The organism is Paraglaciecola mesophila KMM 241 (assembly GCF_000315015.1).
In the GTDB taxonomy this organism is placed as follows: Bacteria; Pseudomonadota; Gammaproteobacteria; order Enterobacterales; family Alteromonadaceae; genus Paraglaciecola; species Paraglaciecola mesophila.
This window is the reverse complement of sequence record NZ_BAEP01000074.1, coordinates 57672-115342: the sequence shown is the minus strand read 5'-3', so window position 1 is coordinate 115342 and position 57671 is coordinate 57672. Positions and strand designations below refer to the sequence as shown.

44 protein-coding genes (1 of these 44 only partly in view) are annotated in these 57671 nt (G+C 43.5%); 26 read left to right on the top strand and 18 right to left on the bottom strand.

Annotated features, from left to right (window positions below):
- Positions 1-243: the beginning of a phytanoyl-CoA dioxygenase family protein gene (locus tag GMES_RS17805; RefSeq protein WP_006994158.1), read on the bottom strand. Its footprint begins 585 nt before the window's first position; only the first 243 of its 828 coding nucleotides appear in the window; it begins with the start codon at positions 241-243; its stop codon lies off the left edge, out of view.
- 61 nt (positions 244-304) lie between these two features.
- Positions 305-1975, bottom strand: coding sequence for a sensor domain-containing diguanylate cyclase (locus GMES_RS17800; RefSeq protein ID WP_006994157.1), 1671 nt, complete (start codon positions 1973-1975; stop codon positions 305-307).
- A gap of 232 nt (positions 1976-2207) precedes the next feature.
- Here GMES_RS17800 and GMES_RS17795 point away from each other — a divergent pair, with 232 nt between their 5' ends.
- Entirely contained in the window at positions 2208-2834 is a 627-nt protein-coding gene (locus tag GMES_RS17795) for a hypothetical protein (RefSeq protein WP_153811087.1), read from the top strand.
- A gap of 109 nt (positions 2835-2943) precedes the next feature.
- Here the strand turns inward: GMES_RS17795 and GMES_RS17790 are convergent, their stop codons facing one another.
- Entirely contained in the window at positions 2944-7518 is a 4575-nt protein-coding gene (locus GMES_RS17790) for an EAL domain-containing protein (RefSeq protein ID WP_006994155.1), read from the bottom strand.
- Positions 7519-7746: 228 nt separating this feature from the next.
- Between GMES_RS17790 and GMES_RS17785 the strand changes: the two genes are divergently transcribed.
- The 4 genes from GMES_RS17785 (at position 7747) to GMES_RS17770 (ending at position 11689) form a co-directional block, all read left to right on the top strand.
- A complete protein-coding gene (locus GMES_RS17785; RefSeq protein WP_006994154.1) occupies positions 7747-9126 on the top strand; it encodes a M28 family metallopeptidase in 1380 nt (459 codons plus the stop codon).
- Between the two features lie 377 nt (positions 9127-9503).
- Complete coding sequence (locus GMES_RS17780) at positions 9504-9953, top strand: DoxX family protein (RefSeq protein ID WP_006994153.1); 450 nt, start codon at positions 9504-9506, stop codon at positions 9951-9953.
- A gap of 23 nt (positions 9954-9976) precedes the next feature.
- Positions 9977-10672, top strand: a complete 696-nt coding sequence (locus GMES_RS17775; RefSeq protein WP_006994152.1) for a pirin family protein — start codon at positions 9977-9979, stop codon at positions 10670-10672.
- A 114-nt stretch (positions 10673-10786) separates the two neighbouring features.
- Complete coding sequence (locus GMES_RS17770; protein WP_006994151.1) at positions 10787-11689, top strand: LysR family transcriptional regulator; 903 nt, start codon at positions 10787-10789, stop codon at positions 11687-11689.
- A gap of 163 nt (positions 11690-11852) precedes the next feature.
- Here the strand turns inward: GMES_RS17770 and GMES_RS17765 are convergent, their stop codons facing one another.
- Positions 11853-12851, bottom strand: a complete 999-nt coding sequence (locus tag GMES_RS17765) for an NADP-dependent oxidoreductase (protein WP_006994150.1) — start codon at positions 12849-12851, stop codon at positions 11853-11855.
- Positions 12852-13009: 158 nt separating this feature from the next.
- On the opposite strand from GMES_RS17765, the gene GMES_RS17760 reads away from it, so the two are divergent.
- Positions 13010-13918, top strand: coding sequence for a LysR family transcriptional regulator (locus GMES_RS17760; RefSeq protein WP_006994149.1), 909 nt, complete (start codon positions 13010-13012; stop codon positions 13916-13918).
- 31 nt (positions 13919-13949) lie between these two features.
- On the opposite strand, the gene GMES_RS17755 is transcribed toward GMES_RS17760, so the two are convergent.
- The 3 genes from GMES_RS17755 to ffh form a co-directional block, all read right to left on the bottom strand.
- Positions 13950-15155, bottom strand: coding sequence for a GAK system CofD-like protein (locus GMES_RS17755; RefSeq protein WP_006994148.1), 1206 nt, complete (start codon positions 15153-15155; stop codon positions 13950-13952).
- Between the two features lie 164 nt (positions 15156-15319).
- Positions 15320-15589 carry a Rho-binding antiterminator gene (locus tag GMES_RS17750; protein WP_006994147.1) on the bottom strand — a complete coding sequence of 90 codons (270 nt, stop codon included), beginning with the start codon at positions 15587-15589 and terminating at the stop codon, positions 15320-15322.
- A gap of 126 nt (positions 15590-15715) precedes the next feature.
- Positions 15716-17092, bottom strand: coding sequence for a signal recognition particle protein (gene ffh / locus GMES_RS17745; RefSeq protein ID WP_006994146.1), 1377 nt, complete (start codon positions 17090-17092; stop codon positions 15716-15718).
- Positions 17093-17325: 233 nt separating this feature from the next.
- Here ffh and GMES_RS17740 point away from each other — a divergent pair, with 233 nt between their 5' ends.
- Both GMES_RS17740 and GMES_RS17735 read left to right on the top strand, forming a co-directional pair.
- Positions 17326-18114: a cytochrome C assembly family protein gene (locus GMES_RS17740; RefSeq protein WP_006994145.1), complete on the top strand. Its 789-nt coding sequence runs from the start codon at positions 17326-17328 to the stop codon at positions 18112-18114.
- 103 nt (positions 18115-18217) lie between these two features.
- Positions 18218-19507, top strand: coding sequence for an HlyC/CorC family transporter (locus GMES_RS17735; RefSeq protein ID WP_006994144.1), 1290 nt, complete (start codon positions 18218-18220; stop codon positions 19505-19507).
- 30 nt (positions 19508-19537) lie between these two features.
- On the opposite strand, the gene GMES_RS17730 is transcribed toward GMES_RS17735, so the two are convergent.
- Both GMES_RS17730 and sixA read right to left on the bottom strand, forming a co-directional pair.
- Positions 19538-19729 (bottom strand): hypothetical protein, encoded by a 192-nt coding sequence (locus GMES_RS17730; RefSeq protein ID WP_006994143.1) that lies wholly within the window; start codon positions 19727-19729, stop codon positions 19538-19540.
- A gap of 69 nt (positions 19730-19798) precedes the next feature.
- The gene (sixA, locus tag GMES_RS17725; protein ID WP_191917754.1) at positions 19799-20272 is read right to left on the bottom strand and encodes a phosphohistidine phosphatase SixA; all 474 of its coding nucleotides are present in this window, start codon (positions 20270-20272) and stop codon (positions 19799-19801) included.
- 109 nt (positions 20273-20381) lie between these two features.
- Here sixA and GMES_RS17720 point away from each other — a divergent pair, with 109 nt between their 5' ends.
- From GMES_RS17720 to GMES_RS22705, 3 genes are all read left to right on the top strand, one after another.
- Positions 20382-23162, top strand: coding sequence for an insulinase family protein (locus tag GMES_RS17720; protein WP_226990332.1), 2781 nt, complete (start codon positions 20382-20384; stop codon positions 23160-23162).
- Between the two features lie 189 nt (positions 23163-23351).
- Positions 23352-27869, top strand: a complete 4518-nt coding sequence (locus GMES_RS17715; RefSeq protein WP_006994140.1) for an EAL domain-containing protein — start codon at positions 23352-23354, stop codon at positions 27867-27869.
- 362 nt (positions 27870-28231) lie between these two features.
- Positions 28232-28384, top strand: coding sequence for a hypothetical protein (locus tag GMES_RS22705; protein WP_006994139.1), 153 nt, complete (start codon positions 28232-28234; stop codon positions 28382-28384).
- Between the two features lie 196 nt (positions 28385-28580).
- Here GMES_RS22705 and fadJ read toward each other — a convergent pair whose 3' ends face one another.
- Both fadJ and fadI read right to left on the bottom strand, forming a co-directional pair.
- Positions 28581-30734: a fatty acid oxidation complex subunit alpha FadJ gene (gene fadJ / locus GMES_RS17710; RefSeq protein WP_006994138.1), complete on the bottom strand. Its 2154-nt coding sequence runs from the start codon at positions 30732-30734 to the stop codon at positions 28581-28583.
- Positions 30735-30744: 10 nt separating this feature from the next.
- Positions 30745-32055 carry an acetyl-CoA C-acyltransferase FadI gene (fadI, locus tag GMES_RS17705; protein ID WP_006994137.1) on the bottom strand — a complete coding sequence of 437 codons (1311 nt, stop codon included), beginning with the start codon at positions 32053-32055 and terminating at the stop codon, positions 30745-30747.
- Positions 32056-32455: 400 nt separating this feature from the next.
- Between fadI and GMES_RS17700 the strand changes: the two genes are divergently transcribed.
- The 8 genes from GMES_RS17700 to GMES_RS17665 all read left to right on the top strand — a co-directional run bounded on the left by GMES_RS17700 (position 32456) and on the right by GMES_RS17665 (position 41089).
- The gene (locus GMES_RS17700; RefSeq protein ID WP_006994136.1) at positions 32456-33412 is read left to right on the top strand and encodes an AAA family ATPase; all 957 of its coding nucleotides are present in this window, start codon (positions 32456-32458) and stop codon (positions 33410-33412) included.
- A gap of 11 nt (positions 33413-33423) precedes the next feature.
- Positions 33424-34395, top strand: a complete 972-nt coding sequence (locus GMES_RS17695; protein WP_006994135.1) for a DUF58 domain-containing protein — start codon at positions 33424-33426, stop codon at positions 34393-34395.
- The gene (locus GMES_RS17690; protein WP_006994134.1) at positions 34392-34895 is read left to right on the top strand and encodes a DUF4381 domain-containing protein; all 504 of its coding nucleotides are present in this window, start codon (positions 34392-34394) and stop codon (positions 34893-34895) included. The genes GMES_RS17695 and GMES_RS17690 overlap by 4 nt, the downstream gene beginning before the upstream one ends.
- On the top strand, positions 34888-35919 hold the full coding sequence (locus GMES_RS17685; protein WP_006994133.1) for a vWA domain-containing protein: 1032 nt from the start codon (positions 34888-34890) through the stop codon (positions 35917-35919). The genes GMES_RS17690 and GMES_RS17685 overlap by 8 nt, the downstream gene beginning before the upstream one ends.
- Positions 35912-37873 carry a VWA domain-containing protein gene (locus GMES_RS17680; protein WP_006994132.1) on the top strand — a complete coding sequence of 654 codons (1962 nt, stop codon included), beginning with the start codon at positions 35912-35914 and terminating at the stop codon, positions 37871-37873. Before GMES_RS17685 ends, GMES_RS17680 begins: the two co-directional genes overlap by 8 nt.
- Before the next feature lie 4 nt (positions 37874-37877).
- A complete protein-coding gene (locus GMES_RS17675; protein ID WP_006994131.1) occupies positions 37878-39644 on the top strand; it encodes a BatD family protein in 1767 nt (588 codons plus the stop codon).
- Positions 39645-39831: 187 nt separating this feature from the next.
- A complete protein-coding gene (locus GMES_RS17670; protein WP_006994130.1) occupies positions 39832-40389 on the top strand; it encodes a sigma-70 family RNA polymerase sigma factor in 558 nt (185 codons plus the stop codon).
- Positions 40382-41089, top strand: a complete 708-nt coding sequence (locus GMES_RS17665; RefSeq protein ID WP_006994129.1) for a DUF3379 domain-containing protein — start codon at positions 40382-40384, stop codon at positions 41087-41089. The genes GMES_RS17670 and GMES_RS17665 overlap by 8 nt, the downstream gene beginning before the upstream one ends.
- Before the next feature lie 76 nt (positions 41090-41165).
- Here GMES_RS17665 and GMES_RS17660 read toward each other — a convergent pair whose 3' ends face one another.
- The gene (locus GMES_RS17660; protein ID WP_006994128.1) at positions 41166-41654 is read right to left on the bottom strand and encodes a GNAT family N-acetyltransferase; all 489 of its coding nucleotides are present in this window, start codon (positions 41652-41654) and stop codon (positions 41166-41168) included.
- A gap of 105 nt (positions 41655-41759) precedes the next feature.
- Between GMES_RS17660 and putP the strand changes: the two genes are divergently transcribed.
- The 7 genes from putP to GMES_RS17625 all read left to right on the top strand — a co-directional run bounded on the left by putP (position 41760) and on the right by GMES_RS17625 (position 50124).
- The gene (gene putP, locus GMES_RS17655; protein ID WP_006994127.1) at positions 41760-43295 is read left to right on the top strand and encodes a sodium/proline symporter PutP; all 1536 of its coding nucleotides are present in this window, start codon (positions 41760-41762) and stop codon (positions 43293-43295) included.
- A gap of 20 nt (positions 43296-43315) precedes the next feature.
- Positions 43316-44536: an EAL and HDOD domain-containing protein gene (locus GMES_RS17650; protein WP_006994126.1), complete on the top strand. Its 1221-nt coding sequence runs from the start codon at positions 43316-43318 to the stop codon at positions 44534-44536.
- A gap of 131 nt (positions 44537-44667) precedes the next feature.
- The gene (gene cysD / locus GMES_RS17645) at positions 44668-45582 is read left to right on the top strand and encodes a sulfate adenylyltransferase subunit CysD (RefSeq protein ID WP_006994125.1); all 915 of its coding nucleotides are present in this window, start codon (positions 44668-44670) and stop codon (positions 45580-45582) included.
- Complete coding sequence (cysC, locus tag GMES_RS17640) at positions 45582-46178, top strand: adenylyl-sulfate kinase (RefSeq protein ID WP_006994124.1); 597 nt, start codon at positions 45582-45584, stop codon at positions 46176-46178. The genes cysD and cysC overlap by 1 nt, the downstream gene beginning before the upstream one ends.
- Positions 46178-46966, top strand: coding sequence for a 3'(2'),5'-bisphosphate nucleotidase CysQ (gene cysQ / locus GMES_RS17635; RefSeq protein WP_006994123.1), 789 nt, complete (start codon positions 46178-46180; stop codon positions 46964-46966). The genes cysC and cysQ overlap by 1 nt, the downstream gene beginning before the upstream one ends.
- A 2-nt stretch (positions 46967-46968) precedes the next feature.
- Complete coding sequence (cysN, locus tag GMES_RS17630; RefSeq protein WP_006994122.1) at positions 46969-48378, top strand: sulfate adenylyltransferase subunit CysN; 1410 nt, start codon at positions 46969-46971, stop codon at positions 48376-48378.
- 18 nt (positions 48379-48396) lie between these two features.
- Positions 48397-50124: an SLC13 family permease gene (locus GMES_RS17625; protein ID WP_006994121.1), complete on the top strand. Its 1728-nt coding sequence runs from the start codon at positions 48397-48399 to the stop codon at positions 50122-50124.
- A gap of 161 nt (positions 50125-50285) precedes the next feature.
- Here GMES_RS17625 and rluF read toward each other — a convergent pair whose 3' ends face one another.
- The 6 genes from rluF to GMES_RS17595 all read right to left on the bottom strand — a co-directional run bounded on the left by rluF (position 50286) and on the right by GMES_RS17595 (position 57652).
- Complete coding sequence (rluF, locus tag GMES_RS17620) at positions 50286-51194, bottom strand: 23S rRNA pseudouridine(2604) synthase RluF (RefSeq protein ID WP_006994120.1); 909 nt, start codon at positions 51192-51194, stop codon at positions 50286-50288.
- Between the two features lie 78 nt (positions 51195-51272).
- Positions 51273-54071, bottom strand: a complete 2799-nt coding sequence (locus GMES_RS17615) for a DUF349 domain-containing protein (RefSeq protein WP_006994119.1) — start codon at positions 54069-54071, stop codon at positions 51273-51275.
- The gene (locus tag GMES_RS17610; RefSeq protein ID WP_006994118.1) at positions 54061-54342 is read right to left on the bottom strand and encodes a YeaC family protein; all 282 of its coding nucleotides are present in this window, start codon (positions 54340-54342) and stop codon (positions 54061-54063) included. Before GMES_RS17610 ends, GMES_RS17615 begins: the two co-directional genes overlap by 11 nt.
- Entirely contained in the window at positions 54342-54668 is a 327-nt protein-coding gene (locus GMES_RS17605; protein ID WP_006994117.1) for a hypothetical protein, read from the bottom strand. Before GMES_RS17605 ends, GMES_RS17610 begins: the two co-directional genes overlap by 1 nt.
- Positions 54669-54762: 94 nt before the next feature.
- Positions 54763-56436, bottom strand: coding sequence for an alanine/glycine:cation symporter family protein (locus tag GMES_RS17600; protein WP_006994116.1), 1674 nt, complete (start codon positions 56434-56436; stop codon positions 54763-54765).
- A gap of 88 nt (positions 56437-56524) precedes the next feature.
- Positions 56525-57652 carry a M14 family metallopeptidase gene (locus tag GMES_RS17595; protein WP_006994115.1) on the bottom strand — a complete coding sequence of 376 codons (1128 nt, stop codon included), beginning with the start codon at positions 57650-57652 and terminating at the stop codon, positions 56525-56527.
- Positions 57653-57671: the final 19 nt, after the last annotated feature.

The window sequence follows — 57671 nt, the reverse complement described above, 5'->3', positions numbered from 1 at the left end:
GACATCAAAGGCTTCTTCCTCAAAAAAACAGCGGATCTTATCGCCTGATTGTAAGAAGTATTCATCTCTTGATTTACTCTGATCTTGGGTAGAAAAAACAGCACGAGTTGAATTAGGGTCAAACAACTCAACAATAGATTCAGCTTCTTGTTTGAGCAAAGCCATTTCAGCCTCGGAAAAAAGCTGATCTAACACGATATAGCCTTGTGCAAGAAAGTCTTGCTTCTGCTCAGCGGACAACATAACGACCTCACATATGATATTAAAAACTCCAATCAAAACAGTATATTATCTGACGTTCAAGTCAAGTAAGTGTCGTGTCTTGATTCTCCCTTTTGCTTGTATACATTGCTTGATCCGCTTTTTGCAGCATTTCACTTACACTTGTTTCGTTATCACTGAACACCACGCAGCCCACACTCGCGGTGACTCGGATCTGTGCACTGTCGGTACTGATGTTAATATTCTTTAAGCGTTTAGTGACACGCACTTTTAGTGATTCAGATTGCAGATCATCGTCGAACTGGGCAAGAGCGACGAATTCATCACCGCCCAGGCGGCCAACAGCATCTTGGTCACGCATTTGTTTACGGATTATTTTGGCAATAATTCGCAGCACTTCGTCTCCCGCTTTATGCCCATAGGTATCATTAATCTCTTTAAAGCAATCTAAATCGATGTACAACAAACATAATATCCCCTGCTGTGTATTGTGTTTCTTCAAGATTTTTTCTGCGGCTTCTTCCCAGCCTCTTCGATTAAAAATTTCACACAGTGGGTCTGTCATGGCTTGGGCTTGAGCCAAGATCTTTTCTTGGTTGATGCGCTTTATTCTTTCTGAAGTAGCGATAGCGAGAAGAAAGCTCTCAATGGCAAAGGAAAATATCAAGCCGTATCGTTGTAAAAATGGGCTTTGATCACCCAGAAATATTCGGAAAGCCATCGCGCAACACACAATCAATGAAGCAAATAGTACAAGACGAGCGGTGTGTACACGAACGTAAGATGCGTAAGCAATCAGCCCAAAGGAACACATTAATAACGCCATAGTAGTTCGCGCCATGATTGTGGCGAGTAACGTAAACCACTCCCCTCTTGGTAAAAAACACAGCACAATTGAGATCCCCAGCACAACAACCGCAGGGTACATCACTGCATAACGAGTGAAGCGTGACCAGCGTCGTTGTAGACCCAGTAAGGTTATAACGAAAATTGTGCCGGTAAACACGGTTAAGCCTGCAAAGAGGAGATTTAATCCTCTGTTGTTGGTTAGGTTCGCATCAAAGAACAGGTTTATGTTCCCTTCCTGTAACAAGAAAAAAATGCCCGCGCAGAGTACGTAATAGCAGTAGAAATGAAATCGTTTGTCTTTAAGGCTTCTGCCCATGACATACAGGTAAAAAACCAGCGTAATGCACAACCCAAAAAACATGCCCAATAGCAAATTATGTTGTTGGCCAGCCAATGCATATTCAGGCCAGGTTTTGCGCTCTAATGTGAGAGAAAAGTCACGCTCAGCGTCTAGTATCAGATTTGCGCGGTACTGCCCCTGGGGTAAAACAAAAACCAATTTATTAGCGGCAATTTTCTGCTGTTCTTGATGATCGATGAGTAAATTTGCGTGACGTATGGCATTGTTGTTGATGACCAGCACACTTTGCTCGTTGACGTTGCACGATACTGATAGATGATTAATAAATTGTCTAACCGGCAACCTTGTGAGCTGATTTAACGTAAGGGGAAGAGTTGTATAGTCCAGTTGTTCATGGGATACAAAGCAGGTGTTCTGTTGCTGGGCATAAAGACGATGACTGAACATACTGCATATCAATAACACCGCTGATAGGTAACAGAAAGAACGAATAGCAGACTGAGCTTTGTTTCTACGGTTTACTAACACAGGACTTAGCACACGGCTAAGCAAAAGGTTTGGCTCCGAAAGTGCAGTCACGTGTACCGCAAAAAAATACGTCATACCTAATGTATACACCTAAAAGTCAGGTTTTCCTGTTTTAAATAGTGCAATTCTTGAATTCACATTTTTGGCTAAATGTTAGCGAATTTGACTTACCCCCGGCGTTAAAGTCTCAATTTACACGACTTAAACTTAAAAATTCTCTTTATTAACAGTGAGTTATTCATTTGGCACAGGATCTGCGTTGCATTGTTCATTCAGAATTACGTCTAACAATTGATGAGAGATGATGATGAGTTTACCGATCATACTAGGTGTGGGCATATTGGCTTTTAGTCCAAGCATTGCACTGGCCAGTCACAAAGAGGCTGTATCTTCCCACTTTGCAAGTGAAGCAAATACACAAATTGACAGAAGCCTTCCAGCACTAACTGAAGCTAAGAAAAAGCTTAGGCTAATGCGTAACCTCACTTACAGTAACCATAGCTTAGCGGCACCAGAGGTCGAAAACCTAAGCCGTATTGGTAACGATGTTAAGAGCAGCTTGCCTAAGCAAATGATGTCAAATATTCACATTGTACGTGGAAATGTCGATTTACCAGAAACCAGTGTCGTTGTAGGTTCAATTTGCACAAATGATGGCAACATAGCGTTAAACGGCGTAACCGTATTTGGGCACATTAAGGCCCAACAAGGAGATATCAGTCTAACCGGCAATACCGTAATTTTTGGCAATGTGGTTATTGGCCAACAGATTAATCAAAATGATAAAACCAATGAAGTGCCCCCCACTGTATTTGTTGGCGGAGATGTTCGCATAATAGGCAGGCTGATCGCACATCCCTCGGTAGAGCAAGTCATTGAAAATGCCCAGCCTGTCATAACGCACAATGATGCGTCCTTGAAACAATCTTTATAAGGATCTTCGCTAATGACGCCTAGCAACTCGTATCAACTAACACGCTCTTTTCGCCCCGTAGAATTAACATCGACGACAGCCTTATTTATAGCGGTTTACCTCTTAACCTCTAGTAAACTAAGGGCTTATCTATTAATGCGAAGGTATCAGCCAAGGCAACAGGCTTAGAAAAATAGAACCCTTGCAGAAATTGGCAATCGTGCTCCTTAAAGAACGCGACTTGCTCTTTGGTTTCTATCCCTTCTGCCACGCAGTACATATTAAGGCTTTGCGCCATACGCAAGATGGTTTCAATCAACGCCTCGTTATTCTTGTTTATGCCAATGTCGTCGACGAAACTTTTATCCACTTTAATCACACTTAACGGAAACTCTTTAAGGTATTTTAAAGACGAATATCCAGTACCGAAGTCATCTAAGGCAATGCTAAAACCCGCTTCTCGTAGATGTTTCATGTAGATAATCGCCTTCTGATAATCCTTCATCAGCGCACTTTCAGTTATTTCAAATCGAACCATGTCCACCGGCAAGGCATTGGATGCTAAAAAGGCGATCACATCCTTTATAGACTGAAGAGATTCAAAATGACGGGCTGATAGATTGACAGATAAATACCCATCGAACCCATTGACTTGCCAATGCTTAAACATGGGAAGCGCCCGCTCCATGGCTTGTAGCGTCATGCTTTCAATCAAACCAAGCTCTTCCGCTACGGGAATAAAACGCCCGGGTGAAACCTTCCCTGTGTCGGTAAACCAGCGCATTAGTAACTCAAAGCCAGCGATTTTATTGCGGCTAATATCAATAATGGGTTGATAGTAATTTTCAAACTGTTGATGGCTATGGGCGTACTTGAGGTCACTCTCTAACGCCAAACGTTGTTGGGCAATAACGTTCATTTTGGCAGTGAAAAATTGAAAGTGACTGCGTCCATTTTCTTTAGCGTGGTACATCGCAATATCCGCATTTTGCAGAAGCTCTTGTGCGTCTTGTGCATCATCGGGATAAAGCGCAATACCAATACTCGAAGATACGCTCACTAGGTGGTTGTCCAGCTGCACTGGGGTATCGATGATTTCAATAATCTGGCTAGCTAAGTGCGTGACATCATCAATGACGTGAACGTTTTCAATTAGCACCACAAATTCATCGCCGCCCAATCTGGCAATGGTATCTTCTTTGCGTAACAGATTGAGCAAACGGGTGGAAATTTCTTGTAGCAATGTATCCCCAGCGTTATGTCCCAAACTGTCATTTACTTGCTTGAATTTATCCAGATCGATAAAAAACAAACCTAGGGTACTTGCTGAACGTTGGGCTTGATAAATCGCATGATCAACACGGTCAAGCAATAACGCTCTGTTGGGTAAACCAGTAAGTGCATCAAAATTTGCCAACTTCATTAATGCTTGCTGGGCTTTCTTATGTTCGCTGATATCACTTAAAATAATCAGATAAGAGTCAATATCCGCGACATCGTTGATACAGGCGACGGCTTTGATGTATACCAAAACATCTCGTATCTCCTCGTTCAGCAACATGATTTGGTCTTCACCGCGCCAATCTTCACCTGCTTTTAAGCTTTCAAGTTTGCCCCAGAAGCTCAACAATCCGGCTTGTTGATCGTGATAAACAAGCTTGAGTTGAGAGGCAATATCCTGCTGCTCATCGATATTAAATGTATTGCAAAACGCTTGGTTTGCCGCCATCGGCACTGTGTGACGGTTGCACACTAGCACCCAATCCCGGGTGTGCTTGTACGCTTCCCCAAATAAACGCAAATCTTCTTGCTCTGCAATGCTGTCCGTGATGTTGGCATAAGTCCCCACAACGCGTTGGTTGTGCTCGCTTGCGATTCCCCCTGTCACATTACCTACATCACGAAACCACAACCAATGCCCGTCATGGGAACGCATTCTGTAGGTCACGTCTAACACGCGATCTTCTTGTTCAATAAAGGTGTGCCAGCGGGCTAAATACATCTCTCGGTCACGATCATGAATAAGTGATAAGTGCTCAGCTCGCGCGACTGTGCCGGTCTTATCTCTGTAACCGAGCTCATCGTGAAAACGAGAGGCTTGGATTGTGTCACTCTTTTCATCCCATTCCCATACGTCACTGTTGCTCGCTTGTAGGGCGAGTGACAGCCGGCCCTGACTTAGTAAGGCTTCCTTGTGCGCGCTACGCAACCTTTGGGCCTGTAAGCTGCGCATTTTCCAAAAAGTATAAGCAACGAGTCCTATCAGCAGAGCGTAGTTTAGATAGGCTAAAGGTGAGTTCCAGGGCGCATAATCTACCTTTATTTTGATTTGAGCACTGGGACTTTCCTTGCCGCCTGACATACCAATGGCGGAAACACTGAAAACATACGCACCGGGTTCAAGTTTGGGGAAATACACTTGAGGATCAGGGGTACTCGGATAGGTAATATCTTGTGTTCCACTGAGCCGATATTGATAACGCGTGCTATCTAAGCTGGCGAATTGCAAGGTAGAGAATCTAACTTGCAAACCCACATCATCGTAAGCCATGCGAACTTCACTATCGGCTAAATCTCCTAATTTAGATGAGTAAGGCGAGGATGACAGTTTGATGCCGGTAATTTTTGGCTTTTGCGACGTTTGCCGGCTGTTAGGTAATGCCCAAGGCGCAAACATCACTAGGCCTTTAGGCGAACCGAATACCAGTTTGCCATTATCAAGTTTTATATTAGCCCCCTGATTAAATTCTTCATTGGCTAAACCGTGAGCGTGTCCATAACGCTGCAGTGTCATGAGTTTGGGATCGAATTTAAGTAATCCGTTATGAGAGCTTATCCAGATGGCGTTTCTACCATCTGGTTGTAAGCTATAAATATTATTTGACGGCAGTAGGTTATCTTTATCAAAGAAATACTTTTGTTCGAATGTGGCACCATCAAGCCCGACTAAGCCATAACTTGGATAGCTAACCCACAAGATGTTCTGCTTATCCAGCACCCAACTATCTGGCCATAAGTTAGCACTTAATTGCTTATCCAATTGATGAACAGGCGTTAATTGCTTTAGGTTGAGGTCCCACTGAAACATGCCGCCTAAGGTGCTCAATAAGAGACTATTAGGCGCATTCGGAAGCGAAGGCATTATGCCTCGCAGTAACTTTGTAGTCGCAAGTGCATTAAGCTCTTTTAACGCGCTGATTTCCTTCGTTTGTGTGTCGTAGTAGTAGATACCTTGTTCGTATGCCAAATATAAATCGCCACTTTTGGTCGCAATAGCGCTTTGAATATACTCATTAAGGATGTCGTTATTGGTTGAATTTGCTAACTGTATTGCTTCGAGCTTTCTTGATTGAATATGAAAGCGGCGTAACCCCTCCCCTGTAAGCAACCATAAGTATCCAGAGTCCGCCGGTAAAATTTGATGGATACTCGATTTTGAATACTGCGCTAGATCATGAGATGAAACCAAAAACGATTCAACCGCTGCGGTTTCAAAATCATAGTAATTTAGCCCATTATCGGTGCCTATCCAATACCCGCTCGGGTCGACTTGCGCTAAGGCCCATATGTTATTGTCACTCAACGTTTTAGCAAATCGTCCGCCGTTGAGGTTGAGTATGTTTTGAAAGGATTGCGAAGTACTAACCCAATGTAAAACACCATCTGAGCGGGTGCCTAGCCATAAATTATTGCTGTCATCGAATGCAATGTCGTAAATAACATCCTGGGACAGTAATAACCTACTGTCCGTGGGTAAAAATAAATGCTGTGCTTGCCCGGATTGGGCGTCATAGGTGAAAACTCCTTGATCCGTCGGAAGGTAAAAAAGTGAACCATCTAAAGTTCTAATACGCCAAATATTGCGACTTGTAATCAAGGTAGCGAGAGGGTCTGGTGTAATATCCTGGGTAATATAATCAGATATCTGCGCTAAAGAGACACTGTATAACCCTTTTACCGTGCCTATCATCAATACATCTCGAAGCTCATCTACGAAAAGAGATTTGACATCTCTTTGCCCTTCATTGCTAAATTCTGCAAATAAAAAGCCTAAATCGACGCTTTCTTTAAGCTGGGGGGAATATACGAACAAGCGCTCATTGGTGCCAAAAAACAGTAAATCGTTATGCCAGACCAAAGTACGGATGTAATAGCCTTTTTCTATCTTGTTAGTGGCCATAGAAAAAATGCTTATCAGGGTATTTGTGTGCGGTTCGTATCGCAGGATCTCTTCGTCTGAAGCGAGCCAAACTGCGCCGCTATTATCTTCAGCGATAGCATTAAAACTCTGTTGCCAATCAGCGATAACTTGGGATTTTCGATTATCGATTAACTGCGCTTCGCCGCTGGATAAGTTAATCTTGAAAATACCTGCGCTAAATGTCGCGACCCATAAATTGCCTTGGGTATCTTGCATCAGGTCATTTATCGTTTTTGCACTGAGAGAAACGTTACTCGGTTCAACTACGTCGACTTGATAACCATCGTAACGATTCAACCCTGTGTCTGTGCCTAACCATAAGAAACCTTGATCATCTGTGTGCATCACATTGATCGTGTCTTGACTTAAGCCATTTTCAGTCGTTAATTGAGAGAAAACTGGGGACTTTAATAAAGCATGTGACACATCGGGGGCCGCCAACGCCTTAAAAGAGTGAAATAATATCCATAACCATCCCACTAAATGACAATACTTACCTAACATGCGACTCCGTCTTTCAACCTGCTCGTTACCCGCCCCATTGTAACGTGTTGTAACAAGAATAATAAAACCAATAACAATATTGATTCAAAAAAATGTCACTTTTGTGCTTCTATAGAGTAAGTTCATCCTTATTACTGCCGCGCCTGTCGCAATACCTATACCTCAACGAATAAATTTCAGTAACATGCACCAGACGACATTTCGATAACATAATAATAAGAGGCTCTCATGAAACATATTTTTTCTGCAGGTATCGCACTTGCACTGACTTTAACCACTGCTACAAGCTATGCACAAAGCCCTCCAAGCTATCAAGACCAACAAAGACTGCACGACATAGCCAAAGCAGTTTCTGCGAAACATATCGAACAGGATATTAGAACCTTAGTAGGGTTCGGCACCCGCCATACTTTATCTGAAACGGCATCAGACACCCAAGGTATTGGTGCAGCGAGACGCTGGATAAAAAGCGAATTCGAACAAATATCACAAGACTGCGGCGGATGCTTAGAAGTGTATTTTCAGTCAAAAACCATCAGCGGAGAAACGCGTATTCCGGGCGCAACCGAGGTGGTGAGTGTTATCGCCGTGCAGCGAGGCAGTCACGACCCCGACCGCTACGTATTAATGTCAGGCGATATTGACTCCCGAGTATCAGACGTCATGAACAGTGCGTCTATATCCCCTGGTGCCAACGACAATGCATCTGGAGTGGCGGGTACGCTAGAGGCGGCCCGAGTACTATCGAAATACACATTTAATGGCAGCATTGTTTACGCGGCATTAGCCGGGGAAGAACAAGGTTTATTTGGCGGTAAGATACTGGCTGAACAGGCGCAAAAAGACGGTTGGCGCATCAAAGCGGTGCTCAACAACGATATGATTGGCAATATCGAAGGCATTAATGGCGTTATTAATAACACCACCGCCCGTATATTTGCCGAAGGCACTCGCCAAACTGAAACCTCAGAGGAAGCGATAACACGTCGCTTTACTGGTGGTGAGGTCGATTCTCCAAGTCGCAACTTAGCGCGTTATATCGACTGGATGGCAGACCGCTATATTCCTAATCTAGATACCATGGTCATTTACCGTCTAGACCGCTTCGGGCGCGGAGGACATCATCGCCCGTTTAATGACTTGGGTTACCCAGGTGTACGTATTATGGAAACCAACGAAAATTACAATCGCCAACACCAAGATATACGCAGCGAAAACGGCATTGACTACGGTGATACCATAGAAGGTGTTAACTTTGATTATGCGGCAAAACTCACTGCGTTGAATGCAGTGTCGCTTGCAGGAATGGCATGGGCGCCCTCTCCGCCGGCTAAGGTAAAAATTGCGGGGGCAGTAAAGCCAAGCACCACTCTAAGTTGGCAGGCTCTAAGTAGTAAACAAAACCCGCAATTGAAAGGTTATAAGATTTATTGGCGCTATACAGATGCTCCACAGTGGCAGTACAGTCGTTTTGTGGGCAACGTGGATACATTTACGCTTGAGAACGTTGTTATCGATAACTACTTTTTTGGCGTAGCCAGCGTGAGTCAAGATGGCGCAGAAAGTCCAGTGGTATTCCCTGGGGCGGCAGGTGCATTCGGCGAATAATCTGTATACAGATATAACTTCCTAGATAGACAATCAAATGACCCGTTGCGCGATTGTCTATTCTTTCACTTCCCTATTGATAAACACCACCCATCTCAGCTAAGTGTAGCTAAATCTGAAACAAATCGGCTCTTTTTGAACCAAATATCTCCCGGTTATCACTCAGTACCGTTCACTACCCTGGCTCTGTGACCAGAGAGTCAATAATTTTGAATAAACTAATCAAAATATTCTAATTTCATTCCCTTTTCTGTCGAGGTACTTTAGCCACATCAACACGAAGCGCTTATTGAAACTCAGGTATATAGAGAACAAAAGAGCAGTGTAGAACGTGATAAATCGAATCAAATTAAATCAAATATATTGAGGAAAAAGTAATGAAAAGTTCACTTTTAACAAAGCTAACAACATCACAAGCGGGTTTCTCGGCATTGGCACTACGTATTCCCGTTGGCATCACGTTTATTGCTCATGGCGCACAAAAGCTCTTTGGCGCATTTGGCGGATACGGTCTAGAAGGTACGGGGCAATTCATGGCATCACTAGGGCTAGAGCCCGGCTATACATTGGCATTTTTAGCAGGTAGTGCAGAATTTTTCGGTGGTATTGCGATATTGTTCGGTTTATTGACTCGCCCGGGTGCTGCAGTTCTCGCTTTCACCATGTTGATTGCTATTTTTAGCGTGCATATAGGCAATGGTTTGTTCATGGCCAATAACGGCTATGAATATGCATTGGCGTTATTGGCCGTGTCTGTTTCCTTGGTGTTCTCGGGGGCAGGTAGATTATCGATAGACTCAATGATTTCTGCTCGTGGCGTAAAATAAATCACACTAGGTAGGAGACAGTTATGATAGATATTCGTTTAGCGAAAGATCGGGGGCATGCGAACTTCGGGTGGCTCGATAGCAACCATACTTTTTCATTTGGCTCCTATCACGATCCAGAGCATATGGGGTATTCGGCACTACGTGTGATCAACGACGATAAGGTGGAACCGGGTGCGGGATTTGGTACTCATGGTCACAAAGATATGGAAATAATCAGCTTTGTTACTCATGGCATTATTGCTCACAAAGACAGCATGGGAAATGTGAAGCACTTGCCCCCAGGTGAATTTCAGCTTATGTCTGCCGGTACTGGAGTGACTCACAGTGAGTATAATGCATCACAAAATGAGTCCTTACGCTTTTTGCAGATTTGGATCATACCTAGTCGTCAGGGGGGAACGCCTGGCTACCAGCAAAAAGACTTTGGTAAACGCCAAGGGCTGACGCCCGTTATCACCCCAACGGGTAAAAGTGGCACACTGGCTATTAAGCAAGATGCCACACTGAGTCAATTGGTACTTGCTCCTGACACAAGCCTAAGCATCGAATTGAATAAGGCGCGCAATACGTATGTGCACCAAGTCAGTGGCCAGCTTGATATTAACCGCCATCGCCTGAGTCAAGGTGATGGCGCAAAAATAAATGAACTCGACGCTTTGGTTTTAGCAAACAAAGGCACACAGAGTGTCACTGCGTTGTTATTTGATTTGCCTTAATCAATGACTAAACGCAGCATAGAGTGAAGCAATAAAGAGCTATTTATAACCACACTATTTATAACCACTGCCCTAAGCTTGCTTGGGGCGGTTACTTTCAATTATGGAGAAAAAATGCGCCATGCCGTGACCCTTGAAGCCCTAAGAGTACTAGACGCCATTCATAGCAAGGGCAGTTTTGCTGCCGCTGCGGACGCGTTATTCAAAGTGCCTTCAGCTTTAACTTATACCATCAGTAAACTTGAAGCGGACTTGGGAGTTGCCCTTTTTGATCGTAAAGGGCAGCGGGCTATATTAACTCCGGCTGGAACATTGGTACTTAACGAGGGTGGTGAAATATTAAGAGCCGCCAACGATTTAGAAGAGCGGGTTCAACAATTAGAATCTGGCTGGGAATCAAAATTGGTAATATCAAAAGATACAATTATCTCTGAAGCACCATTACTCAAGCTTATCGCGGAATTTTGCACTCTGGATAAACATGTAGAAATCACCTTGATTGAGGAAGCTCTTGGTGGCGGTTGGGATGCGCTGCAATCAAATCGTGCAGATATTGCCCTAGGAGTAACGGGCGAACTACCTAAGGGCCAATATGATGTCGCACTTTTGGGGGAATTAGAATTTGTATTTGCTGTGAGTGCTGAACATCCATTAGCGGATTTTATTGGTTTAATTGAAGGACAACACATACGCCAATACCCTTACATCGTCGTGGCGGACAGTTCCCGCACCTTACCGGGACGTACCAGTGGGTTGTTTGATAATAAACAGTTGATTCGAGTAAGCAGCATGAAAAGTAAAGCGCAAGCGCAGGCCGCTGGGATTGGCGTGGGGTTTTTACCCATTCATATTGCTAAGCCATATTTAGACAATGGCAGCTTAGTGGCAAAGGGGACCTCGCTACCTCGCCCACCTATTCCTATTTATTTTGCCAAAGAAAAATCAACCACAGGCAAAGCTGCACAATGGTTCTGGGAGCGGTTGAGTCAGTATAACTGGCTAGGTTCACTTTCATAAATGGGGTCACGACTTTACTTCAACTTTGTATTTGTATCTCTATTTAAATCGCTCACAATTTGAATCTACCTATACAAATGAAGCGCCTTTAGCTGACAGGCAATCCATCTTCCTGCCAGCATAATGATTAGAGCGTTCAGTTATTGCGCGGGATTATCCGGCCTTAAAGCTTAACCATTAATTTCCCGTTGTTGGCGCCAGTTAACAGCATGTTCAACCCATCAACCGCTGACGGTAATCCCTCAAGTACATGGGCACGGTATTTAATCTGACCTTTCATCACGTAGGGCGTTAACTTCGCGAGCAATTCAGGTACCTGAGCGTAATGGTCAGGCATTGTGAAACCTTGAATGGTGAGTCGTTTCTTAATAATGGGGATCCAGTTAGGCCCAGCGCTCGGCTGTGAGGTAGCATAATCTGAAATCATTCCGCATACCGCAATACGCCCATGGGCATTCATATGCTCAAAGATATGCTGCTGAATTGCGCCACCGGTATTTTCAAAGAAAATGTCTACACCATTTGGTGCAAGCTCGTTTAACTTGGCGTTCATATCGTCTGTTTTATAGTTAATCGCGCCATCAAACCCTAGCTCGTTAACCAACCACTGGCACTTTTCGTCAGAACCAGCAACCCCGATAACCGTCAACCCATCTGCTTTTGCAAGTTGACCTACTATGGAGCCTACCGAGCCAGCAGCACCGCTGACCAATATCGTTTCTCCCGCTTTTGGCTTAGCGACTCCAAATAAGCCTTGAGTGGCTGTTAATCCGGGTAAAGCAAACACCGACAATGCTTGTTCTTCGCCTACACCCGCGGGTAATTTGTTTAAGCCTTGGCCTGTGCTGACGAGGTACTCTGTCCAGCCCGTCATCCCCATGACTTTATCCCCTGGTGTAAAATCAGGATGATTGCTTTCTACGACTTCGCCTACACCAGAAGAGCGCATAACATCGCCAAGTGCGACGGGCGGAATATAACTTTTGGTATCGGAGCTCATCCAGCCAATCATCGCAGGATCAAGAGACATATAGGTTTGTTTAACGAGAATTTCGCCAGGCCCTGGTGTAGGCACCGGCTTTTCAACTACTTCGAAAGTTGATGCAGGTATTGGGCCTGGCTCTGGGCGTTGAATAAGGTTAATAGCGGTATACGTTGACATTTTATTTCTCCTAACAGTCGTATTTTTAGTGTTTGCACTGCTATTTCAGCGGTAAATATTATATTAGGCTTTATTTTGCTAAGATAACCCCCCGTAAAAGCCAATCTTTATTGTCTTAATAGCAACAATAGAACGAAATAGAGCAAAACAGAGAGTGTATGGATCAGCTAAGAGCAATTAGATACTTTTGCAAAGTGGTTGAAACGGGCAGCTTCACCAACGCTGCCGCAACTTTCAATGTCCCCGCATCATCTCTGTCACGAAGGGTCGCTGACTTAGAGCGTTCGTTAGGTGCAACCTTACTTAAGCGCTCAACGCGTGTAGTGAGATTAACTGAAATAGGTCGAACCTATTACAATCAAGTCAACGATATATTGCGTCAATTAGAGTTAAGTAATGACACGGTGCGTAGTTATCAAACAATACCTACAGGGCAGCTTAGGATCAGTGCCATGGTTGAATTTGGTGAGCCCATATTGTTTCCATTATTAGAAGAGTTTTCACAGCGTTATCCACAAATTATTCTTGATGTGCGCCTCAGCGACGAGCTATCGGCCTTAACCCGAGACGAAGTAGATATTGCTATACGGGGCGGCTATGCGCCCAATGAACGCGTGATTGCGATTAAATTAATGGAAAATCAATTTATTGCGGTTGCCACTAAGGCTTATTTGAGTCGATATGGCACGCCAAACACGCCTTTGGATCTTATCCATCATAAAGGATTATATTATCGAACCCCTAACGGTCCACTGCGCTGGATCAGCGAAATTAACAGCCAGTGGCAAGACGTATCCGCCCCACAGGTGGCTGTTTCAAACAATGGAAAATGGTTATTAGGGAAAGTGCTGGCGGGGCAAGGCATAATGATGGCACCAAAATGGCTGCTTAAGGAATATATTGATTCCGGTGAGCTGCAAGCGTTAAGCCTGTCTCCCGAAGTCAATATCACTTCGAGCGATGATTTCGGTATTTATCTTTTGTACCAAAAGCAGCGTTATTTAGTGCCAAAAGTAAAAGCCGCAGTGGACTTTTTGGTCGCAAGAATAAAACAATTACATGCTTAAGTGGCTAATTATTTAATGGAGTTGGTGTTACTTAAGAGTGATCTTGGCAAATGTCTAACACACTTTTCAATAGCAATTCATCGTTGTAATAAGGTGCACTGCGCATCGTCACTAAATCACGCTGTACAACTTTAATTCCCAGTTCGCGTAATCGCTCAAATGGAATGCCGCCAGCGTAATATTTTTCATTCACATCGAGCAAAATGGTACTGATATATTTGGCTGGTGGATGAGGTTGTTCAGTATGTTTACGTAAATAGCTAATGAGAGTCAGAACACAATCTTCTAAGCTCATGCCTAGCTGTTCAGGATCGTTACCTAGATTGGGAATATAGACCTTTGGGTTTGGGTTTCTGCTGACTGCGTCTCCTACTCCGACAGGCAATAAATTAGCCACAATACTGGTAAAGAAGCTGCCAGGCGGATAACAAATAATATCGGCTTGTTCAATATATGCGCGATTTTTACTTAACAAAGAACAATCGACAGCCTCGGGGTTTTCCTCGCTCTCGCACAAATAAAGTTTGGTAATAGCGCTATGCAATGTAGGGGTTTCTTTGGCCGTTAATGAATGCTGACCAATCACTGTACTGCCATCCTGTAATTCTGCAGCTATTTGTAAATTACACTCGACTATTGGTCTGACTACACCACGAATATCCAACATTTGATGAAAGAAATCGATGCTACATTGCAGCCTATCTTCACCTGCGCACAGGGTATCAACAAATAACAAATTACCGATACTGGCACCGTTTAAATCAAAATCCTCAGGCAAACATTGCAAAACCCTGGCCATTTTATGACAGAACATCTGGCGCTTTTCTATTTCTAGCGAACGCACAAATGGATCTTGGCCTTCTGCCATCGACGTAAGATGTTCGCGAAGAACGTGCTGGGCTGCAGTAGAGGACAATCGATAACCCAATAAGCGAGCAACAACGTCTTGTTCCTGCGTCATATTGTGACTTAGGGCCAGCAAACGATTTCGAATATCCCCAACGCCTGGTAATCCAAAATGCCGACGAATGGTCGCTGAGCTGCCACCTGAATCGAACGGTGTCACAAGGTGCACCGAATTATGCGTTGCTTCCATCAGTGGCTGACAGAAACTTCGCAATGCGCTACCGCCACTGAAAAATAAAAGGCTCTTCCCTTGATGCGCAGCACTACGCTGAGCGTCCAAAGGAGACAAAACAGACGTTAACTTTGTGTGCTGAGTTGGCTTAACGCGCATAAATAGAGGCATTCATATGATGAGGTTAACCCTGAGTGTGACTTTATTATTATGCATAATAGATTACACCTTCGTACAAAAAAGCCAAGGACGAAGATAAAGTACCTTGTGTGATACCAATCAGCATTTATAAGTGCCCCCTTCAGAATGCGACCAGCGTTTTACTAGGCGTTATCTTTAGCGGCCAGTGACTCTGAAAACTTGATCTCGCTGAAATGTGGGTTTGCATATTGGGCTTGCATCAAAACAATTAAATTAAGCGCTATACTGCATTCCCCTTCCGCTGAATGAAGCACAATACATTCTTGTTTTTGCTTATTGTAGTTCGTGTTTTTTGCCGTCCCTTTAATCTCACTACCATCTTGCAAACGTATCAATACCGGCATGTTAAATAAGCAAGCTAGCTCAACATAGTCTTGTTCGGCACATTTCATCGTTCATCTCCTGTCCACCCTAAAGATACATGCTCATTTCAACCCGCTATAAAATGACAAAAAAATAGCCCAACAACATGGGCTATCAGTATCAGCTAACTAAAATGAAAACGCTAAAATCGCAAGTTAACGTGGCGGGAACATTCCACCCGGACCACCAGGGGGCATCATACCTTTCATGTTGCGCATCATTTTCTTCATGCCACCGCCTGACATTTTCTTCATCATCTTCTGCATTTGGGTAAACTGCTTCAACATGCGATTTACGTCTTGAATTTGGGTACCAGACCCCACAGCAATTCGACGCTTGCGTGAACCTTTAATGATATCGGGCTTAGCACGCTCAAGTGGTGTCATTGAATTAATGATTGCTTCCATTTGATTAAATGACTTGTCGTTGGCCTTGTCTTTCACCTGAGCGGTCATGTTGCCCATACCGGGCAGCTTGTCCATCATGGACATCATGCCACCCATATTACGCATTTGTTCTAACTGTTCTTTGAAATCTTGTAAGTCAAAACCTTTGCCTTTCTGTACTTTCTTGGCAAGGCGTTGAGCTTTGTCTTTATCTACTTTACGCTCAACTTCCTCAATTAGGCTCAGTACATCACCCATACCCAAAATACGCGAAGCAACACGCTCAGGGTGGAAAGGTTCAAGGGCGTCAATTTTTTCGCCCATACCCAAGAATTTAATCGGCTTGCCAGTAATATGACGAACAGATAATGCAGCACCACCACGGGCATCACCGTCTGTCTTGGTCAAGATAACACCGGTTAAAGGTAATGCTTCATTAAACGCTTTGGCCGTGTTCGCGGCATCTTGCCCAGTCATGGCGTCTACCACGAACAATGTCTCTATCGGTTTAATCGCTTGATGGAGGTCTTTAATCTCCCCCATCATTTCTGCGTCTATGTGTAAGCGCCCTGCCGTGTCGACCAATAACACATCAAAGAATTTTTTCTTTGCGTGATCAACCGCTGCATTAACAATATCAATCGGCTTTTGTTCTATCGTCGACAGGAAACACTCTACACCGACTTCAGCAGCCAGAGTTTCAAGCTGCTTGATGGCCGCAGGACGATACACATCAGCACTGACCACAAGCACTTTTTTCTTTTCGCGGTCGGTTAAATAGCGCGCTAGTTTACCCACACTGGTGGTTTTACCCGCACCTTGTAAACCGGCCATCAATACGACTGCTGGGGGCTGCGAGGCAAGGTCTAAGCCTTCATTGGCCTGCCCCATGACAGATTCCAACTCTGCTTGCACTATTTTGATAAATACTTGGCCGGGATTTAAGCTTTTTGAAACTTCGGTGCCTACAGCACGCTCTTTCACCTGCTCAATGAAGCTTTTTACCACAGGCAAGGCGACATCGGCCTCTAGAAGCGCCATGCGGACTTCGCGCAGAGTGTCTTTGATGTTTTCATCAGTTAATCGGCCACGGCCGCTGATATCTTTGAGAGTTTTGCCTAAGCGTTCTGTTAAATTTTCAAACATAGCAAATGGGTACAAGTTAAATTCTAGATGTGCTTATGATACCTAAATTTCACACAGATAAGAACCAAAGCAGTACAACAAATAAAGTTAATGAGAATTATTGCTAAACACTAGGTATGAAAGGGCATAATGGTTATACTCCGTCGTCTCAGAGCGTTTATCGTTCGCGTTTTTGCCCTTCAGGCTTCGTTCGTGAATTCGCTCAACATTAATATGGAAATCGAGGTTAGATCATGTTGTTAGGCTTAATTTGTTTTTGCCTATATGCTGGCGCTGCTGGCGTAATATTATTGAAGTTTTTTGACCATAAAGGCCCCAACCTAAAACTGTCTTATGTGTTAGCTGTCGCAGCGATAGCCATGCATGCTTGGCTATTAAATAATGATATTTTTGTTAGCCTTGGCGAAAACTTAAGCATGCTTAATGTTGCTTCACTTGTCGCGTGGTTGATTAGTGTAACCATGTTAATAGCCGCCTTTACCATGCCAAATACCATTCTATTGCCCGTGGTGTATTCATTTACTGGTGTCATTATTCTGTTGGACCTATTTATTCCCGATGCGCACATTATGCAGATTGGCGTGCGACCTGAATTAATGATCCACATAGGGTTAGCGCTATTTGCTTATGCTTGCCTTGGTATTGCCTTGCTCTACGCGCTGCAGTTGGCATACATCAACATGCGCCTTAAAGAGAAAAAGGCCTCGCTCCTGCACTCCTCCCTACCACCACTAATGATGGTTGAAGGTATACTCTTCAAATTGCTTACCGTCGGTACCATACTTCTGACACTGTCATTAATAAGTGGGTTTGTATTCTTAGAGAACATGTTCGGCCAAGGGCAGGCTCACAAGACCATCTTATCGATATTGGCTTGGTTAGTATTTTCTGTTGAGCTATTTGGACACTTCAAATTTGGATGGCGTGGTAAACCCATTATTTTTGCCACTATATTGGGCTCAGTACTTTTGAGTCTGGCATATTTTGGTAGTCGCTTTGTCAAAGAAATAATTCTAAGCTGATCCTGTTTTTAGCCAATTTCTATAGTAAAATAAGCCAACTTGCTTGAAACGTGGGGAATTTGCCCTTAAAGTTTCGCTTTAACAACCTTTAGGGATCCCTTAGTTGGACGATATATCAACAGGTAGTCTATTTATTCTACTTGGTATTTTAGTATTACTTTCCGCTTATTTTTCTAGCTCTGAAACCAGTATGATGTCGATCAATCGATATCGACTAAAACACTTGGGTAACGAAGGCAATAAAGGTGCTCTGAGAGTTCAAAAGCTCCTTGAACGACCTGATCGCTTGATCGGTTTAATCCTTATTGGCAATAATCTCGTCAATATTGCGGCATCTGCGGTTGCAACCGTCTTAGGGTTGCGCTTGTACGGCGATGTCGGTATTGCGATGGCGACAGTGGTGCTCACCCTCGTTATTCTAATCTTTTCTGAAGTTACCCCTAAAACAGTTGCAGCACTTTATCCAGAAAAAGTCTCGTTTCCAGCCTCTTTTTTCCTTCTTCCAATGCTTAAAATACTTTACCCATTGGTGTTTTTGGTAAACGGAATAACTAATTTTATTTTAAAGCTACTGCGTATCAGCACTGATGACAGTGGCAGCGGTAGTTTAAGTAGAGAAGAACTGCGCACCGTAGTGCACGAAGCGGGCGCCATGATCCCCAAAAAACACCAAGATATGTTGGTGGGTATTTTAGATTTAGAAAAAGTGACCGCTGAAGATATTATGGTCCCACGCAGTGAAATTGTGGCCATTGATATCAATCATGAATGGAAAGACATCCAAAAACAGTTAATAAATTCACAGCATACTCGTGTTTTGTTGTATCGCGATAGCATTGATGACGCCGTTGGTTTTGTTCATGTGCGTGATGCCTTGCGATTGCTGTCCAAAGACGAGTTTACTAAATCCAGCCTTTTGCGCGCCGTACGGGAAATCTACTTCACTCCTGAATCGACGCCATTACACACGTTAATGTACAAATTTCAAGCCGTTAAGGAACGCATCGGCTTAGTCGTGGACGAATACGGTGATATTCAGGGTTTAGTTACTTTAGAAGATATTCTTGAAGAAATTATTGGAGACTTCACCACAAGTATGGTGCCAGATCATAGCAAAGAAGCAGACACCCAGCAGGATGGAAGTGTTTTGGTAGACGGCAGCGCCAACGTTCGAGAATTAAACAAAGAGATGGATTGGCACTTTCCCACTGAAGGACCGAAAACCCTTAATGGGATTATTTTAGAGTATTTGGAAGACATTCCAGAAGCCAATATCAGTTTACGATTAGCTGGCTATCCTCTTGAAATTATCGAAATGAAAGATAACGTTGTTAAAACCGTACGGATAATGCCGCAATTTTACTTAGCACAAGATAATAATAAATCTGATTGAGCGGGATTATACCAACGCCATTAAAAAACGTTAAATTTTGGTAAGGGGATCTTTTGCCAGTCTGTTTTGGCGGATTTTTTCTTTTGCTAATTCTACTTTGGTATTCAGGTTTGTCAGGCGCTCATAAATGCCCTGAAGCTCAGTGTCATGAGTCAGTTGTGCATTTGATACATGATGTTCAAGTACCTGCTTTAAGTAGGCAGGTAAATTTTTGCCTGGCATGAATGTAACCCCTCTAACGAGTTATCGGTTCTCATACTCAAATCTATAGTGAAAGTTTATCCCTTAACTTCAAGATGGGTGATAAATATCCAACACCGTCCCTGAGTGTGTGGTTGGTTGATAATCAACCATAACTATACTCGAAGTGTCAAAAAATAACGAATGTTGTTGCCCTGTCACTTCGTCTAAAAAATAACTCACAAACGGCATATGGCTCACAATCAATAGTGAATGTTTCACCCTATTCTCTTCGAGTAAGTAATCAATGTAATCATGAGTTAGCCAAATGTTCCCGTCAGGCGTGATATCATTTGATACGGTTTGGCTATGGACTGTTAACTCTTCACCGACCGCCTCTAAGGTTTGTCGTGCCCGGATAAAGGGGCTAACAAGGCTCATTTCGATCCCTGAGGGTTCACAGCGTTCCAATAACCATTGTCCTGCAGCCCTGGCCTGCTCTCGGCCAAAGCTTGTTAATTCACGGGAACTGTCGTCATATTGAGCAGCCTCGGCTTCGCCATGACGCATGATAATAATATGCATAAATTACTGCTGAATGGTTAACAAACTTTGTTACGCTTAATATAGCAAATAAATGTTTGAAAATCCGAGAGTTGAGTGTTTTTTACGTTATGCTATTTCAGCGCAATATATGAAAACAGGATCTAGTCTTTTGCTTACTCATCACCTCGATAATCGTCACTATCACTTTTCTCAGTTTGAGAACGGCTTGAGAGTGATATTCGTCGAAGACCCAACCAGTGAAGCATGTAATGTAGCCGCCACGGTTGGCAATGGTCATTTTAGCGATCCTGATGATTGCCTAGGTTTAAGCCATTTGTTGGAACATATGCTGTTTCAAGGCAATAAAAAATACAAAGCGATAGATGCGTTTGATACTTTTCTTTCTTTACATGGCGGCTCGGTAAATGCTGCCACCGGCTCAGAGTATAGTCACTATTACTTTTCGGTAACGGGTGAACACTTCTCTTGTGCACTTGATCATTTCAGTCAATTATTGACAGCGCCTCTATTTGAAAAAGAGGCAATTGAAAAAGAGATCGGCGCGATTGATGCTGAATTTTCACTAAAAATAAACGACGATTTGCGCAGGCTATATGAGGTGCACAAGGAAACGGCTAACCCTGACCACCCTTTTAGTCAATTTTCTGTCGGTAATGCTTCCACCTTGGGTGAACTTAATTTACAAGAAATGCAGCAGCGTCTAAAAACACTGCATCAAGATAAATACGTCGCTCAAAATATCACATTGTGCATCATCAGCCCATTTAGTCATCAAACGAGTTTGGCGCTCATCAAGCAGTATTTTGGACAACTGGAAAAAAGAAAACCGTCTAAACGCCCCCCATTACCAGCGCTTTACCTGCCCGAGCAGTTGGGTATTAGAATTGATATTACCCCCCTCAAATCTGCTCGCAGGCTTATCGTCACGTTCGCACTGCCTTGTGTACATCATTATTATCGCACTAAGCCGTTAAGTATTATCAGCGAGCTATTGGCTGATGAGGGTCCAAATGGCTTACTTGGATTTTTTAAAGAAAAGGGATTCGCCACCAATATTAGTGTCGGTGGTGGTATTGAAGGCAGTAACTTTCGCGACTTCAATGTCAACCTACAACTGACAGAATTGGGGTTAGCCAACATTGACTCAATGTTAGAAGCGCTATTCCAATACTTAGAGAATATTAGGCAGCACAGTAAACTGTGTTTCTTTGATGAAAAGAAAGCGTTGCTGGAACAAATCTGGCAATTTGCTGATGCCATAAAACCGATTGATGAAGCTGTTAGCTTATCCAGCGCAATATTTCTTTACCCTTGTGAACACCTTATTGCCTCAGAGTATATACTCGACAAGGCAGACCCTTCAATTGTGGACGAAATATTAGGCTTTTTTACGCCGTCAAATATGCGCGTTAAAGTCGTCTCCCCTGATGCTCAAACAAACCAGATAAGCCAGTGGTACAATACCCCTTATGCAGTTTCTCCCCTTTCCCCTCAATTGCTAAAAAAATTGCAAAATGAGAGTTGCAGTTCGCTCTTAACATTACCTGAGAAAAATCAATTTCTGAGCCGCGAGCATACATTGACTCAAGCTGATAAGATGTATTCTGTACCCCAAAACATAGTTGCATCAGAGGACTTCAATGTCTGGTTCGGTCAAGATATCCAATTTGGCTTACCAAGAGGTGATTGCTATATCTCGTTCGATTGCCAAGCGGCCACCACTGGGGTTGAAGCGACAGTGTCCAGAAAACTGTGGATTGCGTTACTCAATAACCATTTCCAGCAAACTTATTATCAAGCAAACGTAGCGGGACTTAATTACCATTTGTATTCACACCAATGCGGTTTTTCTCTGCATACCAGCGGCTTTAGCGCCAAACAATTGACCTTTAATCAGGAGCTAATAGAACAATTACATTCTTTAGAGGATTTTGAAAAACACTTTGAGCAAGTAAAACATCAACAGTGTCAGAGCCTGCACAACAACTTACTCAACAAACCCATCAACCGATTATTCGCCAGACTCTCGGCTTTTATGCAACAAAATACCCATACCCCACTGAGTATGGTGGCCGCAATGGAGAGCACAACACTTGAACATGTCCACGCCGTAAAAGACAAATTGCTAAATGATAGGTATATGGAAACTCTCATATTTGGAAACTGGGATAGGAAACACGTACAAAAATTCTCAGCTGAATTAAATCAACAACACGAAGCATATAACGGGCATAAAAAGCTATCGAGGAGTGTGTTTGATTTATCAAAGCAAGATTCATTGCTTCACGCCCTTCCCTGTGAACATCCAGATGCCGCAGTGGTCATTTATTACCAATCTCCTAATACTGGACGCCGAGATACATTGTTGACGATATTACTAGAACAATTAGTCTCTCCCGTATTTTTTAACTTTGCTCGCCAACAAGCGCAATTGGGATATCTAGTGGGGAGTGGTTATGTACCGTTCAATCAACACCCAGGTATGGCGTTTTATGTGCAGTCACCTAAGTATTCAGCGCAATATCTCATTACCGTTATCCGCGATTTTTTGCAAAAACTAACGGTAGATCTATTGCCGTATCAGAAAAACTGGCGTGACATAAAACAAGGCGTAATGAAGCAATTATGCCAAAAAGATGCAAACCTAAGCATCAAGAGTCAACGCTTGTGGTCTGCGTTAGGCAATCAAGACTATCGTTTTTCTCAAAATAAAGATACGGCGAATGAGTTAGAACGCATCCAGTTTTCTGATCTGATGAATTTTGTGAACGGTCTCATTATCGGGAAAAACATGGGCGAATTGATACTGTACAGCGACCCTAAACATTCAATATCGGCCGATGAGCTATCCACGACTGCAGTGAACGATATCTCGGAGTTTAAAAAACATACGCCATTAGTAGAATAAAGCGTTAATATTCCTCTAATAGACCGAACAATACACTGCTTGTTAGTAAAAGTTAGCTGTAGCGTTAAAAAGTCATGATTAAAACTTGTTAAGGCCCCATATTTTAGGCATATTTAAGGACGTGGGTACTACGGATAGTTTCCTAAATATTAATAATTACAAAGCAGAAAAACTGCTGACAGGTGTTAATTGCGTACTTTAACTATTCCATCCATTTTTTGGTGTCTGTGGCTCGTAAGCGCTACTTTCGGCTTTTTTAACGCCGCCCATGCTCAAACATTTTCATTTGATAATCTCACCAAAGCCGACGGCCTAACGCAAAATACCATCACCGACATCATTGAAGACAAGCGCGGCTTTATGTGGTTCGCCACTGCAAATGGCTTGAGCCGTTTTGACGGGTATGAATTTGTCAATTATCAACACAACCCAAACGACGTTAAATCATTACCTCATGATTTTATGAGAACTATGTTAATAGATCAGGAAGGGGCTCTGTGGATTGGTACACAAAACGGCTTGGCGCGCTACAATCCTTTATCGGATGATTTCACTCGTTATAACCAACAAAATAGCAGTTTAAATAACAATATTATAAATACCCTAAGCCTCACCAATGCTGGAAAATTGCTAGTCGCCAACGAATCTACTCTTTATACGTATTCTACACAGACAAATGATTTCACCCCAGTAGAAGTCACCTCAGAACGGCTGCCTGCGGAAATTAAATCTATACTTGCCGAAGATACATTTAGCATCATTGGAAGCTATGGGCACGGCATTTATCTATTAGATAATGAGTCAAATACGCTTCACAACTTAAATGCTCAAAACCCCCTTAACATCACTATTCCTGCTCAATATTTGTTTGATGTAAAGCATTTCGGAAATAGTTATTGGTTTGCGACCGAGCTTGGCGCCTACATGTGGGATCAAAATACTAAAGAGCTACTGCATTTCAACGGGAATAGCTCACCAAGTCTTCTTGGGAACGAAGTACGCAGCATCCAACAAGGCAATGATGGAGATATCTGGCTCGGTACATCAGCTGGCTTAACAATTGTTAACAAAGGCTTTGACTCAACCAAACATATAGAACTTGAGAGTGGATTGAGTAACTTATCACCTCAAAGCGAGAGAGGAATATTTTTACTTAGCACATTTCGTGATAGTAACGACACTCTATGGTTAGGATCCCACACTGCAGGGATCTATCGATATAACCAAGACTCAGCACTTTTTCGACACTACATTGCAAATCCGTCCGTTGAAAATTCGCTTGCAGGTAACGTCGTTTGGTCGATTAAACAAGATTTTCATGGGAAAATTTGGCTCGCATCCCAGTCTGGTGGCATATCAGAGTTTGACTTAGAAACGGAATTATTCACTACTTGGTTACAAGGATTCAAACACAGTATATGGGACCTTACTATTGACCAAAAAAATCGTATTTGGTTAGCCACCAGTGGAGGTATATATATCTATGAAAAGAGTCAAAATAACGAACTGAAATTTTTGAAAGTTTTATCTGAAGGTAATTTTTATTACAGAGTCTTATATTCTAATAATAGGGTATGGTTAAAATCTCAAGGTGACAATTTACGGTGGGTAGATACAGAAGATTTTAGCGAACATACGATTCAACTTGGCAATACTGCTTTTAAAACGCTAGACCCAATATTCATCGATAGTGAAGAGCGATTATGGTTAAGGGGAAACAATGAACTCCTGCTCTTCAATCTGAAAACACAAAAACTCGATCGATTATCAAGCGATCCGTTACTCACCAGCAATAATTTTAGCGCAGTGGTTGAAACAGACGAGCAGTTTTGGTTAGCGTCTCTTGAGTTTGGGCTTATTGTTATAGATAAGCAGACCTTCCAGATAACCGAAAAAATTAATGTAAACTCAGGTTTACTTGACAATCAAATCGTTAAAGCTTTGAAAGTAGACGATAGTATTTGGTTAACTACCATGGCAGGTGGAATCGAAGAAGTATCGATCTCATCGGCTCAGGTTGTACAACAAATAACTCCAGACAGACTCAACTTTAACGATTTTAATGAAGGCGCAGGGCTTGTCACCTCCGATCGTAAAATTCTATTTGGGGGCTCACAAGGTTTTAACCTGTTCGACCATGACCAAATAACTCAGAATATACAGCCCTCGGACAGTAATCTTGCTGATACCAATATTTCAATTCCTCCGATCATTACTCACCTAGGATTATTCAATAGAAAAATTGACGTTCATACTATAGGGACTCCGCTGCAGAAACCTATTTTCCTCACTGATGAACTAACGCTTCCTAACAGCTCAAACCACGTTAGCTTGACCTTTGGACAACTAAACCCTTTGGACACTAAAGGGTACTCTTATCGTTACAAATTAGCTGGTTATTCAAATAAATGGCTGGATGCAGATAAACGGACCCGAGAAGCAACTTTTACTAACTTAGATTTTGGTCGATATCAATTTGAAGTTCAAAGCCGTCGTAACATGGACCCGTGGTCTAAGTCCCGGAAATTGACAGTCAACATCGAGCCACCGCTATGGTTACATCGCAATGCCCTCATTTTTTACTGCATATTAGTGTTGTTCTGTGTATTGGCGGTTGTTAAGCAGTATCGCTCTAAGCGTGTGGCGCGCTTAGCAATAACCGAAAGTGAAGAGCGTTTAAAACTGACTCTATGGAGCAGTGGTGACGAATTATGGGATTGGGATATTTACCAGGGTCAAGTATTCCGCTCGAATACCTGGGGGATCATGGACTTTCCTCAAGATGATATTCGCGTTAACAGTGCCTACCAAGCCAATATCCACCAGAACGATCTTAAACGGGTTCAAGATGCGCTGAACGAGCACCTTCAAGATAAAACCGAACATTTTGAAGTCACATACCGAGCAAGCACCTTTAAAGGAGAATGGTTGTGGGTACTCGACCGTGGCAAAGTCGTTAGCCGTGATAACAATAATCAACCTGTTCGGATGACAGGTACGTTTAAAAATATTAGCCATCTCAAAGAAGCTGAAGAGCAATTAAAGCTTTTCAAACGCTCCATTGAAACGATTTCAGACGGCGTATTTATCGCAGATACCAGCTTTAGGTACATTTCTGTCAACAAGGCTTATTGCAAATACACTGGCGAAACGCGAGAGCAAGCACTAGCTAGCTATCTTACTTTCCATCAATATCCCGGGGCTTTTACCGAAGAAGTGAAAAAATCCCTTCGCCAAAAGGGCAATTGGAACGGAGAGGTCGAATCAAGGCGAATAAATGGCGAAAAGTATGAGATGGAATTGAACATCGATGCTATTAATGACGAAGACGGCCGCATTAGCCATTACGTAGGTGTATTTTCTGATATTACCCCTCGCAAGAGTACCGAAAAAGAATTGCTTAAGTTGGCCAATACTGATCCCCTAACCGACTTACCAAACCGCTCGTTCTTTCAAGCGAGCCATAATAATATCGTGCGCCGGGGCACCCAACATGCGCTGGTATGTTTGGATATGGACAACTTTAAAAAAATTAACGATTCTTTAGGTCATCAGACCGGTGACTTATTGATCAAACAAATAGCACGGCGTTTACAGAAATTAGCTGGTAAGAGTGCAACGTGCTACCGCCTTGGTGGCGACGAATTTAGTATACTGCTCGACAAAGACACTGACGTGCACAGTGTCACACATTTCACCCAATCCATTTTAGATGATTTGGCCCGCCCTTTCTTAATCAATCATCAAGAGTTCGTGCTTGGTGCCAGTATTGGGATCGCATTTTATCCTGAAGACGGTAGTTCACCCCAGGAATTATTAAAAAATGCTGATACGGCTATGTATTTTGCGAAGAACGCTGGCGGTAACAAGTATCAATTTTTCAGTGGCGAAATGAATCAAAATGCAGTGCGCCAATTACAAATAGAGAATCTGATACGCCATGGCTTAAAGGAAGATTTATTCAACGTTTATTACCAGCCTAAAATTGACATCGCTACCGGCAAGTTGGTTAGTATGGAAGCCTTAGTGCGCTTTGAACACCCAGAAAAAGGCATTGTAAGCCCAGCTCAGTTCATCCCTTTGTCAGAGCAAACTGGTCAAGTCATCGATATTGGTGAGGTGGTATTACGAAAAGCCTGTGAAGACACCAAACGTTGGGTCAAAGCGGGGATTTTTACCGGTCGCGTGGCGGTTAATATATCAGCCCGTCAGTTTGAATTACCGGATTTAGATGAGAAAATCGAGAGCATTTTGCAAAAAGCAGATCTTTCGCCATTGCATCTAGAGTGTGAAATTACCGAAGGCACATTGATGCAAGATCCTGACAATGCGCTGCGCATGATGACTCGTTTACGTGAAAGAGGCATACATTTAGCCTTGGATGACTTCGGTACGGGCTACTCTTCTCTGGCCTATCTAAAACGATTCCCACTCAACACCCTTAAAATAGATAAAGCCTTTATTGATGACATTGCCACCAGCAGCGTTGACCGGCACATGACTGCCGCTATTATCACCATAGCGCACAATCTTGGCCTCAAAGTCGTTGCCGAAGGTGTAGAGCACGAAGAACAGATGTCAATTTTACGTCGCTATGAATGTGAAATGCTGCAAGGCTATCTTTATAGTAAACCTTTAAGCTCTTCGCGCTTCGAACGCTTACTAAAAGAAAATCACCAGCTAAACAAATTATTACAAGGTAGCTAAGGGCAACCCCTTAGCTTTTTTAAGGTACTAACGTTACCTAGTTTTCAACGCCAATAATTTAACCGCTATCGTTAGCAGCCCCATACTACATGGTCTGACGGGAATTTTATTAAATTCCTAATTTCTATATTCATTAAAAATAAAGAATTTGAATCTACGCAGTAGTCGCAAAATATTGCGGTACCATTTCTAAAAATATCTACAGCTTCTCGCGTATAGCCCACCTCCTCGCCAAATAGGTTATCGAGTATTTTTCCTACCTAATACACATTGGCACGCAATAAGCATTAATACTTTCGACTGACAAATAATAGTCAGCAAAACGTCAATAATAAAATAAAAAATATAAAGAGGAATATCCAATGTTAAAAGCTTATGCAATCGCTCTAGCCCTTACTACTGCTGCTCCTGTTGCCACACAATCAGTTGAAAGCGCTAAAGCACCGGAAGCCAATCAATCAGCGACTACAAATGAAAAAAATAAAGCAATTAAAGTAGGTTCTGTCAGGTTTTAAGTTTGAAAACATCTAACTGAATAAGTTTTATTCAGTCAAAAAAGAGAGAGGAACTCTCTTTTTTTATGCCTGAAATTTAAGGTTGCTTGACGAGCAGAAAACTCGGATTTAACTAATTGGTCATTTGGTAAAATAAGGCATAAAAAAACCGAGCTAGTCTGCTCGGCTTTCAAAGGCTAGTTAAAATACCCATTAGCTATTTTGGGTAAAACGTATCCTTACTCTCTGCCATGTCTAATAGGCGTTTAGCTGGTGCAAACTTGTCACCGAGTTGCTGCTTATAATGCGTTAATCGTTCAACAACGTGCTCAATGCCTAAGGTATCCATATATCTAAATGGCCCGCCCAAGAATGGCGGAAAACCGATACCAAATATCGCGCCTATGTCACCGTCTCTGGGATTACGCACCACACCTTCGTCAAGACATATTGCAGCCTCATTAAGCATAAGCAATACGCAACGCTCGGCAATAGTATTCTCGCTCAAACGGCTATTGGGCGTAATGCCAAGTAGATCATAAACGCTTTCATCAACTTCTTTGCCGGGCTTTTTACCTTCATAGTTGTAAAAGCCACGCTTGTTCTTCTTACCTTTTCGATCGTCCGCCAATAATTTGTCAAAACCTGGCGCTGACTCGAATCGCTCACCAAACTCGGCAACCAGAATTGGTCCTATTTTAGTGCCAACATCAATACCTACTTCATCTAAAAGTTTGATGGGTCCCACAGGGAAACCGAATTTGACTAACGCTTTATCAATCTGCTCAATAGGCTCCCCAGCCAATAAAATTTCTGCAGATTCATTCATATAAGGCGCTAAAATTCGATTAACATAGAAACCAGCGCCGTCTTTTACAACGATCGGGGTTTTGCCCTGCTTCTTCGCGAGTTCAACCGTGGTTGAGATTGTTTGATCAGACGTCGCTTCATGGGCAATTACTTCTGCCAACGGCATCTTATCTACGGGTGAAAAATAATGTAAACCAATAACATTTTCAGGGCGCTTCGCCTTAGCGGCAATTTGGCCGATAGGAATTGAAGATGTATTCGAAGCAAAAATCGTATGCTCTGAGCAATGCTCTTCAACATCCGCAACCATATTTTGTTTCAAAGCTAAGTCTTCGAAAACCGCTTCAATCACCACATCTGTATTATCAAACCCAACATAATCAACAGAGCCTGTTAGTCGTGATAACTGAGATTGCATTTCTGAATGCAGCATAAACTTACGCTTCACTTTTTTGTTCAAGATATCGTAGGAATATTTCATCGCATGCGCGATGCCATCGCTACGGATATCTTTGATTCGCGCCGGAAGTTTGGCTTTGGTTGCTGTCACAAACGCTATACCACCGCCCATTAACCCACCGCCTAACACGCCGATTTTCTTCAGCGTTTTAGGCGCGACACCTTCCACGCCATTTTCTTTTTTCATTTCAGTGGTAGCGAAAAATAAACTACGCAGCGCAGCTGATTCTGGCGTCATAACCAGATGACCAAAATGTTTAGCTTCCACTGCAAAACCTTGAGCTTTCCCCTTCTCTAGTCCCGTTTCGATGCAATCAATAATACGCTCAGGTGAGGGATAATTACCCATTGTTTTAGCCTCAGTTTGCTTGCGGGCTTGTTTAAACATGAGTTTTCGGCCCACAGGGGTGCGTTCAAGAAACTGCCCCATTGCATCAAGTTTTACGGGTTTTCTATTCGGTTTGGGGTTTTTCGCCATTTCAATTGCGACTTCGAGCAAAATAGAACGCGGCACCATATCGTCAACGATACCGTATTTTTGGGCTTGTTTTGCTCGTACTGACGCCCCTGTGAGCATCATTTTCATCGCTTGTTGAACGCTAATTAGGCGCGGGAGTCTTTGTGTGCCACCACTACCAGGTAAAAGACCAAGCTGTACTTCAGGTAAGCCCAGTTGCGTCTTGTTGTCGTCACTACATACTCGCATATGACACGCCAACGCAAGTTCAAGTCCGCCGCCCAGAGCAGGACCGTGGATCGCAGCGACAAATGGCACGGTCATATCTTCAATACGTTGGAATACCGCTTGTCCGCCTTTTCCAATCGCTTCAGCTTCCTCTGCACTTTTACATCCTGCGAGCATTGATATATCTGCTCCGGCCACAAAAGAATTGTCCTTACCACTGATTACGACTACGCCTTTAATAGCGCTATCGCTTTGAATTTGGTCAAGCATGTCCCCGATTTGTTCACCAAACTCCACTTTGAGTGTGTTCATGGTTTCCCCAGGCACATCCATACTCAAAATCGCAATACCATCATCACGTTTGGTTAAGGTAAACGCGCTAGGGGCAAGTTGTTGAGTAGTATTTTCGTTTGTCATTTTTTTGCCCTTATTCTGTTTCAACGATCATTGCTGCGGCCAAACCGCCAGCGGCGCAAGCGGTTAGCAATCCGCTGCCGCCTCCACGTCGATTTAATTCATTTAACATTTGAGTGATCATACGTGTGCCCGTCGCTGCAAATGGATGACCGTAGGCAAGAGAACTCCCCATAACATTAAATTTAGCCATATCAATTTCGCCTGTAGCCTTACTTCGACCAAGCTTTTCTTGGGCAAATTTATCACTGGCAAACATTTTGATATTCGCCAATGTTTGCGCCGCAAACGCTTCGTGCATTTCAATTAAGGTTAAGTCATTCAATGTCATGCCCGCTCTGTCTAACGCCATAGGCGTAGCATACGATGGTCCCATTAACATATCCTCCCACACGTCGATAGCGGCAAAAGCATAGCTTTTAATGTAACCAAGAGGGGTATAACCCAATGCTTTTGCACGGCTTTCTGTCATCATCAATACGGCTGAAGCACCATCTGTTAATGGGGTTGCGTTCGCTGCGGTGACAGTACCGTGCTTTTTATCAAACACGGGGCGCAGTTTGGCATAGCCTTCTAATTTTGAATCAAAGCGAATGTTGTTGTCTTTTTCAAAAGCGCTTTTGTACGGCGCAGGGTAAGCGGTCATCACTTCGCCCGCTAATTTACCTTCATTCCAGCTCTGCGCTGCCAAAGAATGCGAACGATGTGCGAGCTTATCTTGGTCTGCTCGACTAATACTATGACTCTTCGCCATTTGCTCAGCAGTTTGTCCCATGGACAACCCAGTTGAATACTCTGCTACTGCAGGTGGAACCGGTAATAAATCTTTTAAGCCTAACTTTTTAAGAACATTGAATTTTTGGCCTAAGGTTTTGGTTTTTTGCAGATCAGTCAAAGCCCGAGCTAGATTTTTGGAAACGCCAATGGGAGAAACAGACGTAGAATCAGCGCCCCCAGCAATGCCGACACTGATGTTGCCCAGCATCATCGATTCCGCAATATTCACTGTAGACTGGAAGCTCGTTGCACACGCCCTAGACACACTATAAGCGTCGGTATGCACACTCATGCCTGTACCTAGTACTATTTCACGTGCGATGTTGGGTGCTTCAGGCATCTGCACGACTTGACCGTAGACCAATTGCTCAATAAGTAGCGGATCCACATTATGCTTAACCAGCATCTCGTTGACTACCATTTTGCCTAAATCAACAGCAGGAACGCCGTGAAAATTCGTCGCCATTTTAGCGAATGGTGTTCGTAGTCCCGCTACGATAGCGATGCGCTCTCCATCTCGAGTCGTAACTGTTTGCTTTGCCGTCATGATTTGCCCTTAATGTTGAGTCAAAAACCAAGTGGTCTGACCTGTAATTTTAATCGATTGTACAGGGAGAATAGATATTTTGAAAGTCCAAGTAACATTGCGTCAATTTTGCACCTTTACAATAGCCTTTAAGGTAGTGAATAACACGCGCCAATGTCTTCCTAAGCGATATGACGACCTGAAGTAAGGTAGCGCCATCGTTGTTGCGCCCAACATTTACGCTATTTAACAATGGATACAATAGCTTATACCGTTGAAACAGATTGGTTTTCATCGAAAAGATGTTATTTGTAACATTGTTTTTCATCAATGGAACCCTATATACACAGCATTGTCTGTTATACAGTTTATTTTCCCGTACACCTTTGTACGCCAATCAACCTAGGAATAATAAGAACGCATGCCTTCAGCTCAATTCTCACAACTACAAGCGTATTTAGACTCACAAGTTATTGGTCAAACAACCTTGACGCAAAATATTCTCGTGGCGTTACTTGCTGACGGCCATCTATTGGTTGAAGGCCCCCCTGGATTGGCCAAAACTCGTGCCGTTAACTCATTGGCCAACGGCGTTGAAGGTGACTTTCACCGTGTTCAGTTTACTCCTGATTTGCTGCCCGCTGATTTAACCGGTACGGATATATATCGCCCAGAAACAGGCAAATTTGATTTTCAAAAAGGCCCGCTTTTCCATAATTTAGTCCTTGCCGATGAAATTAACCGTGCGCCCGCTAAGGTGCAGTCGGCATTGCTCGAAGCCATGGCGGAAAGGCAAATTACTGTAGGCAATAAAACCTATCCCCTGCCTGCGTTATTCTTAGTGATGGCAACTCAAAATCCTATTGAGCAAGAAGGTACTTACCCCTTACCGGAAGCACAATTAGACCGTTTTTTGATGCATCTAGAAATTGATTATCCTGGAGCAGAAACAGAGTTAGCAGTGTTAAAACTCACGCGCAACGAATCATTAAATAGCGCCCCGGTTATACCACCGAACTTGACCCAAGAAGACATATTCAAGGCGCGCAAATCGGTTCTGGAAATCCATCTAGATGAATCCTTAGAACGCTATTTGGTAGAATTGATTATTGCCACTCGTCAACCGCAAAAATACAGCGAACAATTAGCGAGTTGGATTGAATTTGGTGCCAGCCCAAGAGCCACGATTGCTCTAGACAAATGCGCTCGGGCTCACGCTTGGTTAATGGGCAGAGATTTTGTAGGGCCAGATAACATTCATGCGGTATTTCATAATGTACTGCGCCACCGGTTGTTACTCAGTTATGAAGCAGAAGCTGAAGGTGTTAGTAGCAATCAAGTGCTCGATAGCATATTGCAACTTGTCCCTGTTCCTTAAGGACATTGTATATGCAAACGACACAGGACATACCTCAGTGGCTGGCCAGCCATCATAGCGATGGCGTTAATCTGAGTATAAAAGAACTGCTTTACTATCGCACTAAAGCGAGCCTGTTAAATTTAAGCTTAGGACGCCCCGCACAAGCCAAGTTAGCAGGGGGTTACCTAGCGAAGACGAAAGGCCGTGGTATGGAGTTTGATGAAGCACGTCATTACCAACCTGGAGATGATATTCGAGCAATCGATTGGCGAGTCACTGCACGTACGGGTAAAACGCACACGAAAATATACCGTGAAGAGAAAGAGCGTCCAGTTTTTGTGTTAGCCGACTTATCAAGCTCAATGCATTTTGGTACCCAATTGCTGTTTAAATCTGTACAGGTCGCACACTTAACCGCGTTAATAGCGTGGGCGGCCCATAAACGGGGCGATCGAATTGGCGGATTGATTTACAACCAAACACAGCACAAGGAATTCAAACCTTTTTCTAGGCAAAAGGCGGTGCTTTCTTTATTAAATGGCATAGTCAACTTGCATCATCCCCAATCACCGCCTCCTAAACATGGTGAAGAGCAAGTGACGTTCACTGATGCGTGTGCTCGACTTAGGCGCTTGGCACATCCGGGGAGTTTGGTCTTTATATTGAGTGATTTTGCCAACTTAACAGATTCGGCTCAGCAGCACATATCACAGTTAAGTCGGCACTGTGAAGTAACCGCTTACCCTATCAGCGACCCTTTTGAACATGCATTGCCCCAAAGTAAATACCAACAAATGCTTAACTTAACTGACGGGCAAGACGAGCAACAGATACTCATTGGTGAACAACGCATCGCAACGCAATACCAAAGTGAACACGAACAGCGATTTAACGCGATCAACACGCGCTTAAAGAAATGCCGAGCCAATGTAGTGCCGATAAGTTGCGCACAATCTCTAGAGCGACAGTTAGCAAAACGTAGCAGTGAAACAGACGTATGAATCCGTTAGACCAATTGAAAGATATCCACATCCCTTCTCAAATCAGCACCTGGCCGCCAGCCTATGGTTGGTGGTTAGTCGCCTTTTTTATCCTTTTAGTTGTCATTGTGCTTATTACTGCATGGATAAAACACAGGCAATATAACGCAGCACGGCGCCATGCACTGACTGAACTGGCTTCAATCACAAGCAGTCAAGCTGATTGGCCGATTCGTATGAATACCTTACTTAAGCGTATATGCATGCATTATTTACCCAGTGAGCAACATGCAAATTTGCACTCTAAGCGCTGGCAAGCTTATCTCTGTGAGCAGTTGCCGTCATCTAAACAAGGTCCCTTTAACGCGGCCTTTTCAGCGTTGCAAACACAACTCTACCGCCCAGCAACAGCTGATAGCACGCAATTTTCTGCTATTCAAGCCCAAGTCAGCGTATGGATAAAGCATGCCAAACTAAAGGACGTTAGTGAGTCTTCTTCAACAGGAGCCGCACATGTTTGAGTTTGCATGGTGGTGGATGTGGTTCGCTTTACCGTTACCCATTTTGGTTTATTTGTTGCCCGCGAAGGCACAAGTACAATCTGCTGCATTAAGAGTGCCTCACCTGCCCCAAGGGATCCAAAATGTATCTAAGCCCCCCACAAGTAGAATGGCATTCTTGATAATTGCCACCATAGGCTGGGTTGCCCTAGTGAGTGCAAGTGCTCGCCCCCAATGGTTAGGCGAGCCCGTTAGTATTCCCGCAGAAGGCCGCGACCTGATGATTGCGGTTGATTTATCCGGCAGTATGAAAATTGACGATATGCAAGTTAACGGTCGTCAAGTTGATCGCTTGCAAATGATAAAATCGGTATTACATGACTTTATTCAACGTCGCATTGGTGACCGACTAGGGCTGATTTTCTTTGCTGACACAGCTTACTTGCAAGCACCATTGACTTACGATCGTGAGACAGTGTCACAATTATTAAACGAGTCGCTTATTGGCCTGGTGGGTGAACAAACCGCTATCGGGGATGCCATTGGTTTAGCTATCAAGCGCTTCAAAAGCAAAGAAGAGTCAAACAAAGTATTGATCCTGTTAACTGACGGGCAAAATACCGCAGGCAACATTACGCCAGAACAAGCCAATGAATTGGCCATTAACAACGGCGTAACATTATACACAATAGGCGTCGGTGCCGACCAAATGTTAGTACAAAGCATTTTTGGCAGCCGCCAAGTCAATCCATCACAAGAGTTGGATGAAGGCATGTTAACCACCCTTGCAGAATCCACTGGGGGTCGCTATTTTCGTGCAAGAGACGCCCAAAGCTTAAAGGAAATTTACAGCAAGCTAGACGAATTAGAGCCCATCGCTAGAGAAAGTCGACAAATGCGCCCCTTGCAGGCACTTTATTTCTACCCCTTAGGTTTGGCGCTACTTATTTCCTTATTACTGGCCCTTAAACCGCTTGTGTCCAGCTGGTTGTTTAATCTTAAAAACGCTAGAACAGCTAAAGAAAGGAGCCAAATTGATGCTTGATTTTACCCTAGCGGATTTTCATTTTTTGCGTCCTTTGTGGTTATTAGCCATTGTTCCTTTGTTTTTACTCATTGCGCTGTTGAAACGCATGAATCAACAGCGTTCAGGATGGCAATCTGTCTTACCTTCGCACCTATACCAACACCTTGTCGCGAATAATGGAGTTAAATCTTCGAAACCGCCTTTATACGTATTAGTCGTCGCCTGGACGTTAGCCTGCTTAGCCCTCGCGGGTCCAACTTGGCAGCGTCTGCCTCAGCCGGTTTATCAGTTAAACAGCGGCAAAGTCGTGGTACTGGATATGTCATTGTCAATGCGAGCAACAGATGTCACGCCGAACCGTCTCACTCGTGCCAAGTACAAGGCCATTGATTTAGTCAAGGCCATCGCTGAAGGTGAAACTGGCCTCGTTGCTTATGCTGGTGACGCGTTCACCATTAGCCCGCTAAGTTCCGATGGGCAGAATTTAACAGCTTTGATCCCTAGCCTGTCACCTGAAATTATGCCCGTTGCCGGCAGCGAACCGTTTTTAGGCTTGGAATCAGCTATCGCGCTATTACGCAATGCTGGTTACCAACAAGGTGAAATATTTTGGATTACAGATGGCATTGAAAACACGCAAGTGGCTGAGGTGAGTAAATTGCTTGAGAATTCCCCCTATCGCCTTTCCGTGTTGTCGATTGGTACACCCGATGGTGCACCTATTCAATTGGTTAATGGTGACTTTTTAAAAGACAATAGTGGTGCTGTAGTCGTACCTAGATTAAGGGCGAGTAACCTGCAAACCCTAGCGCGCAAAGGAGGTGGCAGGTACATCGCGATGCGCACAGATGATAGCGATATCGACTACCTGAAAAACCAATCGGTACTCTCGTCAGAAGAAGAAAAGTCCAGCGAAACCGAAGACAAGTTTGGTGATGAATGGCAAGAGATGGGTCCTTATCTGTTAATACTGTTATTGCCCCTTGCCGCGTATGGCTTTCGTCGCGGGTTACTAGGCATATTTGCAGTCTTTATGTTGTTGCCCGGGTATACCCCACCCGCCAGTGCGACCTGGTGGGATGACATGTGGCAAACCGCAGATCAGCAAGGTCAACACGCTTTTCAGACTGAAAATTACGAAGAAGCAGCTAAGCACTTTAACGACCCTATGTGGCGGGGAACAGCAGCCTACAAAGCGCAAAACTACGCGGCTGCACTTGATGCATTTCGAACAGCAAGTGGCGCGCAAGCCCGTTACAACGAAGGAAATACTCTTGCCCAGCTAGGTGAAATTGATGAGGCCATTAAAGCCTATGAGAAAGCATTGGCGATTGATCCTGCTCACGAAGATGCACAAGCGAACAAGACGTTGCTTGAACAACAAAAGCAACAGCAACAAGACCAGCAAAATCAAGAACAGCAGGAAAATTCTGACCAGCAACAGCAAAACGAAAACCAGCAAGGAGAGAATAACCAGTCTGGCGATCAACAAGAGGGACAAAAAGAGGGACAAGATTCACAGCAGGATCAAAATGCCGATAACAACTCTGGGCAATCATCACAGGAAAACCAACAGCAATCGCAACAAGATGATAGCAAGCAATCTGCTTCCGAGGAACAACCTGAGCAGAACGAGCAAGATAGCGAAAACAACACTCAGCAAGCTGATTCGCAGTCGCCTCAACAAGGGGAGCGAGAGCAGTCACAAGATGAGCAATCATCACAACCTGCGTCTATGGATGAAAATGAGCAAACTGATGCACAAGATGAGTCTCAGCAGCAGGCGGCTTCAATGGGTGCACAAGCACCACAAGAGCTTACTGACGAACAGAAAGAACAAATGCAACGCATGCAAACATTACTCAACCGCGTTCCTGACGATCCAGCATTCTTATTAAAACGAAAAATGCAGATAGAAAATCAAAAGCGAAGACAACAACGTACACCGACTCAACGACAAAGGAACTGGTAGCAAAATGCAGTTATTTATCCGTTATTTATCTCGTTCATGTTTATTCCTCTGGGCCTTAAGCACATTTGCTCTTGCTCAAATAGATGAACTGTCAGCCACGGTCGATAAAAACCCCGTACTCGCTGATGAATCAATAACCCTAAGTGTGGTTGCCTCGGGCGATGCATCTCGCGAGGCATTCGATCCTAGCCCGTTGAATGCAGATTTTATCGTAGGCAGAACCTCTGTTAGCTCGCAAACCCAAATGATCAACTTTGACACAACCCGCACCACCATTTGGACCACCGTTCTTATTCCGCGTAAGCCAGGGCGTTTTGTCATTCCAGCATTTACCATAGAAGGCCAAAGCTCAGCACCCATTAATATGATGGTTTTACCGGTTTCCGCTCGTCAAAGTACAGAAGGTCGAGATGTTTATGTCACAACGTCAGTCGACACAGACGAAACCTACCTTCAGCAACAAATTCGTTATACCGTAAAGTTGTTTCTTGCCAGAGACCTGCAGCGAGGTAGCTTATCTGCTCCCACTTTGGTCGACGGAGAAATTCGGCAAATTGGTAAAGATGCAGAATATAACGACATCGTCGATGGCAAACGCTATCGGGTGATTGAGCGTACTTTTGCGGTGATCCCGCAAAAGAGTGGCACCTTTACCATCCAAGGCCCGATGTTTGAAGGCGAAGTAGTTCAAGATAGGCAACAGAGCTTCGGTTTTTTCAGCCGCAGTAAAACCATCAATCGTGTAGGCCCGACACAAGAAATAACTGTGAAACCCATTCCTGCTAACTATTCTGGTACTTGGCTGCCGAGTGATTATGTTGAGCTACATGAAGAGTGGCAACCTAATGCAACCGAATTTAAGGCCGGTGAGCCAATCACCCGCACACTGACTCTTACTGCTGTGGGGGTTGATGAAGCGCAGTTACCAAATATCAATAGTCAGTATCCCAGCGGCGTGAAGGTTTACCCTAATCAGCCGAATACCACCACTGTTGAAAAAGACAATACACTCATTGCCCAGCGCACTGAAACCATAGCGATCATTCCCAGCCAAGCGGGTGAATTCACGCTAGAGGAAGTGAGCGTTCCTTGGTTTAACATTGTCAGCGGGCAAGTAGAATATGCGACGCTACCAAAACGCACCATTACGGTCGTTGCGGGCGCTAATAATGCTTCCGCAGCCAACACTGCGCCTACAGTTGCTAACAACGCTCCGCTCCCCCCTACTCTGCCAAGTGCAGAACAGGCCGCCAAACAGGGCAGTCAACACAGCGTTGAACAATCTACCTCGGGCCTTAATCAAAAAACCAATTTGTGGTTCTGGATCAGCTGCGCATTAACACTCTTATGGATAACCACACTGATTGGCTGGGCGCTGCACATTCGTCGTTTAAAAGTCAAAGCGAGCTTGTCCAGTGGAGCCAGCAATGGCGTAGCGCATAATGGCACAGCGAATAAGGCACATCCTTCTGAAAAGCAAGCGTGGAAATCGCTGCAAGCCTCTATGGGAAAAAAGGATAGTCAGGCAATTATTCAGGCATTAACGGTATGGCTAAATACGTTAACGGGAAGTCATGGTAAATCATTGAGTACGTTACAAAATGAATTTCACAAAGCCTCGTTAGATCAAGCGGTAAATACATTATATGCGTCTAAATTTAGCGCCGAGGACAAACAGTGGAACAGGGAAGAACTTGTCTCAACATTTAGCTTAATTCGACAGCAAGCTAGCGCTCATCAAAGTAACAAAAAATTAGCCTCACTTTATTAGATGATGAGTGGGGAACAGCTTTGATGGTTTAAAAGCGCTATTTTTCATGCCTCATTTGCAAATATAGGTCAAAATCCGCAGTAAATAATGCATGTGCAATCAGCCCTTCTTCCGCGACTAAGGGCGAATTGCACTATGCGCCGCTTTAACGAATAATAAGAACACACATAAAAGGCGGAAATAAATAATGAATTTGCGAAAGCAATTTAAAAAAGCCTCGGTCTCTAGTGACATGCTAGATAAACAAAAAAGATACGAAACCCTGGTCCAAGCATTACATGGCGACATATTCCGCTATGCATACTGGCTGGTTAAAGATAAAGCGGTGGCAGAAGACATAGTCCAAGAGACGTTTCTGCGTGCATGGAAATCATTGGATTCATTAAAGGACGAAAAAGCCGCCAAATCTTGGTTGATTACGATTCTGCGTCGAGAAAATGCCCGACGCTTTGAACGTAAGCAGTTCGACTTGGTTGATATCGATGATGTGTCTATTTCAGACGATCAGTTGACTCACGAGGTTGAAATTGAGCACCGAGAGTTACGAAAAATAATGGCCTCTTTGACAGAAGAGTATAGAGAGCCATTAATGCTGCAAATCATGTTTGGATACAGCGGAGATGAAATTGCAGCTCAACTAAATTTAAACAAGAATACCGTAATGACCCGGTTATTTCGGGCACGCAGCCAAATTAAAGAGGCCCTAGAGAAATCAAATGACAATCGAGAACGGAAAAATGGATGATTTAGAATTTCGCAGAACCATTTATGCTGATCCGAATTGCGATGACATACGAGTCAAAGAAGCGGCAGCACAAGATCCTGCAAAACAAGAATTTTGGTCTGAGCAAAAAAAGATCGACGCGAGCTTGCAGGCAGCGATGAAAGTTGATGTGCCTGACGATTTGGCCCACAAACTTATTTTGCGCCAAACCATGCAAACTCATCAACACAATAAGAAGCGTGCCCGGGTGCATTTAGCGTTAGCGGCATCTTTAGCGTTTGTTGTTGGGGTAAGTTTCACGTTATGGCAACAACAAAACTATATTGATCTGTCAGCACAATCGCTGGCTCATGTATATCATGAAGGTCCTCATGCACTGGATGCAAACGAAGATTTCACCATGCAACAAGTTAATGCCAAGCTTGCCCAGTATGGTGGTCATTTAAATGAGGATATGGGGCAAATATTTTACGCCAATCATTGTGTCCACAAAGGCGTTAAAAGTCTGCACTTGGTCATGCAGGGTGAGAATGGCAAAGTTACTGTGTTTGTTGTACCCCATAAAGAGGGTTACAAAGCGAAAAACAGGGTTAACGATGGCTACCTAACTGCCGAAGCAGTGGAAATGAATAACACCAGCTTGGTTATCGTCAGTGAAAATGTGCATGATGTTGAACAAACCAAAAACAAATTGACTAAGGGCATGACTTTCTCTGCCTAAGAATGTGGATTGCGTAAAGAAGACCGCGCCACATAGAAACAGACATAGGTTGATAAAAAGGAGCTTGTGCTCCTTTTTATCCGCCGTGACTATCTTTTGAACCTCCCCTTAACTGCGCCACCGCTAAAAGCATATCAATGTGTTCAATGCCCCCGTCATCATAGGGCTTACCCTCTGGGTGAAAACCAAATTTGAGATAAAAATCGATCGCATTTGTTTGTGCGGATAACATAATCGTAGTTATTTCATGGTCACGTTGAATCTCTTCAATAGCCTGTTCAATCAAGCCTTTGCCTATTCCCTGCCCTCGGTACTCAGGTAAACACACTACCCGCTCAATCTTGGCGTTAATTTGCTTAGTTTTACGTACCCTTGCATAGGCAATTAATCTGGCTTGGTGAAACACGCAAATATGCTCGCTGATTTTATCTTGCTCGTCTATGTCTCTGTATATACTTTGTTGATCGATAATAAATACGTCTTGGCGCAATTGTAATATTGCGTATAAATCGTTCAATTTCAGCTGATTAAAAGAGATTACTTGGGTTTTATATAATGCGGACACTAGTGTATTCCTAGGTTGCTTGATAGCATGGTGTAAAAAGTAGACGCTAATTTGCAACAGCGTAAACAAAAACTCAATCATTCCTCATCTTAATCGAAGGACATCATGGAAACAGCCACTTTTATATCGCTCGGATTGTACTTTCTCGCCATGCTCGCTATTGGTCTTTACTCATTCAAACAAGCAAATACTGACGTAGAGGGTTACATGCTCGGTGGCCGTAATCTTAGCCCAAAAGTCACTGCCCTTTCGGCGGGTGCTTCAGACATGAGCGGATGGATGTTAATGGGCTTACCCGGGGCGATGTATTTGACCGGTCTGTCGAGTGCTTGGATAGCCATAGGACTCGTCATTGGTGCCTATCTTAACTATGTTTTAGTAGCGCCCCGCTTACGTGTTTATACAGAAGTGGCAAATAATGCGATTACTATCCCTGACTATTTTGAGAATCGGTTCAATGACAAGAGCCGCGTTTTGCGTATCGTTTCTTCTATCGTCATTGTGTTGTTTTTTACCTTATATACCTCATCCGGCGTCGTCGCAGGCGGCAAATTATTTGAAACATCATTCGGTCTAAATTACGAATTGGGCTTATACATCACTGCTGGTGTGGTCGTGGCATATACCTTATTTGGCGGTTTTATGGCCGTGAGCATTACTGACTTTGTGCAAGGATGTATTATGTTTGTAGCGCTGGTATTGGTGCCTGTGGTGGTGCTCGTCGATTTAGACGGTTGGCAAGGTGTTACCCAGTCTTTAAATACGCTTGATGGTCAGTACTTGGATATGTTCGTCAATGCCTCAAACGGTGAGCTTGTATCAACAATTGCCATCATATCTATGCTGTCTTGGGGTTTCGGCTATTTTGGACAACCCCATATCATCGTGCGCTTCATGGCTATTCGTAGCGTAAACGACATCAAAACGGCACAAAAAATCGGCATTTCTTGGATGGTAGTAGCCATAACGGGGGCATTAGCAACGGGGTTATTGGGGCTTGCCTACGTGACTAAGCAAGGTACGCCATTAAATGACGCGGAAACAATCTTTATTTATTTATCTCAATTGCTCTTTCATCCGTTAATCGGTGGTTTCTTGCTTGCAGCAATTTTGGCTGCAATCATGAGCACTATTTCTTCACAATTATTAGTCACATCTAGCTCCCTAACGAGCGACTTTTATCAAGCATTTTTCAGACGAGATGCGAGTCAACACGAACTGATCATCGTTGGTCGTATATCCGTGGTCATTGTTGCTTTGGTCGCTATTTTCTTAGCGTACGACAGAGATAGCAGTATATTGTCATTGGTCAGTAATGCTTGGGCAGGTTTCGGTGCAGCATTTGGGCCTTTGATTTTATTCAGTCTATTTTGGAAGCGAATGACCCTCATCTCAGCCATAAGTGGCATGTTAGTCGGAGCTGTAACAGTGTTATTATGGATTTATTTGCCAATTACTGTTGATGGACAGAGCCTAAGTGCTTGGCTATACGAAATAGTACCGGGCTTTATATTGTCGAGCTTGACTATTGTTATAATCAGCTTAGTGTCAAAACAAACTGATAGTTCAATTATCAATACATTTGAGAAAGTTGAGAAGACCTTGCACGACTCGGCGAATAACGGCGGCAATGCTTCTTAATGTTTAAATAGGGAATTTACATGAACTTTTATGCCGCTAGGCAACCGATATTACATGCAGATAAAACACTGTTTGCTTATGAATTGTTATTTCGGGATAGTTTGGAAAATACCTTTCCAAATATAAATGAAGATGAAGCTACAGCGAAAATGGTCGCTGGGATTCAGTTCAATCTAGGACTAGACAGCTTGTTACCTAACACCCTAGCCTTTATCAACTTTACCCATAACTCTTTGCTCGATGGGTACCCTTTGATGTTACCCAAAGAGAAGATCGTTGTAGAAATATTGGAAACGGTTAAACCGGGTAAAAAGCTACTAAGTGCGTGCATTGAGCTAAAGGAAAAGGGCTATATCATTGCCCTAGATGACTACGTCCATCAAGGAGTTTGGCTGCATTTCTACCCTTATATCGATATTATCAAAATTGATTATCAGGATACCTCTCACGAGCAAATCCTGCAGATAATAGAAGCAATAAAGCCCTTTCCTAAGATAAAACTGTTAGCGGAGAAAATTGAAACTCACCAGGAATACTTGCAAGCACTGGACTATGGTTGTTGTTATTTTCAAGGCTATTTTTTCAGCAAGCCTGAGATTATAAAAAATACCGCCCTGACACCTTCGCAAATGTCGATAGCGAAATTAATGGGGGAAATGGCTAAAGAAGACCCTAAAATTCAGATTATTACTCAAGCATTTGAATCTGATGTGAGCCTCTCCTTTAAATTGTTACGTTATGCCCAATCGCCGATTTTTAAGCGCACCAAACAAATTGAGACGATAAAACAAGCTATCGTGGTGTTGGGGCAAACCGAACTTAGGCGCTTTGTGTCACTGCTTTTCACCGCTCAATTCAGTGAGGGCAAGCCTGCTGAGCTCACCGTTATGTCACTTTCACGGGCTCGTTATTGTGAATTACTGACAGAATATTCTAATCAACGCGACGGGGTGTCTGCTGCCTTTTTAGTGGGTCTGTTGTCACTACTAGACGCCATGTTAGATGCTGATATCGCAGACCTTATGGAGAAACTGCCTATATCTCAAAATATCAAAGACAGTATCGTATTACGTCAAGGGGAACAGGCGAAGTACTTGATGTTAAGCGAATTTTTTGAAAACGGACAATGGAGCGATGTGTATCGCCTGTGCGAGAATCTCGACGTTAATTTTGATGATGCATTTTCAATGTTTCAACAATCTCAATTGTGGGCAAAAGAAAGACTCCAAGCCTTAAAGTAATACCCCATTCAAACAATTGTCACTTTGTCATGATATATTTTTAAAAAATATATCATGACAGCCGTATTTCGTGATATCGTTCTATGCATATAATATTTTAGTATATCCATTAACTTAGCACGAGAAACTCTATGACTTCGTCGATTCCAAACGTTACACATTTGAAACAGCTAGAAGCGGAAAGTATTCACATTTTTCGTGAAGTAGCCGCTGAATTTGATAACCCAGTAATGCTTTACTCAGTGGGTAAAGACTCTTCTGTGTTGCTACATCTAGCGCGTAAAGCTTTTGCGCCAGGTAAAATTCCTTTTCCTTTGCTGCATGTAGATACCACATGGAAATTCCACGAAATGATTGCCTTTCGTGACCAAATGGCAAAGAAGCACGATCTAGACTTGTTGGTTCATATTAACCAAGAAGGCGTGGATATGGACATAAACCCATTTATTCATGGCAGTGCTAAGCATACAGATATTATGAAAACGGTTGGTCTTAAGCAGGCGTTGAACAAATACAAATTCGACGCAGCTTTTGGCGGTGCAAGGCGTGATGAAGAGAAGTCTCGTGCCAAAGAGCGCGTATACTCATTCCGAGATGAAAACCACCGTTGGGATCCAAAAAACCAACGTCCAGAATTATGGAATATCTACAATTCACAAATTAACAAAGGCGAAAGCATTCGTGTATTCCCTATGTCGAATTGGACAGAGTTAGATATTTGGCAATACATCTACATGGAAAACATTGAAATTCCTTCTTTGTACCTTGCTAAGCCACGCCCAGTGGTAGAGCGTGATGGTTTGTTGATCATGGTTGATGACGAGCGCATGCCACTAAAAGAAGGTGAAACGCCAGAGATGCGTTCAGTGCGTTTTAGAACTTTGGGCTGTTACCCTTTGACAGGTGCAGTTGAATCGACGGCAGATACATTGCCTGAAGTTATTCAAGAAATGTTGTTAACCAAAACGTCTGAACGTCAAGGGCGCGTTATCGATAATGACTCCTCTGGCTCCATGGAGAAGAAAAAGATGGAAGGTTATTTCTAATGGAAAACAACATTGTTTGGCATCAGCACGAGGTTGACAAGCGTCGCCGCGCTGACGCGAAAGGGCAAAAGCCGTGTGTGGTTTGGCTGACTGGATTGAGCGGCTCTGGTAAGTCGACCATCGCTAATTTATTAGAAAAAAAATTAGCCGATAACGGTAAGCACACTTACTTACTTGACGGTGACAATGTTCGTCATGGTCTAAATGGCGATTTGACCTTTAGCGACAAAGATCGTGTCGAAAATATTCGCCGCATAGGTGAATTATCCAAACTCTTCGTAGATTCAGGCTTGATTGTAATCACCGCATTTATCTCGCCGTTTAAAAGTGAACGTGATTACTGCCGGTCTCTGCTTGAGCAAAACGAATTTGTTGAGGTGTTTGTCGATACGCCATTAGAGGAATGCGAAAAACGTGATCCTAAAGGTTTGTATCAAAAAGCTCGTTCCGGCGAAATTACTGATTTTACCGGTATCAGCTCACCTTATGAAGCACCAGAATCTCCTGAGATCACCCTTGATTTCAGCGGGCAAAGCGCCCAAGAATCTGCCGAGCAACTGTTCACTCAATTAAAGCAAAAAGGATTGATTGACTAATGCTAGATAGCAAATTAATAGACAGTATTACTCATATTGCACACCAAGCAGGTGCTGCAATAATGGATATATATCAGCGTGATTTTGCGATATATGAAAAGTCTGATGAAAGCCCATTAACAGAAGCCGATTTAGCCGCTCACAATTGTATTGTGGAGGGGTTACAAGCTGTGTCTGATTTACCTATTTTGTCAGAAGAGTCTGCCAACATTCCTTGGTCTGAGCGCCAAACATGGGATAAATATTGGTTAGTAGACCCCCTAGATGGCACAAAAGAATTTATTAAAAAGAATGGCGAGTTCACAGTCAATATAGCATTGATTGATAATGGTGAACCCGTTTTTGGTGTCGTTTATGCTCCCGTGCTAAAGCAGACCTATGTCGGTATTGTAGGCCAAGGTGCTTATAAGCTAGAAGGTGATAGTCGCACTGCGATTACCCCTAAGACGAAGAGCGATGACGAAGAATGGCGCGTGGTTGGCAGTCGTTCCCATCAAAGCCCTGACATTCAAGCGCTACTTGCCAAACTTGGCGGAGAGCCTGAGCTTGTGGCCATGGGCAGTTCGTTGAAATTATGTTTAGTTGCTGAAGGTGCAGCGCATTTATACCCCCGCTTAGGCCCTACGTCTGAATGGGATACAGGTGCAGCTGACGCAGTGGTTCGTGCTGCCGGTGGTAAAGTCACTATTATTGAAAGTGCTGCCAATGTATTCGATGAACACGCTAAACCTCTTAGCTATAACCAAAAAGAATCCGTTTTAAACCCTTATTTCCTTGTGAGTTGCTGATCATGAATAGTGAAAACGCGTTATTACAATCTGACATCCTGGCGTACCTCGAACAGCATGAGCAAAAAGACATGCTGCGTTTTTTAACCTGCGGTAGCGTAGATGACGGTAAAAGTACTCTAATTGGTCGTTTACTACACGACTCAAAAATGATTTACGAAGATCAGCTTGCCGCCATTACCAAAGACAGTAAAAAGTCTGGTACCACTGGCGACAAAGTAGATTTAGCCTTATTAGTAGATGGTCTTGCGTCTGAACGTGAGCAAGGGATCACTATTGATGTGGCATATCGTTACTTCTCAACGGATAAGCGTAAGTTTATTATCGCCGATACGCCGGGACACGAGCAATATACTCGCAACATGGTAACCGGCGCATCAACATGTGATTTGGCCATCATATTGGTCGATGCACGTGCAGGGGTTAAAACCCAAACCCGTCGCCATTCCTTTTTGGTTTCTTTGCTTGGCATCAAACATGTCATCGTGGCAATCAACAAAATGGATTTGATGGAGTACAGTGAAGAAGTATACGAGAACATCAAAAAAGACTACTTGGTCTTTTCTGAACAACTAGATATCCCTGATATTCAGTTCGTGCCTATCTCAGCCCTCGATGGCGATAATGTGGTTAACAAGAGCGAGAATACTCCTTGGTTTGAGGGTTCTACGTTAATGAAAACCTTGGAAAATATCGAAATTGGTAATGACGCTAATGTCGATGATTTCCGCTTTCCAGTTCAGTACGTTAACCGCCCTAATCTTAACTTCCGTGGCTTTGCCGGTACTGTTGTTTCTGGTCAAATCAAAAAAGGCGACAAGATCACCGCGCTTCCGTCAGGAAAGCAGTCCACAGTACGCTCTATTGTCGGTTTTGAAGGCGAGCAAGATGTGGCTTATACGCCGCTTACCACTACTATCACCCTTGAAGATGAAATTGATATCTCTCGTGGTGACATGATTGTTAAGTCTGATAACCTGCCCTTACAAAGCAGTGCTTATGAAGTCAATTTAGTGTGGATGGACGAAACACCGTTAATGCCAAACAAGCAATACGGTTTTAAATTTGCCACTAAATTTGTTCCAGGTAGCGTAACAGATATCGAATATCAGATTGATGTGAATACTATGGAGCACAAAGATGCAGTACGTCTTAATTTGAATGAAATTGGTGTAGGCAAAATCAAGCTTACGCAATCAGTTGCTTGTGACTCATACACCAAAAACCGTGAAACCGGTGCATTCATTATTATTGACCGATTAACCAATAGCACAGTCGGTGCAGGTATGGTGATTGATGCCATTCAAGATTCAGGTACGAAAACAGAGTTTTCTGAGTTTGAACTTGAATTTAATACCTTGGTTAGAAAGCATTTTCCACATTGGAATGCCACTGACATCACTAAGCTGTAGGCGCAACGTCGATACTATATGGACATAAACCAGCTTCTGGTATTAGCAATATTTACCGGTACATTAGCGGCGCTTATTCTCACGAATAAGCGCCCTTCTTCAATTTTTGCAGGCACATTGCTAGCACTTATATTAAGTCAGCAATTATCGCTTTCAAACATCATCAACAACTTCACAAACCAAGGATTAATTACCCTTATTCTGTTGTTGATTGTAAGCACAGCAGTAGATAAAACATCTCTGGTTAAACGATTAGGCCGCACGCTTATTGTTGCGAGCTTCAAACGCAGTTACTGGCGCTTATTTGGACTGACCTTCGCCTCTTCGGCGTTGTTGAATAACACGGCCGTGGTAGCAAGTTTGATTGGCCCGACTAAACAAAATCAATACCACCCTGCCTCTAAGTTACTGATCCCTCTGTCATACGCGGCGATATTGGGCGGTACAGTGACGCTTATTGGTACCTCCACCAACCTTATTGTTGATAGTTTCATGCGCGAGCATGGTCACGCAGGCTTTAATTTTTGGGACTTTACGCTGTATGGCTTGGTCGCAGGTTTAAGCTGTGGCGTGTTAATGTTTTTGTTGACGCCACTGTTGCCCGTTATCGAAAACAAGAACCGTAAATACAATAGTTATTTTATTGATGCAAAAGTAGAAGCCGATTCTGAATTAATAGGCAAAAGTGTCGAGCAAAACCACTTACGTAATCTACCTGAGCTTTTTTTAATCGAAGTGGTGCGAAACGGTAAACTTATCAGCCCTGTTAACCCTGAGTTAGTCATACAGCAAAACGACAAACTGATTTTTTCTGGTGATATCCACAAGGTTGATAATTTAAGTCACATCAAGGGGTTAACCCTTTTTGCAGAATCAAATGGTTTGCTACGTGAAAACCTTACCGAAGTGATTATTTCGAATCGGGCGCAAATCATTGGTAAAACGCTTAAAAGTGTTGGTTTTAGGGCGTTATTTGATGCTGCTGTTGTGGCCATTCGTCGAGACGGTGAAACCCTATCAGGGAAATTAGGCGAAATTAAACTTCAAGCAGGTGACTTTCTACTACTGGCCACGGGCCCCGATTTCCTCAAACGTCAAAACTTAACCAAAAACTTCTTCATTTTGTCTGAGAAAAAAGTCGCCACAAAACTTCTCGATAAACAAGAGTGGATAACCCTAGGCGGTTTTCTATTAACTATCGCCCTTGCTGCCGCATCCGTTATTTCCCTCGCCACTGGTTTAGTGTTTTTCCTAGCGATACTGGTCGCCACTGGCGTTACATCCACCAACGAAGTTAAACGTCACCTACCGCTAGAGCTCATTGTAGTGATTGTCGGCGCTCTTAGTCTGGCTAATGCGTTGGAAGGCGCAGGCGTAATAACCACGCTCACACACTATTTAGAGCCCTTCATGTCAAGCTCCAGCCCATTTGTGGCACTGGTGGTCGTGTATTTAGCCACCTTGTTATTAACAGAGCTAGTCACTAATAACGCTGCTGCCGCACTGATGTTCCCCTTCGCTTACGGATTGGTAGAGAGTCTAGGCGTACCTTTGATGCCGTTTGCCTTAGCGGTCGCCTTTGCCGCCAGCGCTAGCTTTATATCGCCCTATGGGTATCAAACCAATTTGCTGGTTTTTAGTGCTAGTAATTATAAGATGAAACACTTTGTGAAATTTGGTCTGCCCATTTCAATTTGCTACTCAAGTATCGTACTCGTCCTACTGAAGTACACATATGACTTTTAACGTTAGCGAACACGTTCACTAGCTCAACGGGTCCGAAGTTTTAAAAAGCGCCTAATCCAATTCCCAATACAAAAAAAGACGAGAGTGGTGACACTCTCGTCTTTTTCTCTTGTTGTGCGTGTGTCACTCATATAACCGATAAGCCCGCAGCGAGTGTCAGCTTACGCCTTAGGTTTACGCCCTCGGCCCGGCCTAGGCGGTGCTGTGTTACTTATCCCTTGCCTTCGACCTCGCATTCTACCTTGGGGTTTTGTCCGCGTCTGTGGAGCATTTCTATCAGTAACGTTAGCGTCTATTTTCTGCTCAGTTTCCAGCGCCGTTTTGGTTGAACCTTCAACTGCACTATTAATTTCATGCATTTCATCAGGGGTTAAATTTCTCCACTGCCCTACCTTTAGGCCCGCTAAACGAATTGACATAATACGACTGCGTTTTAGCTTGGTTACGCCGTAACCTAAGTACTCGCACATACGGCGAATTTGCCTATTTAAGCCTTGGGTTAAAACAATACGAAATACGAATTTACTCTGCATTGTTACAGTACAGGGCTTGGTTACCGTATCGAGTATGGGTACTCCGGCCCCCATGGCGTGAATAAATCGTTCTGTTAACGGTCTGTCCACCGTCACAATGTACTCTTTGTCATGGGCATTTTCAGCGCGCAAAATTTTGTTAACTATGTCACCGTCACTAGTCAAAAAAATCAAACCTTCCGAAGGTTTGTCTAATCGGCCAATGGGAAAAATGCGCTCGGGATGACCGATGGCATCGATAATATTCCCTTTAACGTGGTGCTCAGTCGTGCACGTAATCCCCTTAGGTTTATGATATGCCAAATACACTCTGTCAGATTTATTCTCAGCACTCGCGTTAATCAAGTTGCCGTCCACGCGCACTTCGTCCCCTGACAGCACCTTTGTGCCTAATTCAGGAATAACACCATTGATCGACACGCGTTGGCTGTCTATTAACTTATCTGCTTCGCGACGAGAACAGAAACCTGAGTCGCTAATAAATTTGTTTAAGCGAATGCTAGCAGCGCTTGTATTTGATGTGTTCGATGTATTCAATGTAACCCACTATGTCATCTTCAGTTAGCGCCTAGGCATTCCTAGGCGAAACAGCTGTAAACGGTAGATAACGCTTGCCTAAGCAAAGCATCGTTGAGCGCGGGTTAACAACACCTGCTCTTGTTTTGCGACAGGACCATGTTGTATCCATAACTTCAGTAACGACGATTTATCATACTCAACGCCTTGCTGCAGTTTATCGGCCATCAATTGCAGCTGTATTTCCTTACGCAACGCTTCATCAATTTGCGGCGAAGGGATATCGCATACTATCTCTAGCATCAAGGTTAAATTAAGACGAGGTACATCACTTTGCCCAAGAGCTTTAAACGACTGCTGCCATTGGTTAGGCAATGATTCTATATCATCAGGCAAAGCAGGCGTTTCCCAGCGTTTCAGAACATCAAATAATGCGCTCAAACTGTGGGCTCTAGATTGGCGTTGCAACCCCTCTAATTTGGTTTGTCGTTCATCAATGAGCCCAGATAAGCGACGAAATAAACTTGAGCTTAACGCTTTAGGCATTGCTACCAATTGCGCTTCCAGTTCAGTTTGCATCATGTGGGTGTCGTCTAATTCGCTCAATGATTGTGCTTCGTTAACCGCCTGTTGCAATTTTTGCAATATGTTAGCTGCTGCAGCTACTTGCGCATTATTTTCCTGCTTTTGTATCTGATTGTGTGCTTTACGCTTAGCAAAAACTACATCATTGGCCTGGCGAAACTGCTCCCACAAGGCATTTTCAACTTTACGCTGAGTCTGGCCTACGTGTTTCCACTTTTCTTGCAATGCTTTGGCTTGCTCAATGGCGACATTAATCTCTTCCACTGCTGACAATCCTTGAGCTTGCATGATAAGCGCTTGCTTCACCTCAGCATTCTCATTGAAATATACTTCAATTTGTTTCTTCAACGGCGCCAAGGCTTCACGATAAGCATTGTTCACTTGTGTTTTAACAGTGAAATCAACATCACCGACGTTTTGCCACTTCTGCTGCACCTGCTGAATAGCTTTTGCTAACGCATCGGCCGATAAACCATGCTCAGCGAATGTGCCAATCTCGTTGATCAATGCCTGTTTTTGCGCAAAATTGTTTTCGCGCTGCAACTGTTGCTTCTCGAAGTGTTCGCGACATGGCGCAAAAGCGAGTTCAATTAACGCGTCAAACTGCTTATTGAGCGCATCATCGTCAGACGTGTTTAACACACCTAGGCTATTCCAACGCCGGCGCAGTTCTTTCACCTGCTCTGCCCGCAATGATACTGGCAATATGGCATCAACTAACGCTTGCGCTTCTTCAAGCAAGGCGGGTTTTCGCGGCAAGGCGATGTAGGCCTGCAACGACTTTAATTCCTCAATTTTAGCGCTAACCTGTTCGAGTGTGCGCTCATTGCGTGCTTTTTCTTGCTCAGGTAACGCTTCAAACCATTTAGTAACCTTGGTAAAGAGTCCCATGGCGGCTTTGTATTTACCTTGCTCGATAAGCACATCAATGGCCTTGGCTTTACTGCGGATACGGTTCACATCTTGGGTAATGCCTGCTGACAGGGTTTTAATTGCACTGCGCCATGTGCTTTGTAATTGCGTAAATCTTTGTTCTAGCGCTTCAGGCCAACTGTCTTGATATGCTTCACGCAGCGCAAACCACTGCTGCTCCATGCTCTGCAATGTCGATTTAGCACTTAGCACATCTTCCCCTTGAGTAGGGACAGCCAACTGCGCAAAGTCAGTTAATAGCGAACCCGCTTGTTTGAGGGCGTCTTGAAATGCTGGTAGATGATTGAACGTGTGCTGGCGTTTCTGTAAGGCATCAAGTAAAGCCTGTAACGCTTTCGCTTGCACTGTCATGCCCGCTGTATTGGCATCTAATAGCAAAGCGTCAATACGAGACATACGATTCTGAATTTCTGTTTGTGCTTGCTCCGTTTGTGCCAACGTAACACTTGATACCTCGCCAGATAAAATATCTGCCAACCACACCAGCATCGCTTGCGTATCTGCTGTGGCATGCTCCACGGCATCTGTTACGTCACGTTTGCGCTGCTGCGCCTGATACACAGGAGCCATTTCTGCATCTAGAATTTCTAACTTGTTGTTTATGTCAGTATATTTAGCCGTAAACTCTTGGCGTTTTTCTTGTGATAGACAATCGAATTGTGCTGAGAAAATTGCATATTCGTCATTTAGTTTGGTTCGCGTATCCACCAACTTTCGATAATCACGTTGTTCTTTTAATGCTAAGAGACGGGACAAAATCAGACGCGTGCCCTTTTCAACTTCAATTGGTTGGGCTTTAGCAAATGCTAACTGATTTAACTTATCTTGTGCCTGAGCCTTTATGCTTTCACTTGAGGTTTTTTTTATGATTTTTTGTAGACTTGCTGGATTGTCCGCATACACAAGAAGTGCACTTTGAAGACTGTCGTCATCACTGGATAACAAAATAGGTAACGCCAGTTGCGGTTTATTCAATACGGATAAAATATGCAGTACCAATTTAGGCTCTTGTTGCACCCAAGGCTGCTTAATCAAGCGCTCTAGCAATTTACTGTTTTTACACTCGTAGGCAAATTCACGTTTCTGGGCTTTACTCAATAGGCTTCCATCGTCATTAAACAGTGTATTATCAACGACTTGCTGAGCGCGTTTGAGCACGCGTTCGTTTTTGGCAATCTCTGCCATCTTGTACCACAATACGAAGCTATTCAACTTTGTCAGTGCGGCTAAACTCACATTCAGATCTTCATCGTTAAATGCCAATTCATGCAGAATGGACTTTTGTTCTGGCAAGTCGGGAGATAACGAGTCAATAGCGACTATTCTCACCGCAGGTTTTGGATCTTGATGCTTTGGACGAAACAGTTTTTTAAATATCATTTTCGGTGAACCGCGCTATGGTGTTTTTATCATTCAGCTCTTGCTTAAATTGCTGACGGCTTTTTTGCACTATTTCGCCGTTAGCCCCCACGGTCATATGTTGATCTGATTTGAGGATTTTGGCTTGATACAGCATAACAGCTTGCATAGTGGTTTCTCGCTGCCCTTCGGTTAACGGGTTGCCATCTAGCCACTTGCCGGTTTCCACCGCTTGCAACAATTTTTGATAAACCTCTGGGGTCATCGATTTGAGTAACATTTCTGGGTTCATTAATTAGACTTCTTGACAAAAACGAGACGTACGCGATTGATGATGTACCAAACAAAACCGATAATCGCGACACCCACAGCAATATTATATTGAACTTCACCTGGAACGGCTCCGCCCCAGTACATAAAACCAAAACCAGAGACAAACATCAGCATGGCTATCATTGACTGGGTTTGGATTTTTTGTGATTTCAGGTACTTTTGTAAATTGCGTTTGCGGGCAATATCTTCTTCACTCGCATGCCCCATAGCGAAACCGCAGTGATTGCATTCTTCGGTTTTGTCAGAGATTTTCTTATTGCACGATGGGCAATCAATTAACGCCATTATTCACTCCACTACTATTACGGTTAACAATTTCACCTTGACACTAGATCACGAAAGCGCGGACAGTGCCGCGCTTAACTTATGGGTATCGTGACTAGGATTTATGTTCTTTCTTAAAATCATCCCAATATTCATTGACTGATTCTTTCATTTCTTTGCGCAGCAAAAATATGCCTAATAAGTTAGGTAATGTCATCACTACAATAGCCACTGCCGACAACGTCCACACTAGGGTGGTATCTGATACAGCGGCCCAAACGAATGCAAATACGTACACCACGCGATAAGGCATAACTGAGCGCGGCCCTAATAAATAAGTCATTGCCCTGTCGCCGTAATATGACCAAGCTATTGCGGTTGAAAACGCGAACAACAATAAGCCAATGGAAACGATGTATTTGCCTGACTCACCAAAAAAGCCTTTAGTAAACGCCAGCGCCGTCAAACTTGCTGAGTGAATTAAAGACTTACCCGAGACCACTATATTGTCTTTAATTAAACTACCGTCGACCACTTTGAGTTTACCGGTAAACAAGTCTTCATCTTCACCAAAGGTAAATTTCACATTTTCTGCCACAGAGCGCGCGTTGAGCAAGGTATAACCAGTGCTAATTGATTTACCGTTTACTATTTGTATATCGCCGTTGTATGGCGCCACCGTTGAGGTATCAAGATTATTGATGTATGCGTAAAGCTCTTGTCTGTCGTTATCGTCGGTATCCGAATAAGCGCCCGCAACAATCATCATGTCGCTGCGGTCAAACACGTTTTGGTGTTTTTCTTTCCACACACCTGAAGACAGAATAACCAAACCTGTGATCGTACAAATAATAATGGTATCTATGAATGGCTCTAAAATAGACACCATGCCTTCTGATACTGGCTCATCTGTTTTAGCCGCTGCATGTGCAATGGGTGCAGAACCTTGACCCGCCTCGTTTGAGAACAAACCACGGTTAACACCTCGGTTAAATGCATAAGCAATCGTTGCCCCTAAAAAGCCGCCCGTTGCCGCTGAACCAGTAAACACGTCGCCAATCACCGAGGCAAACGCAGGGCCGATATTTTCTAGATTGGCAAAAATTACAGCTAAGGCGCCCACTAGGTATATTAATGCCATGAGGGGCACAATTTTAGAGGTGACCGCTGCAATGCGCGTAATGCCGCCTAAAATAACCAAACCGAGCAAAATGCCTAGTATGCTTCCTACGACTAAAGGGTCGAAGCCAAAAGTTGACTCTATACTGGCCGCTATGTTGTTACTTTGAGGAAGGTTGCCTGTACCGAATGAGCTAATAACGGTTGCAATTGCGAAAGCGACAGCCAACCATTTCATATTAAGACGTCTGTCCATGTAATACATGGGGCCACCCGCCATGGTGCCATCCGCGGTTTTAACCCGATATTTATGGGATAAAGTCACTTCGACAAATTTGGTGGTCATACCGAAGAACGCGGTCGCCCACATCCAAAAAAGCGCCGCAGGGCCACCTAGGAAAATAGCAAATGCCACGCCGCCAATATTCCCAGTGCCTACAGTGCCTGATAATGCCGTCGTTAGTGCCCTAAAATGGGTGGTGTCACCCTCGGAGCCTTTTTTATCGTATTTCCCTGTCACAACCAACCAAGCATGCTTGAAGAAGCGCACTTGTGGAAACTTTAAATAAATCGTAAAAAATAAACCTGTTCCAAGCAACACATAAGGAAACCACCAAGCGCCCCCAAGCATTCCATCTAGCATCTTCAATAAGTCATGAAAGCCTTCCACACTGTTCCCCTTACTTTATTTTGTTTTTAATCGTTATTATTTTATTTTTTGATGTTAAGTCTAATGGTAAAACATGTAGATGAACTGCTTAGCGCAATTCATCTACCACAGCGCGTATGGCAACAAGCACATCTTGGCCCAGTTGCTTACAACGAATTGGAGACCAGCCATAGGCTGTATCCGGTATTTCTATGTTGTCTTTGAAAGGCATTTCTAAGGTATACGCCAAGCAAGAAAACGCATGAGCGATTGCATTGGTTGCAACGGTCATATTTGCTTTACCTGGTTCATCTTTGTCGTAGCCGAACACATCTTGAAATTCAGGCGTTGCCGTGAGTAATGCATTTTTAAAAGATGATTCTAACTGAGCAATCCGTCCATCGTAGTTCGGGTTCCCTTCACTACCGGCTACAAAATTATAAGGCAGCGCCTCATCACCGTGCATATCTAAAAACAAGTCAACGCCAGTTTGCTGCATTTTTTCAGTCACTAAAAAGACTTCTGGGCTATTCTCCATGCTAGGCGTTGCCCATTCACGATTTAAATTTACCCCTTTTGCATTGGTACGTAAATGCCCGCGAGCAGCGCCATCGGGATTCATATTTGGTACAACATAGAACACGGCTTTATCTAACAACAAGCGAGCAAGACCGTCGTCTTCGTCCAATAAGCGCTCTAGCAGACCTTCCACGAGCCACTGCGCCATCGTTTCGCCAGGGTGCTGACGTGCAGTTATCCAAATTGCTTTTTTGCCTTCACCTGGCTCGCCTATGGTCAACATAGACATATCTCGTCCATCTAGGGTATTACCAAGAAATGTCTCTTCACATAAGGCATTGCTTTGTGCCCAAGCTAATAAATCTAAATGGCGCTCATAGCCATAAGGCGCAAAATACGCGAAGTACATTTGCCCTTGTTCGGGGGTATGTTCGATAACGAGATTGTCACCGTCAAATTCAGTTTCCACTCGAAACCATTCTTGTCTGTCGTAAGACGCTACGGCTTGGTAGTTCTTCCAGCCTTCAGGATAAGCTGAGTGTTCAAGGTCGGTAATGGTGAGACGATGGGATATCCAAGGGCGGGTATCTAATTTGAAATGAAACCACTGATAAAAGTCAGACTGATTGTCTTTATTGATAGCGAGTTTAATGTCGCTTTCGTTCTGTGCTGATATAACGCGAATATTACCACTGTCAAAATTGCTACTAATTCTCACATTTACTGTCCATCTAATT

Bases quoted from the DNA above. Each gene is read 5' to 3' on its own strand.
- cysQ (WP_006994123.1), top strand. From the start codon at position 46,178: ATGCTAGATAGCAAATTAATAGACAGTATTACTCATATTGCACACCAA.
- GMES_RS17795 (WP_153811087.1), top strand. From the start codon at position 2,208: ATGAGTTTACCGATCATACTAGGTGTGGGCATATTGGCTTTTAGTCCA.
- GMES_RS17770 (WP_006994151.1), top strand. From the start codon at position 10,787: ATGCGCCATGCCGTGACCCTTGAAGCCCTAAGAGTACTAGACGCCATT.
- GMES_RS17625 (WP_006994121.1), top strand. From the start codon at position 48,397: ATGGACATAAACCAGCTTCTGGTATTAGCAATATTTACCGGTACATTA.
- GMES_RS17695 (WP_006994135.1), top strand. From the start codon at position 33,424: ATGCAAACGACACAGGACATACCTCAGTGGCTGGCCAGCCATCATAGC.
- GMES_RS17740 (WP_006994145.1), top strand. From the start codon at position 17,326: ATGTTGTTAGGCTTAATTTGTTTTTGCCTATATGCTGGCGCTGCTGGC.
- GMES_RS17650 (WP_006994126.1), top strand. From the start codon at position 43,316: ATGAACTTTTATGCCGCTAGGCAACCGATATTACATGCAGATAAAACA.
- cysN (WP_006994122.1), top strand. From the start codon at position 46,969: ATGAATAGTGAAAACGCGTTATTACAATCTGACATCCTGGCGTACCTC.
- sixA (WP_191917754.1), bottom strand. From the start codon at position 20,272: ATGCATATTATTATCATGCGTCATGGCGAAGCCGAGGCTGCTCAATAT.
- GMES_RS17765 (WP_006994150.1), bottom strand. From the start codon at position 12,851: ATGTCAACGTATACCGCTATTAACCTTATTCAACGCCCAGAGCCAGGC.
- GMES_RS17775 (WP_006994152.1), top strand. From the start codon at position 9,977: ATGATAGATATTCGTTTAGCGAAAGATCGGGGGCATGCGAACTTCGGG.
- fadJ (WP_006994138.1), bottom strand. From the start codon at position 30,734: ATGACAAACGAAAATACTACTCAACAACTTGCCCCTAGCGCGTTTACC.
- GMES_RS17720 (WP_226990332.1), top strand. From the start codon at position 20,382: ATGAAAACAGGATCTAGTCTTTTGCTTACTCATCACCTCGATAATCGT.
- GMES_RS17750 (WP_006994147.1), bottom strand. From the start codon at position 15,589: ATGAAATGTGCCGAACAAGACTATGTTGAGCTAGCTTGCTTATTTAAC.
- GMES_RS17605 (WP_006994117.1), bottom strand. From the start codon at position 54,668: ATGGCGTTAATTGATTGCCCATCGTGCAATAAGAAAATCTCTGACAAA.
- GMES_RS17800 (WP_006994157.1), bottom strand. From the start codon at position 1,975: ATGACGTATTTTTTTGCGGTACACGTGACTGCACTTTCGGAGCCAAAC.
- ffh (WP_006994146.1), bottom strand. From the start codon at position 17,092: ATGTTTGAAAATTTAACAGAACGCTTAGGCAAAACTCTCAAAGATATC.
- GMES_RS17670 (WP_006994130.1), top strand. From the start codon at position 39,832: ATGAATTTGCGAAAGCAATTTAAAAAAGCCTCGGTCTCTAGTGACATG.
- GMES_RS17610 (WP_006994118.1), bottom strand. From the start codon at position 54,342: ATGAACCCAGAAATGTTACTCAAATCGATGACCCCAGAGGTTTATCAA.
- putP (WP_006994127.1), top strand. From the start codon at position 41,760: ATGGAAACAGCCACTTTTATATCGCTCGGATTGTACTTTCTCGCCATG.
- cysD (WP_006994125.1), top strand. From the start codon at position 44,668: ATGACTTCGTCGATTCCAAACGTTACACATTTGAAACAGCTAGAAGCG.
- GMES_RS17760 (WP_006994149.1), top strand. From the start codon at position 13,010: ATGGATCAGCTAAGAGCAATTAGATACTTTTGCAAAGTGGTTGAAACG.
- GMES_RS17700 (WP_006994136.1), top strand. From the start codon at position 32,456: ATGCCTTCAGCTCAATTCTCACAACTACAAGCGTATTTAGACTCACAA.
- GMES_RS17680 (WP_006994132.1), top strand. From the start codon at position 35,912: ATGCTTGATTTTACCCTAGCGGATTTTCATTTTTTGCGTCCTTTGTGG.
- GMES_RS17685 (WP_006994133.1), top strand. From the start codon at position 34,888: ATGTTTGAGTTTGCATGGTGGTGGATGTGGTTCGCTTTACCGTTACCC.
- GMES_RS17615 (WP_006994119.1), bottom strand. From the start codon at position 54,071: ATGATATTTAAAAAACTGTTTCGTCCAAAGCATCAAGATCCAAAACCT.
- GMES_RS17790 (WP_006994155.1), bottom strand. From the start codon at position 7,518: ATGTTAGGTAAGTATTGTCATTTAGTGGGATGGTTATGGATATTATTT.
- GMES_RS17690 (WP_006994134.1), top strand. From the start codon at position 34,392: ATGAATCCGTTAGACCAATTGAAAGATATCCACATCCCTTCTCAAATC.
- cysC (WP_006994124.1), top strand. From the start codon at position 45,582: ATGGAAAACAACATTGTTTGGCATCAGCACGAGGTTGACAAGCGTCGC.
- GMES_RS17785 (WP_006994154.1), top strand. From the start codon at position 7,747: ATGAAACATATTTTTTCTGCAGGTATCGCACTTGCACTGACTTTAACC.
- GMES_RS17665 (WP_006994129.1), top strand. From the start codon at position 40,382: ATGGATGATTTAGAATTTCGCAGAACCATTTATGCTGATCCGAATTGC.
- GMES_RS17730 (WP_006994143.1), bottom strand. From the start codon at position 19,729: ATGCCAGGCAAAAATTTACCTGCCTACTTAAAGCAGGTACTTGAACAT.
- GMES_RS22705 (WP_006994139.1), top strand. From the start codon at position 28,232: ATGTTAAAAGCTTATGCAATCGCTCTAGCCCTTACTACTGCTGCTCCT.
- GMES_RS17675 (WP_006994131.1), top strand. From the start codon at position 37,878: ATGCAGTTATTTATCCGTTATTTATCTCGTTCATGTTTATTCCTCTGG.
- GMES_RS17755 (WP_006994148.1), bottom strand. From the start codon at position 15,155: ATGCGCGTTAAGCCAACTCAGCACACAAAGTTAACGTCTGTTTTGTCT.
- GMES_RS17780 (WP_006994153.1), top strand. From the start codon at position 9,504: ATGAAAAGTTCACTTTTAACAAAGCTAACAACATCACAAGCGGGTTTC.
- fadI (WP_006994137.1), bottom strand. From the start codon at position 32,055: ATGACGGCAAAGCAAACAGTTACGACTCGAGATGGAGAGCGCATCGCT.